We start from the raw sequence: 56861 nt of genomic DNA on the forward strand, positions 1-56861 counted from the left end.
GTCGGCGGAGGCGCTCAGGAGGTCGGTCCGGTCCGGCTGCCGGGGGGCACGAGCTGGGTGAGGGCCTGGGCGGCGACGCGGTAGCCGAGTGCGCCCATGCCCATGACCACGCCGGAGGCGAGCGGGGCAGTGACGGACATGTGACGGAAGCTCTCCCGCGCCCAGACGTTGGACAGGTGCACCTCGACCCAGGGCGGCGCGAAGTCGGCCAGCGCGTCCCGCAGTCCCCAGCCGGCAATCATCAACGCCCCGGGGTTGACCAGTGCGCCGACCGCGCCGCCGTGCTGCTGGAGCAGATCGATCAACTCCCCTTCGCCGTTACGCTGTTCGGCTACCAGCTCCCAGCCGCGGGCGGAGATCTCCTTGGCCACCTCGGCCTCGATCCGGGCCAGCGTGGTGGTGCCGTAGATCTCCGGCTGGCGGGTGCCGAGCGTGCCGAGGTTGGGGCCGTTGAGCAACAGCACATGGCTCATTTCCGGTCTCCCTCGCCGGCGCCCAGGACGACCGCGCCGTCGAGCCCCAGCGGCCGGATACCGATCGAGGCGAGCACGGTCGGCGCCACGTCCACCATCTCGAACGGCTCCTGCGGCACACCGGCGGCCTCCCGCGGGACATGGGCGCCGCGCCGGTAGAACACGGCGTTCTCCCGCGTGTGGGTGCCGGTCAGCGTGTCGGAGCGCAACTGGGCCGTGCCCTCCCAGCCGCCGCGCAGCTGCACCCCCGGCGCGGGCAGCGCCAGCAGATCCGCCGCATGGCCGGCCAGCGGACCGTGGTACAGCTCCGCGGACCGGTACACCGCGGAGACCAGCAGGGGACCGTCCACCTCGGCACCGACCCGCTCCCCGTCGCAGCGCAGCGCGGCCAGTTCGGTGGCGATCTCCTCGGCCAGTTCCTCCGCCTCGGAGTCGGTGAGCCCGCCGCCCGGGAACCGCTTCTTGCGGTGCAGGTAGATACGCGCGGGATCGAGGGCGAAGGCCCGGGTGCGGGCGTCGAGTCCGGCCGCGAGCTTGGGCGCGGCGCTCAGCGGGGCCAGGTGCCCGGCCTCCCGCAGCCAGGAGTTGACGTAGAACTGCCGGTCGGCGGGGCCGAAGCCGTGGTCGCTGACGAGGAAGAGCTCGTCGTCGTCCCGGCACAGGTCGACGAGTCGGCCGACGCAGGAGTCGACCAGCCGGTAGAAGTCCCGTACGGGCCCGTGCAGCGGGTCGGCGGGGTCGGTCACGGCCCGCCACAGGAAGTGGTGCACCCGGTCGGTCTCGGTGATGACCGCCACGCCCAGATCCCACGGCTCGTGGGTGAGCAGGTGCTCCATGGCGTCGGTGCGCGCCCGCAGTGCCCGTACCGCCCGGCCGAGGAACTCTTCGGGCGCCTTGGCCACATCGCCGACCTCGACGTCCAGCTCGTAGCCGAAGCCCCGCAGCACCGGAAGCAGCCGGGCCGGGGTGACCGCGTGTTCCATCCGGGGCGCCACGAATCCGGAGACCACGACACAGTCGGCGACCGGCGCGGGATAGGTGCCGGGGACGTTCAGGCACACTGTACGGCCGCCCGCAGCGGCGGTCAGCGCCCACAGCGGGGGCTGGCGCAGCTGCATCAGATTCGGGAAGTGGATCCGGTAGTCCGCGTCGGGCACGAGGTCGGTGAAGCCGAAGATGCCGTGCCGGCCGGGATTGGTCCCGGTCAGGAAGGTGGCCCAGGAAGTGGAGCTGATCTCCGGCACCGGAGCCCGCAGCTGGGCACAGTAGCCCTCGGCGAGCAACGCGCCGATGCGGGGCAGGATCCCCTCCGCCGCGAGCTCGGTCAGCAGGGTGCGCGGCATTCCGTCGAGCCCGATGATCAGGGCGCGCTCGGCCATGTCTGCTGTCTCCGTTCGTCAGGTGGTGGGCGTGCTGCTGCGGTCCAGGCGGTCCTTGACGTAGGCGGCGAGCAGATCGAGATCGTCGATCAGCTTGATTGAGAGGTCTTCATCGGCGATCTCCACCCCGAATTCGCTTTCGACCCAGATCAGGAACTCGATCGTGTTGATCGAGTCGAGTCCCAGCGCTTGCACGAGCCCGTGGTCGGGGACGTCGGACGGCTCGATGGACAGTTCCAGGGAGTCCACGAGCACCTTGCGCAACCGAGCCTTTATCTCTTCCACGGCGGAGCGTCCTTTCAGGGGAAACGCGAACCGGACGAGCGGAGGTGCAGGGGAAGGCGGGCAGAAGGAGAGCGGCAGGGAAGCCTGCGCGGGCACCGCCCTCGGCGCGGGCTGCCGACCGGTCCGGACAACCGCCGGCCTGCGGGGAACCCCGAACGGCAGCATGGGAATGTGACCGGGGCATCGACGGTTTTCCTGCCGGGGCACCACGATAGGCGGAATTGCACGTCGGTTCAGGTGTGCATTCTGGCCATTCCTGTGATGCGGGTGGGACGGCGGAGAACACCGGCCCCGGTGCGGTGTGCAGCGGTGTCCCGGCCAAGGTCCGGTGGCCGTGGGGGTGGCAGAAAAGCAACCGTGCGGACCGCGGCGAACGCGCCCCCTCCGTCGCGGTGTTGACGCCGTTCAGTGGACCTTGCAGGATTTGGACCGCCGGGCGACCCGGATCGCCCGCCACCGTCTGCCCGTTTCCGTCAGCGCAGCTCGACCGGGTCGGACCCGACCCGGACTCCTTCGTCAACGCGACGCCCGGTAAGGCCCCGCCTCGGCGCCGCGAACGACGGGCTCGCCCCGGCCCGCGGCCTCGCCCGCCACCGGACCGGACGCCGCCCCGGGGAGTCGTCGCCGTATCGCGCGCCGCACACCGACCGAGACGACGAGAGGCACGCCTATGTCATCCGCTCCGGCCCAGCCCACCCTGACGTTCCCCGCGTGGCCGCAAGCCGGTGCCGAGGAGCGCGAGGGTCTGTTGCGCGCCCTGGACCAGGAGGGCTGGTGGCGCAACGGCGGCAGCGAAGTGGACGGTTTCGAGCGCGAGTTCGCCGAGCTGCACGGGGCGCCGTACGCCGTCGCCACCACCAACGGCACCCACGCCCTCGAACTGGCGCTGTCCGTCCTCGGCGTGGGCCCCGGCGACGAGGTCATCGTGCCCGCCTTCACCTTCATAGCGTCCTCGCTCGCCGTCCAGCAGCTCGGCGCGGTCCCGGTGCCCGCCGACGTCCACCCCGACACCTACTGCCTCGACATCGAGGCCACCGCACGGCTCATCACCCCGCGCACCAAGGCCGTCATGCCGGTGCACATGGCGGGCCAGGTCGCGGACCTCGACGCGCTGGCGGAACTCGCCGAAGCGACCGGCGTCACCGTGCTCCAGGACGCGGCGCACGCGCACGCGGCCCGCTGGCGCGGCCGCCGGATGGGCGAGTTCGGCTCGATGGCGGCGTTCAGCTTCCAGAACGGCAAGCTGATGACGGCCGGCGAGGGGGGCGCCCTGCTGCTGCCGGACGAGGAGAGCCACCGGCAGGCGTATCTGCGGCACGGCTGTGGGCGCCCGCCGGGGGACCGGGTCTACGCCCACCTCACCCAGGGCTCCAACTACCGTATGAACGAGTTCTCGGCGGCCGTTCTGCGGGCGCAACTGACGCGGCTGGAGGCGCAGATCGCCGTACGCGAGCAGCGCTCCCGCCAACTGACGGCGGCGCTCGCGCGGATCCCGGGTGTGGTGCCGCAGGGCCGGGACGACCGCTGTGACGTGAAGTCGCACTACATGACCATGGTGCGGCTCCCCGGGGTGACGCCCGAGCGCCGCGCCGCCGTAGTGGACGCGCTGAACGCGCACGGCGTTCCCGCGTTCATCGGCTTCCCTCCGGTCTACCGCACCACCGGCTACTGGCAGGGCCCGTACTCCGGCGACGCCGAGGAGATCGGCAAGCGCTGCCCGGTGGCCGAGGAGATCGGCGGCGACTGCGTGTGGCTGCACCACCGGGTGCTGCTCGCCGACACCGCCACCGTGGACCGGCTCGCCGAGGTGTTCGCCGAGGTCGTGGCCCGCACCTGAGCCGCAGGGGCCCGGTCCGCCGCGCACATGGAGACGCTTCTGTCAGGTCTATCAGGGAACGGGGAGCAGATGACGGCTCAGCGTGAGTTCGGCACGGTGGTCTTCGACTTGGACGGGGTGCTCATCGACAGCTTCGCGGTCATGCGCCAGGCGTTCGCCATCGCCTACCGGGAGGTCGTGGGCGAGGGAGAGCCGCCGTTCGAGGAGTACCGTACCCATCAAGGGCGCTACTTCCCGGACATCATGCGCCTGATGGGCCTGCCCCCGCAGATGGAGCAGCCGTTCGTCGAGGCCAGCCACCGGCTCATCGCCGAGGTCGAGGTGTACTCGGACGTACCCCTGCTGTTGAAACGGCTGCGGGAGTGCGACATCCGTACCGGTATCGCCACCGGGAAGTCGGGGGCGCGGGCGCGCACCGTCCTGGAGGTGGTGGGCCTGCTCCCGCTGCTGGACACGGTCGTCGGCAGCGACGAGGTCCCGCGGCCCAAGCCCGCCCCCGACATCGTCCGCGAGGCGCTGCGCCGGCTCGGCGCCGGACCCGAGGACGCCGTGATGGTGGGGGACGCCGTCATCGACATCCAGAGCGGCCGGGCCGCCGGAACGGCCACCGCGGCGGCGCTGTGGGGGGAGACCGCACCGGATCCACTGCGGGCGGAGCGCCCCGACTTCGTCTTGGAGCGCCCCGCCGACCTGCTGGCGCTCGTCCCCGGCGGGGCGGCCCGATGAGCCCCGAAGCCCCACGCCCGCGCTTCAGCGTCGTCGCCCCGCAGGGCACCAACCTCGAACTGGCCGGGCTCGACGGAGCCGGCGCCTGGCGGACCCTGGCCGACACCGCCGCGCTGGCCCGCGCCTGCGGATACGACACGCTGTGGCTGGAGGACCGCACGGACACCCTGCCGCGCCGGGAACCGCAGCCGGTGACCGAGTGCTGGACCGCGCTCGGCGCCCTCGCGGCGACCGTCCATGACATCGGCCTGGGTCTGCTCAGCGCGGCTCCGCCCCACCGCAACGCCGTCCTGCTCGCCAAGCAGGCGGCAGGCGCCGACATCATCTCCGGTGGCCGCTTCACCCTGGGACTGCCCACGGCCCCACACCTGCCGGAACACGTCGCCGCGGGCACTGCCCGCCCCGGAGCCGAGACCGATCCCGCTCTCACCGAGACGATCGAGGCGCTGCGGGCGCTGTGGTCCGGCGCCCGCACGACCGTCGACGGCGAAACCGTCACGCTCGCGGGCGCCCACGCGGTGCCCGTCCCGGTCCAGCCTCGACTGCCCCTGGTGATCCGGGCGGACGCGGCCCGTCCGGACGCCGCCGACCTGCTGCCGGAGGCCGCGGTCCGCGAGTGCGCCGCCGTGCAGTGGCAGGGAGAGCCCGGTGAAGTGGCGCACGCCGTCACGGAGTTCCGGCTACGACAGGAGAAACTCGGCCTGGATCCGGCCCGGACACGGCACGCGCTCCTCGCCGAGTGCCGGGTCTTCGAGGACCGGGTGAGCCGGGACCGATGGCTGTCCACCCCGCATGTGGTGGCGTTCTGGAGCCACCACCCCGACCTGCTGGCCCGGCGCAGTCTGTACGGGACCGTCGAGCAGCTCCTCGAACGCTCCGGGCGCTATGTCGCCGCCGGGGTGACGGAGTTCGTTCTGTGGTTCCGCGACTACCCGGAGACCGAGAGCCTGCGCCGGGTCGCCGAGGAGATCGCCCCGCGGCTGCCGGCGCTCGCCCACGGCACGGACTTTGAGGAGGCGTAGTCGTGCCGACGCTCCCCGCAACCGCCGGCTATCTGTCGGACGCCTGGCTGTCCCTGGCCGCCGGGCTCGATCCCACACCGGACCCCGCCCGGCGAAGCACCGTCGCCCTCCGCCTGACGGTCACCGACCCGCCCCCCGGCGTCCACGCCACGGTCGACGTGCGCGTCGACCTCGAGGGCGGCCGGCTCGCGGTCACCCCGGCGACCGGCGAGCCACCCGGACTGCTGATCACCCTGCCGTACACCGCCGCGTACACCCTTCTGCTCGGCGCCGCGCGGCCACGCGCGGAGCTGCTGGAAGGCGGTGACGTCACGATCAGCGGCAATTTCAGCCTGCTGTTCTTCATCGACGCGGCGCTGCAACGCGACCGCAGCGGCCATGTCGCCGCCCTGCGCGCCGGCACCGCCGTACCACCGGGGTACGTGCCGTGGGACGAGCCGGAGATCGGGGGCGAGGAGACCGGCACAGCCAAGTCCGACCGCGAGGCCCTCGCCCGGGCCGCCGACACCTTGCCCGGCACCCTGAGGGAGCTGCGCCGCGAGGTGGGCGCCTCCACCCCCGGAGCGCAGTTCTACGCCTCCCTGGACGGCAGGGTTCTGGCCGACGTCGGCCTCGGCCTGGCCCGGCCCGGCGTCGCCCTGACCGCGCGGTCCGCACCCCTGTGGTACTGCTGCGCCAAGCCGCTGCTGTCGGTCGCGCTCGGCCAGCTGTGGGAGGCCGGGGACTTCGACCCCTACCGTCCGGTCGCCCACTACCTGCCCGAGTTCGGCACCAGGGGCAAGTCCCGCATCACCGCGATGGAGTTGCTCTGCCACACCGGACCGGTGCCGACGGGCCTGGACCCGCTGCACGGGGTGGTGACGGGCCCGGACACGGAACGGCTGCGGCGCGCCCTCGACGTGCCGGTCCCGCTCACCCCCTCCGAGGACCGGCCGGGCATCAACTACAGCCAGTGGTGGGCCTGGTTCGTGCTGGCCCGCCTGCTGCCCGCCATCGACGGCCGCGACTACGTCCCCTATGTCGAACAGAAGATCCTGCGCCCCTGTGGCATGGACCGCACCAGGGTGTGTCTGACCCCCGAGGACTACGCGGCGTACGGCGACCGGCTCCCGCTCATCCATGTGTCCAACCTGGGTGACGTACCGCAGCCCACCTACTTCTGGTCGACGCGCGGCGCCACCACCCGCTGTGTCCCCGGAGTGAATACCCGTGGCCCCCTCAGTGATCTCGGCCGCCTGTTCGAGATGCTGCTGAATGAGGGGACCGCCCCCGGCGGGCGCGTCCTGGCGCCGACGACTGTGGCCGCCCTCACCGCCCGTCACCGGACCGGATTGAACGACCGGTACGGAAACGCCGACTGGGGCTTCGGTTTCCGTCTCGAATGCCGTTCGCTCGGCCCCGAGTACACGAGCTTCTCGCGCCATGCCTCGCCCCGTGCCTTCGGTCACGACGGGCTGTGGACCGCCGTCGTCTTCGCCGACCCGGAGGCCCGCCTCACCGTGGCCGTCCATCTGAACGGCAAGGTGGAGCACGAGCGGCACCGCGAACGCATCCTCCGGATAGCCGACGCCGTCTACCAGGACCTCAAACTGACCTGAGACCACCGGAAACCCCGACCAGCCCCGTTTTCCCGCCCCTACGCCAGACCAGGAAGGCGCCCGATGGCACAGCAGCCCGCTCCGCCCACTCTGCCCGTCCCCGACGAGGTCGGCCGGCTCTACGACCGCTACACCGACCTCGGCAGTGCCACGCTGGGCGAGAACCTGCACTTCGGGTACTGGGACACCCCGGACAGCCCCGTTCCGCTGGACGAGGCGACCGACCGGCTGACCGACCTGATGACGGACCGTCTGCACCTGCGCCCCGGCTCCCGGGTGCTGGACCTCGGCTGCGGCACGGGCCGCCCCGCCCTCCGGATCGCCGGCCGCACGGGCGCGGACGTCACCGGCATCTCCATCAGCCCCAAGCAGGTCGAGCGGGCCAGGGCGCTGGCCGCCGACCAGGACCTGGCGGGCCGGGTCCGCTTCGAACGGGCCGACGCGATGGATCTGCCGTTCGCCGACGACTCCTTCGACGCCGTCATCGCCCTGGAGTCCATCATCCACATGCCCGACCGCGCCCACGTCCTGCGGCAGGTGGCCCGAGTGCTCCGGCCGGGCGGCAGGCTCGTGCTCACCGACTTCTTCGAACGAGCGCCGATCCCCGACTCAGGGCGGCCCGCTGTCGAGCGGTATCTGCGCGAGTTCATGATGACGATGGTTCAGGCGGAGGATTACCCGCCCCTGCTGCGCCAGGCGGGGTTGTGGTTCGAGGAGCTGACCGACATCAGTGAGCCCACCCTGCGCCGTACCTTCGTCGAGCTGTCCGCGCGGATCAGCGGCTCCGCGCAGCAACTGGCGGCCGACTACGGCGGCGAGCTGGTCCAGCAGTTCAACCCGGCCGACATGACAGAGGTCAAGGAGTTCGGTCATCTGCTCGTGGTGGCGCTGCGGCCCGTTCGCTGAGATGGCGGAATGTGGCTGTCGGCCCGTGAGGCGTTGGCAGAATGGCGGGCCATGTCACAAATGACCTCCGAACCCGGTCCCGTCCGGGCCGAGCAGCGCGGTGGCGGACCCGCGTGGATCGCTGTGTTCGCCGCGTGCGTGGGACAGTTCGTCGTTGTCCTCGACATCTCGGTGATCAACGTCGCATTGCCATCCATCCGTGCGGGGATCGACATCGGTGCGGAAAGCCTGCAGTGGGTCGTCAACGCCTATGTGATCACCTTTGCCGGCTTCCTGTTATTGGGCGGCCGTGCCTCCGACCTGTTCGGGCGCAAGAGCGTCTTCGTCCTCGGGCTCGGGATCTTCACGGCAGCGAGCCTGCTCGGTGGACTGGCGACCTCGCCATGGATGCTCATCGTCGCCCGGGCGGTGCAGGGCCTTGGTGCGGCCGTGCTGTCGCCCGCCACCCTCACGATTCTCACCACCACCTTCCCGGAGGGCGCCGGACGCGTCCGCGCGATCGGAACCTGGACAGCCGTGGGAACGGGAGGTGGCGCGGCGGGCGGGGTCATCGGGGGCGTGCTCACCGACTACCTCTCCTGGCGCTGGGTCCTGCTGATCAACGTTCCGCTGGGGCTGATCGTGATCGTGGCATCGGCGGTGTGGCTTACGGAGAGCAGGACCAAGGAGTCGGGCCGGCGTCGGCTCGACGTTCCCGGAGCCGTCCTGGCGACGCTCGGCGTGGGCAGCCTGGCCTACGGCACCGCCCAGACGGAAACGCACGGCTGGGGCTCGGCGCGGGCCCTGGGGTTCCTGCTCCTCGGCGTCATCGCGCTGGGGGCGTTCCTCGCGGTGGAGAGCCGTGCGGCCGAGCCGCTCACCCCTCTCGGGGTGTTCCGCGTGCGGTCGGTGTCAGTGGCCAACGCCATCACCATGATCAGCGGCATGGCCTTCTACGCGATGTGGTACTTCCTGTCGCTGTACATGCAGAACGTGCTGAAGTACTCAGCCGTGGAAACCGGGCTCGCTCTGCTGCCGCACACCCTGGCCGTCATCCTCTCCGCCCAGCTCGCGCCCCGGATGACGCGCTGGATCGGCGGACGCTCGCTCCTCACGCTCGCCGGTGTGCTGACGGCGGTGGGTTTCTTCTGGCAGGCGGCCATGAGGGCCGACGGCACCTTCCTGGTCAGCCTGCTGGGTCCCGGCATCGCGTTCTCCTTCGGCGCGGGGCTGATGATGACGCTCCAGTCGGTCTTCGCCACCACGGGCGTGCCCCCGGAGCAGGCGGGGGTGGTGGCAGGTCTCGTCAACACCTCGCGCACCATGGGCGGCGCACTCGGACTGTCCGTCCTGTCGTCCCTCGCCGCTGCCCGCACCGACCGGGCCGGGACCGGCCTGGACGCCCTGAACTCGGGCTACGCGAGCGCCTTCTTCGCGTCCGGGGTGGTCATCGTGCTGAGTATGGCGCTGATCGTGCTGCTGCCGCCGTCGGGGCGAAACGCGGCGACCCCGTGATCCCCCGGCCCGCCGGAGCCCGCCCCGGCGATGGCGGTCAGCGTGCGGCGGTATGGCGGTTCCCGGACCGAAGCGACAGCGGGCCCGGTCCGCCGCCCCGGCTGCGCGGGCACGGCCGTCACCGGGCTCTGTGACAGCAGCCGCCCCCCGGCCGTCATGGCTTCGACGCCTGCGCGCCAAGGGCACTCCCTGCCCGGCAGCACGAGCGGCCGGGGCACACGCAGCAGTACGAACCGTACGGCGTTTTTTTCCTCACGGCCGGTCGAACGGCGCCCCGGCACCCCACGCGGCGGGCACCGGCTGGAGGCGATCGGCGCTTCTGTCGTAGGCGATCGGATCGCCGGGGCGCTGTAAGCGCAGGGCCACGCCGGCGCCTTGGCGGTGGGCGTCCAGTCCGGCACGGCAGTACGCCACCATGTCGTCCGGCAGCGCCGCGAGCGGTGCCCATGTCATCTCGCCCTGTTCGGAGGGCAGGTGGAGCAGCCCGCTCGCGTACACCGGACCGGCCCGGCGGGACAGCAGCACCTCTTCGGCGTGGCCGCCGGTGCGGCGCAGGATGAGGTGGACGTCGACGTGGGCGGAGAAGCGCTGCGTCATCGTCCGTCACCTCCCCGTCCGAGGCCGAGGCCGAGGCCGGGGCGCGGGCGCAGCGGTGTGCGGGGGCCCTGACTGCTCGCCGGCGCCCGTCCCGCCCCCCACCCATCTCCGGGACGCGTTGCTTCCGGGCGGGACGTGGGACGACCGCGCACCGGACACGCGTCAACCCGGTCCGCGCCGTGGGCCGCATGGCTCCCGAACCTCCCGGTGCGTTCGAACTCCGCAGGCCGGTTCGCGGGGGTCGGGGCAGGGGCCATCGGGCCCTCCGGATGGGTGTGTCACGGGTTCCGGTGCTCCAATACACGGACCCGACGGGCGCCCGTAACGGGCGAATCAGGGGCAGATTTTGGACAAACGTTCCCCTCATGGGTGCTGGGTGAGGGATGCTCGGGCGGGAGTGGTTGAGTGACGTTCGAACGCGTCGGTTCACTCTTTCGAGGGATTACGGCGCCCCGCCGCCGGAGGCGGATCCGGGCGGGCCCGGGCTGTCAGTACAGCGGACCGGTGGGGAACATGTGATCCGGGGGGAAGGGGTCGTACGGCACCGGCGGTGGCCGATGGGCGTTCTCCGCGTGCCGGTCGGCGAGCCGGGCCGGCCATTCCATGACCCACATGAGCGCGGCGGTCCCCATCAGGGGCCAGAGGCCGTCGATGTGCAGCCGGAGCTCCATCAGGGTGGTGGCCTGGCAGATCAACCACAACGCGACCGCGTTGGCCGCGACGAGGAGGAGCGACGCCACACCGGGCACGGGCAGGGTGAGGGTGAGCCGCAGCCGCAACTGGAAGAGGCACGACAGCGCGGTCAGGGTGAGCGCCTGCCACCGGCCCGGGCCGTCGAGACGTACGCCGTCCAGGAGCGCGACGGCGAGCGCGAGGCCGCCCGCGTTGAGCGCGACGGCGAAGAGGCCGCGTACGGCGGCACCTCTGGAGCGCTTGCGGAGCAGGGCGAACAGCAGACGGGTCACCGTCGCGACGGCGATGACGAGAACGCCGGACACGACCACGGGCCACAGCCCGGTCAGCTCCGCCGACAGCCCCGCGGCCCGACAGACCCGTACCGCGGCCCACAGCGCCACCGGGGACACCACCGCGAACGTCACCAGCCCGACGAGCATGTGCAGCGCCACGAGCACCATGTGCCGGCGCATGGGAGCGAAGAACTCCCAGTCCGAGGCGGCGAAGTCGGGCTCCTGGGCCATGCGCCGCTGATTGCGCCGTAACGCCCGTCCCAGAAGATGCCCGACCGGCCAGGGAACGATCAGCACCGCCGCGCCGGTGAACGCCGCCACCAGCGCCACGGCGGCCAGTTGCCGGTCAGCCGGTCCGTCCAGTCGGAAGCCGACGACCAGGAGCGCGGCGACCCACACCCCGGCCGCCGTTCCGGCGAACCGCCGCCCGGCGGCAACCACCCGTCGCCCGGGCCGTGTCCGGGCCGGTGCCACCGCTCCGCCCGGACGCGACGACCCGGCCGTGTCCGGTGTGCCCGGCGTGTTCTGTGCCCCGGTGTCGTCCACCATCAGCCCGTCCCCCTTGTGGCCCGACGCGCCTCTCGTGGGGCACGCCCCTCCCCGGGTTTTGTCCCGCGGGGGCTGTACGCAACCCCGCCGAGCACGGACCGCGCGCCGAGTGGAGCACGAAGGTCGAAGGCCTGGACGGTTGGCTCGACGCGGCGAGGTCGGTGTCAGGTCGGCGGCCCCTGTGCGCCGTGCCGGCGACCGCCGCGGGTTCTCCCGAAGCCGATGGGCTCGGACCGTCTCTTCCGAGCCGTCGCCCGCCAGGAGGTCTTTTTGCCGGTTGCCGCTGGATGAGCCGTACGGGGGGAGAGGGGCGGGGCGATCGAGGAACGACACTCCGATGGGCGAGCCCGGCGCGCACGGCGCACGGGCGGTCACGCGGGGAGCGGCAGCGATCACCGCGCTGGGTCACGGCCGCCGGACATGTCGTCGCGCCGCACAGCGCGCGACGAAGCGCCGGTGACCGGCCGATGGGACACATGGTCCATCACGCGGCGCGGGGACCGGGCCGGCGGACCCGGTTGGGGCGGATCTGTGACGCCGCGGGGGAAACCATGGTCGTTGCTCTCTGGTGGGGGACCGCTTCGCGGTGTAGCGTCACTGTCAGATGTCGTGGTTCGCGGTACCCGCTCACGCTCCGGCGTGAGCGCTTTGCTGTGTGCAGTGCGGGACCAGGGCGATCACCTCCGGGTCCGCGCGGTGCGGATCCGATATCGACTGAGAGGCACGAGCATGGCCAGCGGAACCGTGAAGTGGTTCAACTCCGAAAAGGGCTTCGGTTTCATCGCGCAGGACGGCGGCGGTCCGGACGTCTTCGCGCACTACTCCAACATCAACTCCTCCGGCTTCCGTGAGCTCCAGGAAGGCCAGGCCGTGACCTTCGACGTCACGCAGGGCCAGAAGGGCCCGCAGGCGGAGAACATCACCGTCGCCTGACGTACCGGCCGACTGACGGGCCCCCTGAGCATGGCGCTCAGGGGGCCCGGACGTTTCCCCGACCGCCCGCCGGGTCCGCTCCGCGCCCCGTCGCGCTGCCCGCCGTACACCCGGGGCCACGGGGGATGGTCGTGATCATCGCCGTATCCCGTACGCCTGCGCGGAGTTGCTGCCCCGGCCGACCAGCCGCCGAAGCGCCTGTCGCCAGTGTTGGCCGCAGCGGTGCTCGCGTCGGGCTGTTCCGCGGGCGGCGGGTCACGAGCCGGACGGCGCGGCGACGCACCCGGGCGCCGGCACACCGCAGGCCCCGCCAACCGGTGCGGCGCCCCCGCCGGACGCCCCGGCACCGGTGTCACCCGCGCGATCGCGGGAGGCGCTGCTCAGCTCGGCCGAGCTGGGGAACCGTTTCGCGAGAAGCCCGAACCCGGACGACCGCGCCGACAGGATCGCGGGCTGCCCTGCCCTGGACCGGGCGCTCGGCGGATCGGCCACGACCGAGGCCCTCGGCAGCGCCGGCCCGGCCCAGCTCGACGCCGCGCTGGTACCGATCGAATCACTCGCCGAGTGCCGGTCGGCCACGTTCCTCACCCCGACGCGCGATGTCGACGTCACCGTCGGCATCAGGACAGCCGCACCCTGAACGCTCCGGCCACGTGGCGCCGTCCTGCCGGCGGCGGCTCGGGCGCAGGGGCTGCGGCGGTCACGGGTGCGGAGAGACGATGGAAGTCGTCACGTCGCCTGCCGTCGGGAGCGGCGTCATCGCCGCCACCGCGGGTGGAAGGAGCGCCGGCCATGGGTGCAGAGGGGTTCCCGCCCGATCCGGCTCCTGCCGGCGGGGTGGAGGTGGGTCCGTCTGCGCGGGGCGGGCTGCTGGACGTGCTGGGCGTGGCGGCGGTCGTCATGGACGCGGACGGGCGGATCGTGTTCTGGAGCCCGCAGGCCCAGGCGTTGCTGGGCTTCAGCGCCGAGGAGGCGCTGGGCCGGTTCGCGGCCCAGCTGCTGGTGGCGGACGAGCACGTCGATCTTGTGCTGCGGTTGTTCGCCGAGGTGATGAGCGGTGAGGGGAGCTGGGCGGGCGTCTTCCCCGCGAAGCACAGGGACGGCGGTACGCGGCTGCTGGAGTTCCGCAACATGCGGTTGCAGGACGACCGCGGTGATCTGTACGCCCTGGGGCTGGCCACCGATCGGGACACGCTGTGGCGTGTGGAGCGGGACCTGGCGCTGTCCGTGCGGCTGGTCGACCAGTCCCCGATCGGGCTGGCCGTCCTGGACACCCACCTCAGGTACGTGATGGTCAACCCGGCGCTGGAGCGGCTGAACGGACTGGCCGCGGAGGAGCACCTCGGCCGGAGCGCGCGGGAGGCGCTGCCGTTCCTGGACGCCGACAGCGTCGAGGCAGTGATGCGTCGGGTGCTGGCCACCGGCGTCCCACAGCTGGACCAGTACACCGTCGGCCGCACCGAGGCCGACCCCGACACCGAGCACGCCTGGTCGGTGTCGTACTACCGGCTGGAGGACCCCGGCGGGACGGTGCTGGGCGTGGGTATCTCAGTGGTGGACGTGACCGACCGGCACCGTGCCGCCCTGGAAGCCGAGCGGGCCCGGCACCGGCTGGCCCTGGTCGCCGACGCCTCCGTGCGCATCGGTACCACGCTGGACCTGGAGCAGACCGCCCGTGAGCTGGCCGATGTCGCCGTGCCCGAGCTCGCCGACATGGCCGCGGTGGACGTCCTCGACTCGGCGCTGACCGGCCACCGCACCACTGTTCCCGCTCACGGACCCGCCCTGTTCAGGGCCCTGGCCGTCGCCGCCGCCTACCCCACCACCGCCGCCGACGCCGCCGACCCTCCGGGGCAGCCGGCCCGTTACGACGCCGACCGCCTGGTGACGCGGTGCGTCAACACGAGCCGGCCCGTCATGGTCCCCCACGTGGGGGAGACCGACCTGTCCCTCATCGCCCGCGACCCGCGTGCCGCGGCCCTGCTGGCCCGGGCCGGCGTCCACTCCTACCTGGCCGTGCCCCTGATCGCGCGCGGTGAAGTCCTCGGCGCCCTCGACCTCGTACGGGCCCGCAATCCCCTGCCCTTCACGGAGGACGACGCCCTCCTGGCCGGCGAACTGGCCGCCCGTGCGGCGGTGTGCATCGACAACGCCCGCTGGTACCAGCAGCAGCGCGACACGGCCCTGACCCTCCAGCGCAGCCTCCTGCCCGATCCGCCGCCGCACCTGTTCGGCCTGGAGGTCGCCTCCCGCTACCAGCCCGCGGGGGCCGCCAGCGAGGTCGGCGGGGACTGGTACGACATCATCCCCCTGCCCGGCGACATGACCGCGCTCGTCGTCGGCGACGTCATGGGCAGCGGCATCAACGCCGCCACGACCATGGGGCGGCTGAGCACCGCCACCCAGACGCTCGCCGGACTGGGCCTCGGTCCCGAGCAGGTGCTCCGCAACCTGGACAGGATCACCGCCGGACTGGATCCGTACATCGCCACCTGCACCTATGTGCTGTACGACCCCCACAGCGCGCAGTGCCGCATCTCCACCGCCGGACACCTGCCCCCCGTCCGTATGCGGCCCGGACACACCCCCGAGCTCCTCGACCTGCCCACCGGCGCTCCGCTGGGCGTCGGCGGCGTGCCCTTCCGCACCACCGCGGTGGACCTGGACCCCGGCGACCAGCTGGTCCTCTACACCGACGGGCTGGTCGAGACCCGCGACCAGGACATCGACACCCGTCTGCAAGCCCTGCTGACCCTTCTCACCGGTCCGCACCGCAACCTGGAGGACACCTGCGACCACCTCCTGACCGCACTGCGGCACCCCGACGACCACGACGACGTCGCCCTGCTCATCGCCCGCATCCGCCGCTGATCCCCGCTCCGGGCGAGGCCCGGTGCGACGAGCGAGACGAGCGCAGCCGCCGCCTCGCGGGTGCGGAGGCCGGTGACGGGCCCCGAGACGGTGCCGGACGGCCCCAGGGGGCCTGCCGGGGCGCACGGCTCCCGGGTCACGCCACTGCCGCCTCCGCAGGGACGGGATCGAATATGCGGTGTGCTGTGGGCGGAGGTGACCTCGGGGGTCGGGCGGTTCACAGGGGCCTCCGGCTGAGAGGGCAGCGGTGCTCTTCCTCCGTCGGCCGCACGGCTCCGCAGCGCTGGCATGTCTGGAGGTTGTCGAAGCCGGTCGCGCAGGCGAAGCAGAAGTCCACCGGGCGTTCCCGGTCAGCCGCCGTCGCCCGCGACGCCGCGTACAGGGCACCGACCAGCGCCCCCGCCGGCAGCGCTGCACATGGATCATCGGTCAGTTGCCGGTGCGCCACCGGTGGTCGGGCAGGTAGCGGACGTCGAAGTTCTCCTCGGCGGCGCGGAACCTGTCGGGGCCGGGGAAGCGCGGCTGGTGGGGCAGGCCGATCTCCTCGGTCGGGGCGCCGAGGTTCTCGAAGAACCGCTCGAAGGTGACGCCGGGGCCGGCGGCCACGCCGACGACCCGACTGTGGTGGCGCTCGATGCGGTAGGCGTGCGGGCAGTTCTTGGGTACGAAGCCGAAGTCGCCGCTGGTGAGCAGCTTTTCCCGCTGCTCGCCCCGGAGGTCCTCGACGAAGAGGCGGACCGCGCCGTCGGTGACGTAGAAGACCTCGTAGGTGTCGGCGTGGACGTGGGCGGGGATCAGGTCGCCCTTGGGGCCTTCGACCGTGAAGAAGTTGAAGCTGTTCTCGGTCTGTTCGCCGCCGGCGTAGACGGTGACCAGGTCGGCGATCAGGTGGGCGCGGTCGCCCATGCCCTTCTCGATGAAGTACGGCGTGCCCGGCTCGGGGGGTATGTGCGAGCGCGAGCGGTAGCGGGTGGCGAACTCCATGGTCATGGAAACCTCCGGGAGTTGGGGCCGACAAGATACGTCAGGCTACCTGACGGTTGAGGGGGGTGGCAGCCGCTTTCGACGCTTGACCGTCAGGAAACCTGACGTTACTTTTCGGTGATCGCTTCCGGAGCCCCGACTGTCGGCCGCGGGACGCCGACGTCCTCCGCCCTCACCGCCGGTGGCACCCGGAAGCCGATGGACCCGCAACCCGCCACCCGATGCCCGGGCCCGCTCGCCCACCCCGGCCACCGTCCTGGAGAACTCCGTGCTCCTCCCGCCCGAACTCGTCGCCCTCCTCACCCCGCCGCCCCCCGCCCGGCTTCCCCTGCCGCCGCCCGCGCACCTCGCTGGGGGCGTCCGGCTGCTGCGCGGCGCCGTCTACTCCGCCCCCGCCGGCATCCGTCCCCTCGAACTCGACCTGTGGCTGCCCGAAGAGCCGCGGGATGAGCCGCACGGTGGATGGCCCGTCATCGTCCACCTCCACGGCGGTGGATGGCGCGCCGGCACCCGCGGGGACATGGGACCGCGCATGCGGGACTGGCGGCCGGGACCGTTCGCCCGGCTCGCCCGGGCCGGGTTCGCCGTCGCCGGCGTCGACTACCGGCTGAGCGGCGAGGCGATCTACCCCGCCCAACTCGACGACGTCACCGCCGCCCTCGCCTGGCTGCACACCCGGGCCGCCGAGCTCGGCCTGGACACCCGCCGGATCGTGGCCTGGGGCGAATCGGCGGGCGCCCATCTGGCCGCCCTGCTCGCGCTGACCGCCCCCACTCCGGTCAGCGGCTGCGTCGCCTGGTACGGACCGATGGACCTGACCACCCTGCCCGCCCAGGCCACCCCGCCCGGCGCCTACGACCCCGCCGACCCCGGAACCCGCGAAGCCCTGCTCATCGGGGCGGCGATCGCCGACGCGCCCGACCGCGCCCGCGCGGCCAGCCCGGTCACCCACGTCACCGCCGACGCGCCGCCGTTCCTCATCCTCCACGGCACCGATGACGCCGCGATCCCCCTGGCCCAGGGCGCCCGGCTCGCGGCAGCCCTGCGCGACGCCGGTGTGGAGGTGGACTTCCGCCCGGTCCCCGGCGCCGACCACGCCTGGGCCGGCCTCTCCGACCGGGAGGTCGAGCGGTGCTTCGACACGTCCTTGAGATTCGCCCGCGCCCGGACGGCGGCGTGATGCACCCGCCGGGGGCCGTCCCCGGCGCCGGACCGGGCCCCGGGCACGGGGCCCGGCCGGCCACCACCCCGCTCCCGCGGAAGGCGTCAGGCAACTGCGCGAGATGACGCGCGCCGCCGCCGCCGACGGCACGGCGAGCGTCCTGGCGGGCCTTCCCGGCGCCGTCATCGAGAGGGGGGCACCGCCGAGGGGCCCGAGGAGCAGCCCGGCAATGGCTGGATCGTCGCCCGTCGCGGCAACGCCGCCGTGGCCCGCGTCGTCCAGAACGGGGGCACCGGCGGTGCCTCCGCCGGCCTCGTCGTCCGCGACCTCCTGGCCGCGGTGCCACCCGGCCCCTCGGGCACGCCGGCCTCGCGCCCCGGCCTCGCGCCACGGATGAGTGGAGGGCGGACGGGTACCCGGGTGGCCGGATCCGTAGGGAGGCCACTGCCGATGATCAATGAGAGCCATGTCCGCGAACTGCTCGACGCGGGCGACGACGACGCCGCGCTGGTCCTGCTGGAGGGGAGGGCACAGGTCGTTGCTCCGTCCGAGCGCGCTTCCGACGCGTACCGAGGTGCCGCGGTACTCCTCTCGCGCGGTGACCTGGTCGGGCGGCTGGGCACCTCCACCCCCTCGGACCATGAGGTACGGACGCTCGCGACGACGCTACGGACCATGGCGGCGGAGATCGGGGCCTGAACCGCGGGTTTCGCCCGGTCACGGTTTCACCGTGCCGCGAGGGGAACCCGTCGTGCGGCGCCCGCCGAGCCGGCGAGGGCCGAGGCACCATCCAGGAGGAGCCATGGGAGAGCCTGGACAGCGGGAAGAGCGCGAGAAGTCGCCGCTGGAGCGTGTGACCGGCGAGAACGACGTCACCCCGGACGAAGAGCGCGAACGCTCTCGCGGAGCACGGCCCGCGCGCGACACCGAGCGCACCGGCGCGGGAGAACCGGGGAAGGCGCACGCCGAAGACACGGAGCGGCCCGACGCACCCTGACGCGCCGCCCACAGCGTCGTACAGCGCGACCACAACGGCCTCGCGACCACAACGGCCCGCGGGTGGAGTGGGGACCACTCCACCCGCGGGCCGATGCCATCGGACCACCATGCGGGGAGGCGGCGGCTCAGCCGTCCTTGCCCATGGCCTTTCGCACCGCGTCCTTCGTCCGGTCCATCAGTGCGGCGACCGGGCCCAGCGCGACATTGGCCGCGGCGGACTCCACGCCCGGATGCGGGCGCGTGGGCGCCATCGCCTCGGCCGCCTTGACACCCTTGGCCATCGCGGCCAGCTGGGTGACGTCCGTGCTGCGCCGGATGTGGATGAACTCGTACCGCTCCTCGGCCCGCGCGTGGGACTGGACGTCCTGGCGCAGCGCCAGGAGCCGGGGAAGGAACTTCGGGTCGTCGGGGTCCATGTCATCGAGCATGGACAGCGTTTCCTTGGCGTCCTTCTCCTCGGCGAGGCGGTCCTTCACCACCTGATCGCCGCCGGCGATGGTACGGCGCGCGAAGGGGTGGACCACCTCCTCCTCGGCCGTCTCGTGGACGGCGAGGAGACGCACGAGGTTCCGGAAGGCCTCCCGGCGGGCGTCCCCGGTGCTCCGCTCGACCTCGTCGAAGAGGTTGCGGATGTCGCCGTGCTGGCGCATGAGGAGCGCGACCACGTCGTTGTCGGGGGCGTTGTCGTCCCCGGCGTGCGGCGTCTTCGTGTCGGACACGTCCGCCCTCCTCACTTCTCGCGCATCGCGGGGTCGGGGTGCTCACCCTCGGTCTCGACGCGGTACTCGCGGCCGAACATCTCGTCGTGCTGGGCCATGACCCGCTCGCTGGGCGGCTCCTCGCCGCCGTGGATCTGCTCCTGCAGCTTCTCGAACCGCTCGTGCGCCTCGCGCACATAACCGGCGCCGAGGGTGGTGAGGTCCATCTGGGTGTCGAGCAGCTCGCGCACGTACGCCTTGTTCGGCTCGAAGGTCAGCACGTTGGGCAGCTCCGGCGCGAGCACCGACTCGGGCTCCCGGCCGTCGTGGCGCCGCATCAGATCGCAGGCCAGGTGCAGGTGTTCGAGCTCCATGTTGAGGTGAAGCTCCCAGATCGCCTTGATCCTGGGGTCGCTCTCCTGCTCCATGAACGAGTAGTACAGGTAGCACTCGTTGTACTCGTGGTTGACGAGCTGCTCCCACCAGGTCTCGCCGGGGTCGACGAGCGACTCGTAGTGGGTGACGTGCTCCTCCTCGATGAGCCCGATCTCCTGGTACAGCTGACGGGCGATCGGCTCCATGTAGGTGGGGCCGGTGTTCATGTAGAAGTTCATCGTCTGCTGCTCGGCCGACATGACGGTCAGCGCGTGCAGCTTCGACAGCGGGTTCGTGGTGGTGCGGTCGTAGGGGTCGCGGACGTTGTCGAACGGGTGACGGTGGTGGTACTTCGTCGGCCGCCCCGGGATGACCTCGGTGAGGTTGTCGACGATCGACTCGGCCTTGCGGTGCTCGATCATCTCGTACAGGTTCGCGTACCGGTACAGGTGGTCGAAGTCCTCCAGGACGCCGAACTGGTACGCCTGCTTCAGGTACGGGTCCGGCTCCATCCGGGCCACCCACGCCGTCAGGTCCACCGCGACCTGCTCGTACGCGATGGTCGTCTCCAGGACCGACGACACTCCGGGCAGCAGCCAGTTCACGACCTTCTGCTGCTGAGCCTCGATGTAGCGGGTCTGTGCCAGCTGCCGCTTGACCTCGGGGTCGATCGTGTTCCGTGCCAGGTTGTGGCTGAACAGGATGGCTTCGACCTCGATGCCGTTCATGGTGATGATCCGGCACCGGGTGTACGGGTCGCAGTGGTCGGGGTCGATCGGGGCCACGTTCAGCTCGCGCCAGTTCCTGATCTGGCGGTCCAGCGGGATGCCTCGCTGCTCCAGCGGATTGAACGTCATGCGTTTGCCTCCATGAAAGCTGAGGGTGAGTGTGACGGTTACCCCCTGAGGCGAAGACGCAACAGCAAGTTCAGCGGGCGTCGAACATTTTGCGCAAGGCGCGGTCCTCGACCGGCGTGTACGCGCTCCTCCCGCCCCGCCTGCCACCTCACCGGCGTAATGCGGCAGCCGTTCCCGGTCCCGGTCCGGTCCCGGTCCGGTTCGCCTTGCGGCACCGTCTACGTGATGGTGCCGGGCGTGGGTTGGACCCGCATCCCGGGGCGACGGCGGTGCACCGTCATCAGACCCGGTCCGGTTCACCAGGCCGCGCGTGGAGCCGTGGGGGGCCCACGCCCGGCTGCCCGCGCGCAGGGGCGTCGACCCGTCGGCGGCGACCGGGGCGCCCTCACCCTCGACGACGAGGAGCAGGACGCCCAGCTCCGGCTCCACGTACGCACCGACCCGCCCCCCCCCGGCGGGGCGCGGACGACATCGGCGTCGAGCTGCCGCCCGGGCTCGGCCGGCCGCCACGGCGCCGCCCCCGCCCGTTCCGGGCCGAACGCCTGGCCGAGCTTCGCTTCCGCATCCGGGTCGGGGTCGGGATGCGTGAGCGCCCGTACATCGCACAAGATCCTCGGCAGCGGGTCCGGGGGGTCGGCGGGAGACCCGGAACCGGGGGAGCCGCTGCTTGAATCAGCCATCCGATGCCACCGTTCGACGCGCCACTTCGTTCCGGGGCCGGACGCCGCGCTGCCGCGACCCCAAATGCGAACGCCACATGCGCATTTGTTAGCGTCGGGACGTGCGGCTGACGAAGTTCACCGACCTGGCGCTGCGCGCCGTGATGCGCCTCGCGGTCCCCGGGACGAGCGAATCCCTGACCACCCGGGAGGTGGCTCAGGCCATGGACGTGTCCTACGCCCATATGGCCAAGGCCGTCGCCCGGCTCCAGGCCCTCGGCGTGGTCGAGGCCCGGCGGGGGCGCGGCGGTGGGCTCGCCCTGACCGAAGCCGGCCGGAGCGCCTCCGTGGGCCGGCTGGTGCGCGAACTGGAGGGCGACGGCGAGGTCGCCGCCTGTGAGGGCGACGCCCCCTGCCCGCTGCGCGGGGCCTGCAGACTCCGCCACGCCCTGCGCGACGCGCAGCAGGCCTTCTACGCCACGCTGGATCCCCTCACCGTGCGCGATCTGGTGGCCTCACCGACGGGTCCGGTGCTCATCGGACTCGTCGGCCGCGCGCCGTAACCACCCCCGCGCACCCGTCGTCCACGGGGACCCCCCCACCCTTTAATGCGAAGATCTTCTACCAATTCAGGAGCGGCTGTGCTCTCCGAGCAGTCCATTCCCGTCATCCGCGCCACCCTCCCCGTCGTCGGCGCCGCCCTCGATGACATCACCGAACTCTTCTACCGGGGCCTCTTCGAGGCCCATCCCGAGCTGCTGCGCGACCTCTTCAACCGGGGGAACCAGGCCACGGGGGAGCAGCCGAGGGCGCTCGCGGGCTCCATCGCCGCGTTCGCCGGCATGCTGCTGGAGCACCCCGGGACGCGGCCCGACGCGATGCTCGCCCGGATCGCCCACAAGCACGCCTCCCTGGGCGTCACCTCCGACCAGTACAAGACCGTGCACCGCCACCTGTTCGCGGCCATCGCCGGCGTACTCGGCGACGCGGTCACCCCCGAGGTGGCCACCGCCTGGGACGAGGTCTACTGGCTGATGGCCAACGCCCTGATCGCCGTCGAGGCCCGCCTCTACCAGGAGGCAGGCGTCCCCGAGGGGGAGGTCTGGCAGCGCATGGAGATCACCGGACGGCATGAGGAGACCCCCGACGCGGTCTCCCTCACCCTGCGCCGCGCGGACGGCCGTCCCGTCGCCCCGGCCCGTGCCGGCCAGTACGTCGGCGTCCAGGTGCTCCTGCCCGACGGAGCCCGGCAGATCCGCCAGTACAGCCTCTCCGCCGCCGTCCCGGCCCACCGGCCGGACCGCGCACAGTGGCGCATCACCGTCAAGCGCGTGCCGGGCGGGCCGGGCCCCGAGGGCGAGGTCTCCTCCTGGCTCCACGCCCACGCCCGCACCGGGGACGTGCTCACCGTCTCCGTCCCCTTCGGCGACCTGGTCCTGCCCGACGGCGACGGCCCCCTCCTGCTGGCGTCCGCGGGGATCGGCGGCACCCCGATGCTGGCCATGCTCGACCACCTCGCCACCACCGCGCCGGCCCGCCCCGTGACCGTCGTCCACGCCGACCGCGCTCCCGCCGACCACGCCCACCGGGACGAGCAGCGCCGCCTGGTCGAGGCGCTCCCGCACGCCGAACTCCACCTCTGGTACGAGGATCCCGGCACCGACCGGCGCGCCACCCGGGGCCGCGTCGACCTCACCGGCCTGGAACTCCCCGAGGGGCTGCACGCCTACCTCTGCGGCCCGCTGCCGTTCATGCGCGCCCTGCGCGGCGATCTGCTCCGGCGCGGCGTGCCCGCACGGGCCGTGCACTACGAGGTCTTCGGCCCCGATCTCTGGCTCGGCGGGCAGGGCTGAGCTCAACCGGCGCCCATGGCCGCGCCCACGCGGAGACGGGTACCGGCCCGGGGCGTCGACCGGATCCCGACGAGGTCGCACGGCCGGCGGGCGAGCCACGGTCCACGAGCCCCCAACCGGGTGGGCGTGGGACGGACACGGCCCGCCGGCGGACGTGGTCCGGACCGGCTCGGGGCACCGTCTTCCGCGTTCACCGTTCGACGGCAGCGCCAAGCCCGTGTGCGTGACTGAGGCAGCGCACCGGCACCACGCCCAGGTCGTGTCCTCGAAGTCCCGTCCGTCCGTCGACGCCTGGCACGCACTCCCCCGGAGCTTCGCCCGAGGGTGCCCCGGACGCCCGGCCTGCGGGCGGGCGACGCTGCTTTGCGGACACTCCCCGGGCGTCCCTCCTCCCTTCCGGGCACCTGACGGGCCGTCCGCTGTTTCGATACGCGTCCGCCGACTGCGGCGGGGCTGCCGCTCCCGACCGGGAGCGATACCGAAGGGCGACCGCAATGCCCATAGGGTGATCCCATGTCTGCCACGCTGAATTCCACAAAAGCCGCCGCCGCGCTGCGCACATCGGCGCGTGTCTCCGTTGAGTTGCTGCTCGTCCTTGTGATGACCGCGGTGGCCCTGTGGGTTCTGGGCCGGATGTGGTCGGTGGTCTGGCCGCTCATAGTGGGTCTGCTCCTCACCACACTGACGTGGCCCCTGACGCGTTTCCTCCGTCGGCACGGGTGGCGCCCCGCCCTGGCCGCGTCGGCGGTGACCGTGCTGTTCCTCCTGGTCGCTTCGGGCATCGTGGCGCTGATCGCGGTGCCGGTGGCGTCCCAGTCCGGCGAACTCGCCGACGGCGTGGTCGAAGGCATCCAGAGGCTGCGCGAGTGGGCCGCCGGACCGCCGCTGAACATCGGCGCCGACCAGATCACAGGCGCGCTCGACACAGCGATCGCCCGCATCCAGGACAGCGCCGGCAGCATGGTCACCACTGTCGTCACGGGAGTGGGCACCGTGTTCAACGGTGTGGTCACCGCCGTCCTGGCCGTCTTCCTGATGTTCTTCTTCCTCAAGGACGGCCCGCGGTTCCTGCCGTGGCTCACCCGTCAGCTCCCCGGCCGGCTCGCCACCGACGTCCCGATCGTGGCCGCGCGCGGCTGGGACACCCTGGGCGCGTTCGTGCGGTCCCAGGCGTTCGTCGGCCTGCTCGACGCCGTCCTCATCGGCCTCGGCCTGTGGATCCTCGGGGTACCCCTGGTGCTCCCGCTGGCGGTGCTGACCTTCGTCTCCGCGTTCGTGCCGATCGTGGGCGCCCTGTTCGCCGGTCTGGTCGCGGTGCTCATCGCGCTGGTGTCGAACGGCCTGACGGACGCGCTGATCGTGCTGGCGATCATCGTCGTGGTGCAGCAGCTCGAGGGCAACGTGTTCCAGCCCATGATCCAGAGTCGTGGGCTCGGCCTGCACGCGGCGGTGGTCCTGCTGGCGGTGACGCTGGGCGGCAGCCTGGCCGGCATCGTGGGCAGCCTGCTGGCGGTCCCGATGGCCGCGCTGCTCGCGGTGGTCTGGAACTACCTGCGCGAGCAGCTCAGCGACGCGCCGCAGGAGCCGGAGACCGACGAACCGCGCACCGGCGCCGCCGTCCCGTCGTAACGGCGCGTCCCCGTCGCCCACCCGATCGACGTCATCCGCGGCGTCGCACCGGCGCTGCCGCCGGGAGCCGGGCGGCCGTCGGCGCACCACGGGCGGAGGACGATGCCCCGACGGGGCAACGCGTCGCCACCGATCCGCGTCCTCCTGGGCGTGAGCGCACTCTTCGACCCCACCGGCACCGACGACCCCGAAGGCACCGTGCGGCCCGGCCCACGGAGGCGCCATGCCCTGTGGGTGGCGGGCGTCACCCTCCTCGGCCTCGGCCCGGGATGGGCGAGCGCCTTCTTCCGGATCGGCCCGGAGGAGTACGGGCTGCCGTCCGCCGCTCCCGGCCCCGTCCTGCCCTACCTGGCCCTCTGGGCCGCGACCGGTCTGGTGGCGGCGGCAGCGCTGCGGGCCACCGCCGCCAGGGTGCCGGTCCACGCCGCGGGGCGGATCGCGGCCGGCCTCACCGCCCTGGGCACCAGGCTCTCGCTGGGCTGGCGGCCGGAGGCGCCGCTGCTGGGCGCGATGATCGTGGCGGCGCTGACCGTCGCGGCCGTGTGGTGCGCCCTCGCGCTGCGCTCCGGCCCCCGTGCCCACGCCGGCGGGCGGGTCGCCTCCGGCGGCTGAGCAAGCGACAAAGGTCGTGCGGACGGGCGAGCCGGCGCACTCCACAGGCCGCCGAACGGTTGCGGCCGGGCCGGGAACAGGGCGCGGCTCCGCGTACGGGACGGAAGGCCGCCGGGTACGACGGACTCCTCCCGCACCGGCTGGGCCGCCTCACGGAGGCCGTCGAGCCGCTGCGGACCGCCGCCGCACGCCGGCACGACGACGTGCGCGCCCGCTGCGGCCGGGACGACTGGACGTACCGGCCCCGGATGGCGGACCCGAGGGAGGAACCGGCGGCGGTGGAGTCGGCGCCGGCGGCTGAGCGCGTAGCCGGAGGAACCCCCGGGCACGGCGTGCCGAACCGCAGCCGGGCGGTGTCGGCCGGTGTGGGCCGGCGCCGTCCTCAACCGGGGAAGCGCCCCGTACCGCGCAGCGCCCAGCGCCGTTCCGCGTAGGCGAGGTCGTCGCGCCACAGCCGGCCGGCCGCGCGGCGCATCAGCGGGCGCAGCGCCGGCGCGGCAGCACGCGCCAGCGCGAAGCCGCGCCGGCCGGAGACCGCCACGACGGCCTCGACGACGGCCGTACGCGGACTCGCGGCGCCCGGCGGGGTCAGGGGAGTGGCGTGCGTCTCCACCACGGACGTCGCTCCCTCGCCCTCGGCGATGCGCATGACGACCGTGCGGGGCCCGGGCGCGGTGAACTCCGCACGAACCGGCACCACCAGCCGGCCCGCCACCCGGAACGAGACGTCGACGGTGAACGCGTCCTGCCCGTCGCCGCGCGGGGTGTCCACCACGCGCAGACCGGTGAACGCGTACGGATGGAACCAGGAGCCGTGCCACGGGTCGAGCCGGTTGGCGATCACGTCCTCCGGCTCGCACCGCCCGACCGCGCTGAACACCGCGTCCACCGAGGAACCGCGGTCCGGCCGCACCGGGAGCACCGGACGGTCCAGCGGCGTCTCACCCCCCACCGCGTCCAGACGCACCCACACCAGCACCCCGTCGTCATGCACCGGATACGGCTCCCAGCCGGCGAACGGGCCGCCCGCGAGCGCCAGTCCGTGCCAGCGGCACACCAGCGTTCCGCACACCACCCGGCCCTCCCGCAGCGGAGCCCCGAGGTGCGGACAGGCACCCGGACCGGCCCGCACCTCACCGCTCTCCGTCCGCCACAGCACGACCTCCACGCCTCCCACGGTCCTGCCGTACGGGCGGCCCCCGGCGCCCACGTCGCGAGAGGCACCGACGACGAACCAGTTGCCCGAGGGCCGTGCCGCCGCCCGGCTGAGGGCGTTCGCGATCAGCGACGGCTTCGCCTCCCGCCAGGTGGGTGCCTGTTCACCCCACCGGGGGAAACGGCGCACCCGCAGCGGCGCGCGCCAGGCAGGACTCCGAGCCGGCTCTCTCATCGGACGCGTCCCTCCTGACGGGCGGGCGTGCGAGGTGACGCGGCCGCGCCCCCCGTCCCGGCACGCACGCGGGCGCCGAGGAGCTGCCCGAGCCCGGCGGCGGCCGTCACCGCCCGCCGCCGGAGCGGCACCACGCAACGGTGGTGCAGCACGGCGTAGTCCCTGTCCCGGATCACGTCGAGGATGCCGCCGTACAGCGTGAACGCGGTACGGACGCACGGCCGCACCCGCGGGTCGAGCATCGCGATGCCCGCTTCCGCCTCCCGGTACACCTCACGGGTCAGGGCCTCGGCGGCGGCGAAGGCGGCGCGGATCCGCGGGTCGCCCCGCCCGGTGCGGCGGCTCCACTCCAGCAGCCGGCGGTCCACACCGTGGGCGGCGAGCAGGTCCGCCGGCAGGTACACCCGGCCCCGGTCCAGGTCCTCGCCGACGTCCCGCAGGAAATTGGTGAGCTGGAACGCCACGCCGAGGGCCGCCGCGTGCGGCTCCGCCTGCTCGCGTGGCACGACCGTGCCGAGCACGGGCAGCATCTGCAACCCGATGACCGCGGCCGAGCCGTGCATGTACCCCCGCAGATCGGCGTACGTCGGGTAGTCCGTGACGCTCAGATCGCTGCGCATGGAGGCCATGAAGTCGGCGAACAGGCCGGGGTCGATGCCGTACCGCTCGGCGGTGTCCGCCACCGCCCGCACCACGGGCTCGTCGAGCCGGGCCCGGGCCCCGCCCCCGCGCAGCCCGTGCGCGAGGTCGTTCTCCAGCTGCCGCAGGAGCCGGTCGCGCTCCTCGGGGGTCCGCCGCCGGTCGAGGTCGTCGACGATGTCGTCGGCCCAGCGGGCGAAGCCGTACAGCGCGTGCACGGCGCACCGGCGCTCGGGCGGCAGCAGGCGGGTGGCGAGGAAGTACGTCCTGCCGTGGCGGCCGTTGAGCCGCCGGCACCGGGTGTAGGCGGCGCGGAGGTCCGGGTCGGTGACACCGGCGGCGTCCAGCTCACGACGGGTCATCGGGGCTGCCTTTCGGGGACGGGAGACGGCAGGCGGGACACGCCGTACGGCACGTGACGGGCGCGACGCGCCGGGCGGTCGCCGCCGGTGATCCGGGCGGCGGCCAGCTTGCCGCTGAGCAGGACGGTGGGGACGCCGACCCCGGGTGTGGTCCCGCACCCGGCGAGCACGACGTTGTCGACGCCGCGCACCAGGTTCCGTGGCCGGAAGGGACCGGTCTGTGTGAACGTGTGGGCGACGGAGAACGGTGTGCCCGCCCCGTGGCCCTGCGCCGTCCAGTCCCCGGGCGTGACCAGGAGCTCGTGTTCGACCGAGTCGGCGAACCCCTCCAGTCCCCGGCGTTCGAGCTCGGCCACCAGGCTGTCGCGGTAGCGGGGGCCGAGGGCGTGCCACGCGCCGGCCGGCGGGCCCGTGGTGGTGTTCGGGCACGGAGCGAGGACGTAGTGCAGGTGCCTGCCCTCCGGGGCGAGCCCCGGGTCGTGCGCGGTCGGCCGGGTGATCAGCAGGGACGGGTCGCTCATCAGCCGGCCGGTGCGGGTCAGCTCGTCGAAGGTGCGCTCCCAGGCGGCGCCGAAGGACAGCGTGTGGTGGGCGAGCTCCGGCCACGTGCGGTCCGTGCCGGCGTGCAGGATCACCGCGGAGGGGGAGTGGCGCAGGGGGATCGGGCGCCGGGGCGCGCGCCCCAGCAGACGGTGGGCGACGGGAAGGTCGGGGGTGAGGACCACCGCGTCACAGGCGACCCGTTCACCGGTGGAGAGGCGCACGGCCGTCACCCGCCCGGCGGAGCGCTCCAGCTCCGTCACCGCGGCCGACCAGTGGAACCGGGCGCCCGCCGCACCGGCCGCGTCCGCCATCGCCCGGGGCAGCGCGTGCATGCCGCCGCGCGGGAAGTACACGCCCGCGACGGTGTCCATGTAGGCGATGACCGCGTACGCCGCGAGGGCCCGCGCCGGGGCGACTCCCGCGTACAGCGCCTGGAAGCAGAACACCCGGCGCAGGCGCGGGTCGGTGAGGAACCGCCCGATCCGCGCGTCCAGCCGCCCGAAGCCGCCGAGGGACGCCAGCCGGGCCAGGTCCGGATGGAGGAGCTGGAAGGGGGAGTCGAAATTGCTGTCGATGAAGCGGCGCATCTGGGCCCGGTGGAGCTCCCGGAGCCAGACGCGGAGCCTGCGGTACCCCTCGGCCTCGGCCGCGCCCGCGAACCGCCGCACCTCCGCCTCCATGGCGTCGCCGTCCGTGTGGACGTCCAGGGACGAGCCGTCCGCGAAACGGGCCCGGTAGGCCGGGTGCAGCGGGATCAGCGGCACGCGCGCGTGCAGGCTGTCACCGACGGCGGCGAACGCCTCGTCCGCCAGCTCCGGCATGGTCAGCACCGTCGGGCCGGTGTCGATCCGGTACCCGCCGAGCTCCAGCCGCCCGGCACGGCCCCCGGGGCCGCCGTCCCGCTCGACGACGGTCACCCGGCGTCCGGCACCCAGCAGATGCAGGGCGGCGGCGAGGCCGGAGAGCCCCGCACCGACCACCACGACATGGGCCGCAGGCCCCGGCACCGTCCTCACGGGCGCACCCCGCCCGGCACGGTGCCCACCACTGCCGTCGTCGGCGTCCTCGGCATGCGCGACCCCTTCGGTCTCGGTTCCGCGCACGCCACGTCCTTCGGCCCCCGGCAGCGGTGCGGTCGCGCTTATCCCTGCCCGGTGCCCGGCCCCGCCGGAGCAACCGTCACCGGGACGGCCCAGCGCACGACGGCTCGGGCCGGCCCGCGGCAGGAGAGGGCGGCCCCGTGCCGACGGGTCGGCGGATGCCCGTCCCTCATGGCGGTGACACGCCTCCCAACTGCGAAAACGCCTGCGGGCCCGGCGTTGGCCGGGCCCGCAGGAGTCGGTGGGAGCACGCTGTCAGCGGCGTCCCCGCAGCTTGCCGAAGAGACGCTGAGCCTGGGCCCGCTTGCGCGGGTCGGCGGCAGCGCGTCGCGCCGACGCCGCCGCCCGCTGTCCCTGCGGGCTGCGGCCGAATTGCTTGAGACGGGTCAGCAGTCCGGACATGGAACCTCCTGCGTTGTTACGTCGCCTAACGAGGTGTCTAGCGGAAGAACGCCAGGTAGTAGTCCGCGAGCTTCATGCGGTGGTGTCCCTCCGTGTCGGCTTCGTCGGGCACGAATTCCGGGGCGTTCTTGATCTGCTCCTTGGTGCGGCTGACGAAGACGGTCTCCGTCGCCCTGTCCACGGAGGTGACGATGCCGGCGGGGATCACGACCTGCTTGCCGAGGATCCACGGCCCGGTGTCCACGACCAGGTGACAGCAGCCTACCTCGGCGGAATGCCTGTCGACCTTTCCGATGCCACCGTCCGTCGCCTCGACCCTGTAACCGGTCAGGTCCAGGCCGGGCGCGTAGTTCGCGGTCTCGGGAAAGGACCAGATCTCCGGGAGCATGACTACTTCCTTCCTACGGGGACCACCGGGACGTGCGGCCGGCGCTCCCCTTCCTTGTTGCCCGGTGCGCCCCGTTCACACCGGGCATCGTCCGAACCGCCCAACGGTTCACTCCGCCCACCGACCGGTCCCGGCGAGCGGCGGTGCCGAGTCCAACCCCGCGTCCCACGCCCCGCGCCCGCCGGTGCGCCGGGCGCGACGCGATCCGGGCGGTCGCGGGCACAGGTGTTCTGGCAAGCTGCCTACAACCACGTACGAGACAGGATTGTGACTATGACGCAGCAGGTCCAAGGGGTCATCGCCCCGGGTCGGAACGAACCCGTACGGATCGAGACCATCACGATCCCCGACCCCGGTCCCGGCGAGGCCGTTGTGAAGATCCAGGCGTGCGGCGTCTGCCACACCGACCTGCACTACAAGCAGGGCGGGATCAACGACGACTTCCCGTTCCTCCTCGGCCACGAGGCGGCGGGGGTCGTGGAGTCGGTGGGCGACGGCGTCACCGACGTGGCCCCCGGTGACTTCGTGATCCTCAACTGGCGCGCGGTGTGCGGCCGCTGCCGGGCGTGTCTGCGGGGACGGCCCTGGTACTGCTTCGACACCCACAACGCGCGCCAGCGGATGACCCTGGCCGATGGCACCGAGCTGTCCCCGGCGCTCGGGATCGGCGCGTTCGCCGAGAAGACCCTCGTCGCCGCCGGCCAGTGCACGAAGGTCGACCCGGACGTGGCCCCGTCCATCGCGGGCCTGCTGGGCTGCGGCGTGATGGCCGGCATCGGCGCCGCCCTCAACACCGGGCAGGTCGGGCGGGGCGACTCGGTCGCGGTCATCGGGTGCGGCGGCGTCGGTGACGCGGCGATCGTCGGCTCACGGCTGGCGGGCGCGGCGAGGATCATCGCCGTCGACATCGACGACCGCAAGCTGGAGACGGCGCGGACGATGGGCGCCACCCACACCGTCAACTCCCGTACGGCGGACCCGGTCGAGGCGATCCGCGACCTCACCGGCGGCTTCGGCGCGGACGTCGTCATCGAGGCCGTCGGCCGCCCGGAGACGTACCGGCAGGCGTTCTACGCCCGCGATCTCGCCGGCACGGTCGTCCTCGTCGGCGTGCCGACCCCCGACATGAAGCTGGAACTCCCGCTCCTCGACGTGTTCGGCCGCGGCGGCGCGCTCAAGTCCTCCTGGTACGGGGACTGCCTGCCGTCTCGGGACTTCCCCATGCTCATCGACCTGCACCAGCAGGGCCGGATCGACCTCGGCGCGTTCGTCACGGAGACGATCGGGCTCGGCGACGTCGAGAAGGCGTTCGCGCGGATGCACGAAGGCGATGTGCTGCGCTCGGTGGTGGTCTTCTGATGACGGCCCGCATCGGACACCTGGTCACCTCCGGCACCTTCTCGCTCGACGGCGGCACCTGGGACGTCGACAACAACGTCTGGATCGTGGGTGACGGTTCGGAGGCGATCGTCATCGACGCCGCCCACGACGCCGACGCCATCCTGACCGCGCTCGACGGCCGCACCCTGCGGGCCGTGGTCTGCACCCACGCCCACAACGACCACATCGGCGCCGCCCCCGCGCTCGCCGCGGCCACCGGCGCCCGCGTCCTCCTCCACGCCGACGACCTGCCGCTGTGGAAGCGGACCCACCCCGACCACCACCCGGACGGCGAACTGCGCGACGGCCAGACCCTGACCGTCGCGGGCACCGACCTCACCGTGCTGCACACGCCGGGCCACGCGCCGGGCGCGGTCTGCCTGTACGCCCCGGACCTCGGCACCGTGTTCACCGGCGACACCCTCTTCGCGGGCGGCCCCGGCGCCACCGGCCGGTCGTTCTCCGACTTCCCCACGATCATCGACTCGATCCGCGACCGGCTGCTCACCCTGCCGCCGGACACCGTCGTGCGCACCGGTCACGGCGACACGACCACGATCGGGGCCGAGGCCCCGCATCTGGAGGAGTGGATCGGACGCGGTCACTGACCGCGAGGTGACGGGACGTCCGCCGGTTCGGTCAAGGGTTGGGCCAATCGCCCGCGACCCCGGCGGCGGTCCCGAATCCACCCGCGCGCGGCGCGGTCCCTGCCGCCGGCCGTACGCCGTACTCCGGCCCCGTATCGGCCCGTGTGCGAGCCGCACCGCGCGGGGGTAACGGCTCAGCCCACGCGGAGCGCCGCCAGCTGGTGCTCGAAGGGCACGACGGTCTCCTCCTCGTGCTTCCCCGCGCGCGGCCCGGTGCCGTGCAACAACCCGCTGTACGAGGCGGAGGAGACCGGCGTGACGGCGATCAGCGCGTCCGCCCGGGTCACCGTGTCGACGGCGTCGCGCAGCTCGGGGCCGGGAACCTGGTGACGAGGTTGTGGACGATGCCAGTGGCCAGGTCGCGCGGTTCGACGGTCCAGGCCTCGACGGTCCAGGCTTCGACGGGGCACCCGCCGTCGGCCGGTTGCCGCCGGGGCGCCTCGGCGAGGCGGTCGGCGGGCAGCCGGGGCGAGAACGGCTTGCCCGGTCCTGCCGAGACCACGGCCAGTCTCAGCGGCGTCGTGTGGGCGGCTCCTCAAGGTTCGTGTCGGTCGTATCGGTCGTGCGCGTCGTGGCCGCCAGGCCGTCGGTGACCGCCTGTTCCGCGTCGCGCCGTGCGACGAGCGAGGCGTGGGTGGGCGCGTCCGGCACATCGGCGGGGCGGCCCTTCGCGAACTCCTCGCGCAGGACGGGGACGACCTCTTCGCCGAGCACGTCGAGCTGTTCCAGGACGGTCTTCAGCGGCAGCCCCGCGTGGTCCATCAGGAACAGCTGGCGTTGGTAGTGGCCCACGGCGTCGCGGAAGGTCAGCGTCCGGTCGATGACCTGCTGCGGGCTGCCCACGGTCAGCGGGGTGTCGCGGGTGAAGTCCTCCAGGGACGGGCCGTGTCCGTACACGGGCGCGTTGTCGAAGTACGGGCGGAACTCGCGGACGGCGTCCTGGGAGTTCTTCCGCATGAACACCTGGCCGCCGAGGCCGACGATGGCCTGCTCGGCGGTGCCGTGACCGTAGTGCGCGTACCGGGTGCGGTAGAGCTCGACCATCTTCCGGGTGTGCTCCATCGGCCAGAAGATGTTGTTGTGGAAGAAGCCGTCGCCGTAGTACGCGGCCTGCTCGGCGATCTCCGGGCTGCGGATGGAGCCGTGCCAGACGAACGGCGGTGTTCCGTCCAGGGGGCGCGGGGTGGAGGTGAAGCCCTGCAGGGGGGTGCGGAAGCGGCCCTGCCAGTCGATGACGTCCTCGCGCCAGAGCCTGCGCAGGAGGGCGTAGTTCTCGATGGCGAGGGGGATGCCCTGACGGATGTCCTGGCCGAACCAGGGGTAGACCGGTGCGGTGTTGCCCCGGCCCATCATCAGGTCGACCCGGCCGTCGGCCAGGTGCTGGAGCATCGCGTAGTCCTCCGCGATCTTCACCGGGTCGTTGGTGGTGATCAGCGTGGTGGACGTCGACAGGATCAGCCTCTCGGTCCGGGCGGCGATCCAGCCCAGCATGGTCGTGGGGGAGGAGGGCACGAACGGCGGGTTGTGGTGCTCACCGGTGGCGAAGACGTCCAGCCCGACCTCTTCCGCCTTCAGCGCGATGGTGATCATCGCCTTGATCCGCTCGTGCTCGGTCGGTGCCCGGCCCGTGGTCGGGTCCGCGGTGACGTCGCCGACGGTGAAGATCCCGAACTGCATGGCGTACTCGCCCTCTCCCGGTACTTGAGCGTTAAACTATACCGCTCAACGGGAGGCCGCCGACATCTATTCCCCGCCGTCCCCTCACGTGACCCCAAACCTGCGGCGAAACATCTCCGCAGGTCAGGCGCCCAGAGCAGGCGCGGCCGTCATCAACCGGAAGCGCGGGTCCCCCCACGTTCACACAGCGGATTCACGCCGGGGACCGCGCGGGATCCACGCTGGGACCGCGCGGCCGAAGTCGTCCGTCGCCGGACCCCTCGAACCGGGACTGGAGCCGCGCGCCAGGGCGGGCCGCGACCGGGGCGGGGTCGGCCATGCGCCGGGCGCGCGTTCCGGGAGGACCTGTGCCTGGCCGCGGCCCGGGCGATCGAGGACCGGCTCGGCGTCCTCACCCCGCTCGACCCCAAGGCGGGCGGCCGGGCCGACTGAGCCACCGCAGGGGCGCACCCGGCGGTGGCTCGCCGGAGGGGTGACCGGACGGGCCGTCCGGCCCGCCCGGTCGATTCCTGGTTACTCCGCCATCTCGTAGGCGCCGGAGAGGGCCTCGACGCGCTGCCAGACGCGTGCCGAACGGGCGTCGTCGACGACCGGGCGCCGGACCGCCTCCAGGGCCCAGCGCTGCTGTGCCTCCGTGGCCGAGTCCTTGCCGTGGAGCTCCACGGCGTGCGCGGAGAAGTCGCGTACGAGCACGGCGAACAGCTCGTCGAGCACGTCCTCGTCGAGGCCGGTCAGCCGCGCCTGCTCCAGGATCAGCTGACCGTGCACCACCAGCGCGAAGAGCTGGCCGACGGCGAGGAGGAGGTCGAGGTCACGGCTCTGCTCCTCGTCGGGGGCGGCGGTGGTGACGAAGTCGCACAGGGCGTCCGCCTGCTCGCGGAAGCGGCCGATGTTGGGCAGGTGGGCGTACGAGTCGAAGGCGGGCCGCCAGTCGTGGAAGCGAACGGAACCCAGACCGCGGGCAGGCCCCTGCCGGAAGAGGAACGCGTCGTCGGCGGCGTCGGGACGGCTCGGTACGGGCGCGTACTCGGCCGGGTTCAGCAGGTGGTTGCGCATGAACTTGAGGATCAGCGCGAGGTTGACGTGGACCGTGCCCTCCAGCTTCGGCAGGCCCCGGATCTCGATGGCCGCCTGGGCGAAGTAGTTGTCCTTCTCGAAGCCCTTGGCGGCGATGACGTCCCACATCAGGTCGATGACCTTCTCGCCCTCGGTGGTCACCTTCATCTTCGTCATCGGGTTGAAGAGCAGGTAACGGCGGTCGTCGGGACCGGCGGAGCGGAAGTAGTCGACGGCGCGGTCGCTGAACAGCTTCATCCCGACGAGGCGGACGTACGCGTCGGTCAGCTCGCGCCGCACGTGCGGGAACGCGGTGACGGGCCGGCCGTAGAGGATCCGGTTGTGCGCGTGGGTGACGGCCTCGTACATCGCGTGTTCGCAGATGCCGATCGACGCGGTGCAGAGGTTGAACTTGCCGACGTTGACGGTGTTGAGCGCGGCGTCGAAGGCGGCACGGCCGGTGTGCAGGATGTCATCGGGGCCGACGGGGTAGTCGTCGAGACGGAACTCGCTGACGTACTTCGACGAGTCGACGACGTTCTTGACGAGGTGGTACGCCGGGTGGCGGCTGTCGGCGGCGAAGAAGACGTAACCGTCGGGGCCCTCGATGTCGGTGCGGCGGCCGAAGACGGAGACGAGTCCGGCGGCGTTGCCGTTGCCGATGTAGTACTTCGAGCCGCTCGCCCGGAAGCCGCCGTCACCGTCAGGCTCCAGGAGCATGTCGGTGGAGTAGATGTCGGCGCCGTGCGCCTTCTCGGACAGGCCGAAGGCGAACACCTCGCCCTGGGAGAGCAGTTCGGCGGCGCGGGCGCGGGCGGCGGCGTTGTCGCTCTGCCAGACCGGTCCGAGTCCGAGGATGGTCACCTGCCACGCGTACCAGTAGTCGAGCCCGTAGAAGCCGAAGATCTCGTTGAGGGCGGCGATACGGGCCGTGTCCCAGCGCTTGTCCCGCTGCCCGCCGGCCACGGCGGCCGGGGTGAGGAAGGTCGCGAACAACCCTTCCTTCGCGGAGAACGCCAGGAAGTCCGCCAGCCAGGCGCGGGAGCGGTAGTCCTCGATCAGCCTGCGCTTGCCGCGGTCCTCGAACCAGTCGACGGTGGCGCGCAGCAGCCTGCGCGTCTCGGGGTCGAAGTGCGCCGGGTCGTAGGTGCGCGGGTTGAACAGCAGCGGGTCAGCCATGGATGAGTCGCCTTTCCGGCTTGCGTCGAGAGGAGTGGGATGAGGGTCGGGACGGGTGGGGCGCAGGACGGTGGGGATGCGGGGGTGCGTCGCGGCGCCGGGGCGGCTGGTGCGTCGCTCCGGCCGCGTGTCAGCGACCGGGGCGGAGCCGACGGAGGGTGGCGAGTACGTCGTCGAGCCAGGCGATCATCATCCGCTCGTAGGCGATCCCGCCGCGCAGCACCGCGTGTTGCAGCTCCCGCCCGGCGTCGAGCTCTCCGGATCCGCCGTCACCGGCACCGAAGTCCCGACGCTCTCCCGCCAGATAGTGCGCGAGCCGGTCCCTGTGCATCCGCTGGTGCCGCTCGACCTCGTCGATCAGCGCGGCAGGGTCGTCGAAGGCGGCACCCCGGATCTTCACGGCGAGTTCGTGCCGGACGCTCTCCGGCTGGATCGGCTCCTGCAACCACACGGCCAGCGCGTCGAGGCCGCGAGCGGAGACGGAGTACTCCTTCTTGTCCGGCCGGGTCTTCTGCTCCACCTCACGCACATCGATCCAGCCGTCCGCCTCCATGCGCTTGAGGACGCGGTAGATCTGCTGGTGGGTGGCGGTCCAGAAGTAGCCGATGGACCGCTCGAACCGCCGGGCCAGCTCATAGCCGGAGCCCGGCTTCTCCAGCAGGGAGACGAGGATCGCGTGCTCGAGCGCCATACCGCGATCCTGCTATGCAACTCGTTGCATAGACAAGCGGCACCGCCCGGGTGAGACGCGGCTCACGCGAGCACGCGCCGACGCCGGGTCACGGGCGTGAGGAAGGCCACACCGCTGCCCGCTGCCCGCTGCCCACCGCACCCGCTCGATGGCGAGGCGGCGAGGCGGCGAGGCGGCGGAGTGGCGCGGCGGCGAGGCGGCGAGCAGTTCACCGACGAAGGAGCCCCCCACGAGCACCACCGGCTTGTGCGCGTGTTCCGGGGCCAGTGTCGTCGCCGACACACCGGGGAGCGTGTGTGGGCGAGCAGCCCGTTCCGGATCAGGAGGTCACCGGCGCGCAGTTCCGCCCGGGCGGCGAGGTGGCGGAGTGGCGCGGCGGTGGCCGGTCGCGCGAACCGGGCGGTGTGCCGACGGCTCATGGCCGCAGGACCGGGGCAGCACCGGAGCGCCCGATGCGCGCGGGGTTCGGCCCGAGCGGCCGAACCCCGCGCCCGCGCCCCGCGCGCCGTGGCCGGGCAGATCGGCGGCGGCCGTCAGGGCTGGATTCGAGCGGATCGTACCGAGGGGTGGACCGAGGCGGTCGATTCAGCTCCCCAGCGACCACTTCTGGTTGGCGCCGCCGGAGCAGGTCCAGATCTGGGTCGGCGTCCCGTCCGCGGGGTTGTTGCCCAGGACGTCCAGGCATTTGTTCGCCGGCAGGTTGACCAGATCGCTGGTCGTCGCGTTGTACGACCACCGCTGCGCGCCCGTGCCGTTGCAGTCCCACAACTGGACACGGGTGCCGTCCGCCGTGCCGGCGGCCGCTGCGTCGAGGCATTTGCCCAGGGCCCGTACGGTGCCGTCGGCGCCCACCGTCCATCGCTGTGCCGCTGATCCGTTGCAGCCGTGGAGCTGTACGCGCGTGCCGTTGGCGGTGTTCGCCCCGGCCACGTCCAGGCACTTGCCGGCCAGGCCGCGCAGGGTGCCCGTCGTGCCGGGGGTGCCGGACGTGGTGACGCGGACGTGGTCGACGACCAGCTGCTGCGGGAAGACGGTCGAGCCGTCGGGGTCGCCGGGCCAGTAGCCGCCCACCGCCAGATTGAGGATGAGGAAGAACGGCTTGTTGAACACCCAGGACCGGCCGCCCAGATCGGCGGGCGTGCGCCGCTGGTAGACGGTGCCGTCGACGGACCAGGTGATCGCGTCGGGTGACCAGTCGACGGCGAAGGTGTGGAAGGCGTCGGCGAAGGCCTGTCCGCCCGGCAGGGAGTACGCGGCGCCGATGCCGCCGCTGCCGGAGTAGCCCGGGCCGTGGAGCGTGCCGTGCACGGTGCCCGGCTCGAAGCCGACGTTCTCCATCACGTCGATCTCACCGCTGTTCGGCCAGCCGACCTGGCCGATGTCGTTGCCCAGCATCCAGAACGCCGGCCACATACCCTGGCCGCGTGGGACCTTCATACGGGCTTCGACATGGCCGTAGGTGGTCGTGAAGCGGCCCGCGGTGTTGAGACGGGCGGAGGTGTACTCGCACCGTCCGTACCAGCACTGGTGGTTGCCCGGGTTCTCCCGCCGGGCGGTGATGACCAACTGGCCCTGTCCGTTCAGCGCAGCGTTGGCGGTGCCGGCGGTGTAGTGCTGCCGCTCGTGATTGGCAACGTTGTCGCCGGTTTCGAGCTGCCACTTGCCGCTGTTGACCGCCGACCCGGCGGGGCCGTCGAAGGTGTCCTCGAACGTCACGGCCTGGGCGCCCACCGCGGGTGCGGCGGCTGCGGCTCGTGGGGTGGATGGGGTCGGCGCGGAGGGTGCGGCGGTGGAGCCGGGTGCCCAGCTCAGCGCCGCGGTGAGGATCGCGACGGCCACGGCGGTGCCGCGGACGGTGTGCCGGCGTATCCGTAAGGACATATGACTCGCCTCGGTTCGCGGGGGAGGGGCGACTGCCCGCCGGGCAGGGGTGATGACGGCCGTGCGGGAGCCGCCGGAGGTGTCGATCGGTGCGGCGCGGGTTGGTCCGGACCAGCCCGCCCGCGGAAAGTGAAGCGTCGTTGGCGTGACCCTGTCAATAAGCCTGAGAGCGCTCTCTTCTGCCCCCCGCCAGCGAACGGCGCCCGGTGGGCGGTTCGGTGGCCGTTGGGGAACGGCCCCGACGCGGGGCGTTCGCCCCCCGTACGGCGGGCAGTCATGGAACGTCCGCCGGGCGCTACCCCTGGCACGCTCTCCTTGGGGCGCCCCTCGCCATCCCTGACATCCGCGGAGGTCACGCACCCATGGCAGAACTCAACCGCCGCCGCTTCCTGCAGCTCGCCGGTGGCGCCACCGCCCTCACCATGCTGTCGGACAGCATCGCCCGAGCGGCCACCATCCCCGCCCAGGGCTCCACCGGCACCCTCCAGGACGTCGAGCACATCGTCGTGCTGATGCAGGAGAATCGTTCCTTCGACCACTACTTCGGCGCGATGAAGGGGGTACGCGGCTTCGGGGACCCCCGCCCCGTCACCCTGCCCAGCGGCAGGTCCGTCTGGCACCAGGCGGACGCCGGCAACAAGGTGACCCTGCCGTTCAGGCCGCCGAGCGACGACCTCGGCATGGAGTTCCTCCAGGGGCTCAACCACGACTGGGCGGGCGGCCAGAAGGCCTTCAACAAGGGCAAGTACGACCAGTGGATCCCGGCGAAGACGGCCACCACCATGGCGTACCTGACCCGCGACGACATCCCCTTCCACTACGCGCTCGCCGACGCCTTCACCGTCTGCGACGCCTACCACTGTTCGTTCATCGGCTCCACCGACCCGAACCGCTACTACATGTGGACCGGGTACACCGGCAACGACGGCACGGGCGGCGGCCCCGTCCTCAACAACGCCGAAGCGGGGTACGGCTGGACCACGTACCCCGAGCGCCTGGAGGCGGCCGGGATCTCGTGGCGGGTCTACCAGGACATCGGCGACGGTCTGGACGCCGCCGGCCACTGGGGCTGGATCGACGACGCCTACCGCGGCAACTACGGCGACAACTCCCTGCTCTACTTCAACTCCTACCGCAATGCCCAGCCGGGCACCCCGCTCCACGACAAGGCCCGCACCGGCACGAACGCCAAGAACGGCGACGGCCTCTTCGACCACCTCCGCGCCGACGTCCAGGCCGGGCGGCTGCCCCAGGTCTCCTGGATAGCCGCCCCCGAGGCGTTCTCCGAGCACTCCAACTGGCCGTCGAACTACGGCGCCTGGTACATCGCGCAGGTGCTGGACGCGCTGACCTCCAACCCCGACGTGTGGGCCCGCACGGCGCTCTTCATCACGTACGACGAGAACGACGGCTTCTTCGACCACGTCGTGCCGCCGTACGTGCCCTCCACAGCCGCCCAGGGGCTGTCGACCACGCCGACGGCCCTCGACTACTTCACCGGCAGAACGGGTTACGTCGCCGGGCCGTACGGACTCGGCCCGCGCGTCCCGATGATCGTCGTCTCACCGTGGAGCACCGGCGGCTACACCTGCTCCGAGACCTTCGACCACACCTCGATCATCCGCTTCATGGAGCGCCGCTTCGGGGTGCGGGAGCCCAACATCTCGCCCTGGCGGCGTGCCGTCTGCGGTGACCTCACCTCCGCCTTCGACTTCGCGCGCACGCAGACCGCGCCGGCCGAGCTGCCGCCGACCGCCGGCTACTACCCCCCGGACCGCGAGCGCCACCCCGATTACCGGCCCACCGCCCCGACCGTCGGCACGATGCCCCGGCAGGAACCGGGCAGCAAGCCCACCCGCCCGCTCAGGTACGCGCCGTACGTCGACGGCGCGGCCGACACCGGAGCCGGCAAGTACCGCCTCACCTTCAGCGGCGGACCGGCGGCCGGCGCGCAGTTCCACGTCACCTCCGGTAACCGCACGGACGCCCCCTGGACGTACACGACCGAGGCGGGCAAGTCGATCGCGGACACGTGGAACACGCAGTACTCGAAGGGCGTCACGGACCTGACCGTCCACGGCCCGAACGGCTTCCTGCGCCGCTTCCGCAACCCCGGCAAGACCCCGGGCCCCGAAGTCACCGCCCGCCACAACGGAGCCACCGGCAACCTCGACCTCACGTTCACCAACGCCGGCACGGCCGACGCCCGCCTCACCGTCACCAACGCCTACGGCGGCGCGGCCCAGACCCTCACCGTCCGCAAGGGCGCGACGGTCACCCACTCCGTCGACCTGCGCGCCTGCCGCAACTGGTACGACGTGACGGTCACCTCCACCACCCCGGCCGACTTCCTCCGCCGCTTCGCCGGCCACGTCGAAACCGGCGCCCCCGGCCTGTCCGACCCGGGCATCCTCACCACCTGATCCCGCCTCCGGAGAAGAGGACCGGGCCCGGCGGATCACCGCCGGGCCCGGAATCAGCTCGTCCGGCCACGGGCCGGACGCCCTCCGTCAGGTGCGGTAGGCGTAGTACTTCGCGTTCGGGTAGGACGCGAGGAGGCTCGCCAGCGACTTCCGGTAGGTGTTGTTGGAGTGGTACGTCAGGTACGGCGTACCCCACCGGTCGCGGTAGGAGACGAGCATGGTGTGGTCCTTCGACCCGTCCCGGTTGAAGTCCACCTGAAGCACGTCACCGACGCCCAGCTCCCAGACGTTGGAGAGGTTGGTCGTCCGCTTGCTGGACAGCGCGAACCAGGACCACTCGTTGACGCCCACCCACGAGAGGGTGTTGCCCAGCTTGGGGTCGCTCCACCACTTCCGGTAGTCGTCCCAGGAGCCGGGCGCGTGCTTCCAGCCGCCCGCCTTCAGCGCCTGGCTGACGAAGTTGGTGCAGTCGCCACCGGCGCCGGCGCTGTCGTACGACGGGTAGGCGGGGTTGTAGTTCCGCCAGTACTTCTCCGTGTACGCCGCCATCGCCGCGTAGTTGTAGCCGTTGGGGCTGGTGGCCGGCTTCGCCGCCGGCTTCCGCGCGGGCCGCCTGGTGGAGGCGGCGGCGGCCACGGGCAGCCCGCTGTCGGTGGTCGCCTGCACCTGCGGCGAGGTCAGCGGCGCGTTGACCGCCGGCAGGCCGGTGTCGGTGGAACGTATACCGGTCAGCTCCCACCTGCCGCCCGGTGCCTGGGCGAAGGTGAGCTCGTGGTGCGCCTGGAAGCCGGTGGCCCCGGGCTCGTCGCCGCGGATCTTCTTGTAGGTGAGCGTGGTGGTCTCGGTGACCCGGACCGTGGCCTTGCCGTCGCGCACCTTGGTGCTGTTCACCGCCACCTTGGTGTCGGCGCCGGTGTACGCCTCACCCAGGGCGCGGAGCCGTTGCTTGCGGTCGCTCAGTGAGGACCAGGCGCCCCCCTCGGCGCGGAACAGACCGGAGGACAGGTGCACCTTGCGGTCGGCGGGCGGCGCGGACCGCCGCGTTCGCCGGTTCTCCAGCAGGGCCGCCGTACGCTCCGTCAGCACGGCGTCCGCGACCCGCCCGAAGGATTCGGTGGTGGCGCGGTCGACGGTACCGGGAGCGGACGGAGCGGCGGGCGCGTACCACGAGGCGCCCGCGGTGGTGGGCAGTACGACGGCCGCGGCGGCGACCGCCAGCACGGCACCGACCGTGGCCCTGAACGTCGATTTCTTCACGAAGTCAATCCCCTTGTCACCCGGTCGACGCACGGACCGGGGACGGAATCCTCGCACGAACTCCCGACATGTGAAGACCCCGTAAGTGTCGCAGATTTGCCACAAAGCCAGTCGGCGGGCAACCGGGGGTACCGGTGAGTACGGCGTCCGGGGCGCCCGGGCGCCACCGGTATGCCGACCACGCCTACCATACGAACGCGAAGGCGACCGTGACGGCTGACGCGGACGCGAACCGATCCCGGCCCGGATGGGCCGGGATGGCGGGAGGGGGAGGCCCATGCGGGTCAGGGATTTCGACCACGTCGTGCTGAACGTTCAGGACGTCGAGCGGTCGTTGGAGTTCTACTGCGGACCCCTCGGCCTGGAGCCCGTCCGGGTCGAGGAGTGGCGGGCCGGCAAGGTCCCCTTCCCGTCGGTGCGGGTCAGCCCGACCATGATCATCGACCTTTTCGGCCGGCCCCGCGGCGAATCCAACGTGGACCACATCTGCCTGGTCGTGGATCCGCTGGACTGGCAGGAGGTCATCGACTCGGGCACGTTCACCGTGGTGGAGGGCCCGGTCAGCCGCTTCGGCGCGCGGGGAAGCGCCCAGTCGGTCTACGTGAAGGACCCGGACGGCAACACGGTGGAACTGCGCTGGTACCCGCAGGACGCCGAGCCCCGGGACGAGGCCCGCCCGGCCGACGTCAGGAGCTCGTGAGGACGACCAGGCCGACATCGAGACCCTTCGACAGCTCCGGGGCCGGCGACCGGACGCGGGACGCGGTGTGCCCGCCCGCGGCCGGACGCCCGTCCCCGCGGAGCCCCCCCGCCCCGACGCGGCGCCGCGCCACGTACGGCGGTTGAGCCGGACCCCCCTCGCCCGTCGGCGAGGGAGGTCCGGCCACCCGGGTCGTACCCGGACCCACCCGGTGGTTCCCCGGTTCCGCGGGCCGAGCCTCAGCGGTGGTTCAGCCAGTTCGCGGCCGGGAGCAGCCTGTCGTTGTAGTCGAACAGGGCCTGGTTCTCCCAGCCGTTGCCGGAGGAGGGGTCCGTGGGGTCCCAGCCGTTGCCCGGGACGGCCGTCCAGGTCGGCTCCCAGTAGACGACACCCAGGCCGCGGCCGTTCGGCACCGCCTCGACGACGTTCATCACATCGCGCAGCCAGGCCGCCTGGCCGGCCGCGCTCGCCGGGTAGCCGGAGACCAGCTCCCCCGGGAGGTCGATGATGTTCTCGTGGCTGTCCTCGCTGTCCAGCCGGAAGGGGTAGGCGGTCTCCGCGACCATGACCTGCTTGCCGTAACGGGCCGAGACGTCGTCGAGGTTGGCCTGGAGGTCGGAGAGCGCCCCGTGCCAGTACCCGTAGAACGACACGGCGATGACGTCGAAGTTCACGCCGCGCGCGGTGGCGTTGTCGAACCACCAGCGGTACAGGTCGTTGTCACCGCCGTGGGCCAGGTGCAGCGCGATCCGGGTCGACGAGGACACGGCCTTCGCGGCGTCGATCCCGGACTTCAGGAGACCGGCGGTCCGGTCCCAGTTGTCCGTGGACCCCTCGGGCCAGAGCAGACCGGTGTTGATCTCGTTGCCGATCTGCACCATGTCGGCGGGCGTGCCCTGCGCCTTGAGGGCGTTCAGCACGTCGTACGTGTGGTCGTACACGTCGGTCGTGAGCCGGCTGTACGAGTGCGACGCCCACGCGGCCGGCTTGGTCTGGGCGCCCGGGTCGGCCCAGATGTCGGAGTAGTGGAAGTCGACCAGCAGCTTCATGCCCTGGCCCTTGATGCGCTGCGCCATCTGCAGCACGCGCGCCTTGTTGTTGTAGCCGTCCGCCGGGTCCACCCAGACCTTGAGCCGGCCGTAGTTGGCGCCCGCCGACTTCAGCAGGGCGACCGGGTCACCGGCCACCCCCCCGGCCGTGCGGTAGACGCCGCCGCGGTCCTCGCTCTTCTTGAGCGTGGAGACGTCGACGCCCTTGACGCCGAGCCCGGACGCACCGGAGGTGAAGGTGAGATCGTCGACGTTGATCCAGTTGCCGGCCCCGGCGTCGGAGTTGACGCTGACGGTGCACTGCCCGCCCGTCACCCTCACCGAGGTGACCAGCCGTATCCACGCCCCGTTGGGGGTCGGCGGCAGGTCGGTCCGCTGCTCCGCCGAGCCGCAGTTGCGCAGGGCGAGGTACGCGGCGTTCTGGCCGCCGCTCGACCGGACCCAGGCGCTGAGCGTGTAGCTGCCGTTGGCCAGCCCCGACAGGTACTGGTACGTCTCCACCTTGTACGCGGACGACGACCAGTGGGTGAGGCGGGTGCTGCCGCTGTGTCCGCCCGCCTCGGTGAACGAGGCGGAGGTCTGGCCGGTGGCGGAGTAGGTGGACCAGCCCGAAGCGCCCGCTTCGAAGCCGGGGTTGGTCAGGGTGGACGCGGCACTGGCCGGCGGCCCCGGCAGGGCGGTGATCAGCAGAGCACCGAGGACGGGCAGGGCGGCGGTTCTGAGCAGCGTACGGAAAGCACCTCTGGGTCGTGCGTGCATCGTCAAAAGTCCCTTCGACGGTGGAGGGCGGTGCGGGACGGTGGAGCGGTGGTGAGGGTGACGCGTGTGGTGCGCCCGGGGGCGGCCGGCGGCTCGACGGCCGCTCCCGGGAGTTCCGGTGGGGGTCAGGCGTCGAGCCGTACGACACGCACCGCGCCGGCCGGGACGGTGAGGTGTCCGGCGGCGCGTTCCCCGGAGAGCAGTTCGGTGCCGGGCCCGGCCAGGGGCACCTTGGCGTCGTGCCCGGTGTGGTTGATGACGAAGACGTGGTCGCCGGCCTCGCCGGAGCGGCGGACCACCTCGACGTCGCGGGGCAGTCCGGTGCGGGGCACGATGCCGCCGTCCTCACAGGCGGCGCCGAGGATCGCGTCCAGCGCCGCCGCGTCCAGGCGGGACGAGACGTACCAGGCGGTGCCCCGGCCCAGGCGGTGCCGGGTGACGGCGGGGCCGCCGGCGGCCGGGCCGTCGGCGTACGTCCACACGGTCTCGGCCCCGCGCGGTACGACGAACTCGGTCCACACGTCGGCGCCGAGCGTCCGCCCGTCCGGTCCGGTGAGTGTCACGGTCTCGCCGGCGCCGAGCGGGGACCACTCCTCGACCGTCAGTCCCAGCACGTCGCGCAGCGCGCCCGGGTGGGCGCCGGGGTGCACGGCGTCGTGTTCGTCGACGATCCCGGAGAAGTAGGAGACGACGAGGGTGCCGCCGTTCTCGACGTACCGCCGCAGGTTGGCCCCGGCGGCCTCGGTGGTGAGGTAGAGCGCGGGCACGACGACCAGCGGGTAGGCCGACAGGTCGGCCTCCGGGTGGGCGAAGTCGACGGTCAGGTGCCGGTCGTAGAGCGCCTCGTAGAAGCTGTCCGCGCGCTCGCGGGCGTCGTGGTCCTCGCTGGGCCGCCACTCCAGGGACTGCGCCCACCAGGACTGCCAGTCCCACACCATCGCCACGTCCGGGACGGTACGCGTGCCCCGCAGCCCGGCCAGCGAGCCGATGTCGGCGCCGAGCCGGACCACCTCGCGCCAGACCCGGGAGTCGGTACCGGCGTGCGGGACCATCGCCGAGTGGAACTTCTCGGCGCCGCGCCGGGACTGGCGCCACTGGAAGAACATGGCGCCCTCGGAGCCCCGGGCCACATGGGCGAGGGAGTTGCGGGCCATCTCGCCGGGGCGCTTGGCGGGGTTGCGGGGCTGCCAGTTGACGCCGCTGGTGGAGTGTTCGAGGAGCAGCCAGGGCGCGCCGCCCGCGACGGAGCGGGTGAGGTCGGCGGCCATGGCGAGGTTGACGTGGGTGCGCCGGCCGTCGGTGATCAGATAGTGGTCGTTGGTGACGAGGTCGACCTCGCGGCCCCAGGCCCAGTAGTCGACGGAGTCGCACTGGCTGAGCGCGGTCATGAAGTTGGTGGTGACCGGAGTGCCGGGCGAGAGCCGGTGCAGGGTGTCCCGCTCGCTGATGAAGTTCTCGCGCATCGTGGCGTCGGCGAAGCGGCGGTAGTCGAGCTGCTGCGCCGGGTTGCCGACGGTGGGCGTCAGCCGCGGCGGGTCGATCTGCTCGTACGCGGTGTAGCGCTGGCCCCAGAACGCGGTGCCCCACGCCTCGTTGACCGCGTCGACGGATCCGTAGCGCGCCTCCAGCCAGCGGCGGAAGTGGGCGGCACAGGTGTCGCAGTAGCAGGCGCCGACCGGCACGCCGTACTCGTTGTGGACGTGCCACATCGCGAGCGCGGGGTGTGCGGCGTACCGCCCCGCGAGCTCGGTGGTGATCCGGGCGGCGGCTTCCCGGTAGGCGGGGGAGCTGTGACAGATCGCCCCGCGTGAGCCGAACGCGTACCGCGTGCCCTCGCGGCTGACCGGCAGCGCCTCGGGGTGGGCCCGGTAGAACCACGCGGGCGGGACCACCGTGGGCGTACCGAGGTCGACGCGGATGCCGTGCTCGTGCAGGAGGTCGAGGACCCGGTCGAGCCATCCGAAGTCATAGGCCCCGGGCTCGGGTTCGAGCAGCGCCCAGGAGAAGATCCCGACGCTCACCAGGGTGACGCCGGCTTCCCGCATCAGCCGGACGTCCTCCTGCCAGACACTTTCCGGCCACTGCTCGGGGTTGTAGTCCCCACCGAAGGCGAGCTGGTGCAGGCCCTGGGGAGTGGTCTCCGGCATGAATCTCTCCTGAAGCGTGGGATTTCGACCATGTGGGAACGTGCACACACATCGATCGATGCGGTAGCGCAACATAACCGCACACGAACAACCATTGACAAGTGTCTGGAACGTTTCTCTACTGTGAACGCTCACAGATGCATGGCCGGTCGCCGCCCTCGGAGCGGAGACCCCTTCGGTCAGGGAGAAAGCCCCATGTCCCACACGTTCCACCGCCGCCTCGCGGCCACCGCCACCGCCGTCGCGCTCGGTGCGTCCGCTCTCACCGCGTGCGGATCGCCGGACAAGGACGACGCGGCGGACTCCGGTCCCGTCTCGCTCCGCTACTGGGCGTGGGCACCGGGGATGGACAAGGTGGCGGCCCTCTGGAACAAGGAGAACCCGGACATCAAGGTCACGGTGCAGAAGCAGGCATCCGGCGACGACCTGGTCACGAAGATCATCACCGTTTCCAAGGCGCATCAGGCCCCCGACCTCGTCCAGGCCGAGTACCAGGCCCTGCCGACCCTGGTCAGCAACGACGCCCTCGCCGACATATCCAAGGAGGTCGGCGGCGCCGAGGACAGGTTCGCCCCGGGCATCTGGCAGCAGACCACGCTGGGCACCGACGCCGTCTACGCCGTCCCCCAGGACTCCGGACCGATGATGTTCTACTACCGGGCCGACCTCTTCCGGCAGTACGGGCTGACCGTCCCCACCACCTGGGACGAGTTCGCGCAGACGGCCCGCACGCTGAAGAAGAAGGCCCCGGACAAGGCCCTGACCACCTTCTCCTCCAATGACGCGGGTCTCTTCGCCGGGCTCGCCCAGCAGGCCGGCGCCAAGTGGTGGACCATCGACGGCGAGAAGTGGAAGGTCGGCATCGACGACGCGGCCACCAGGAAGGTCGCCGACTTCTGGGGCGGTCTGGTCGAGGAAGGCGCCGTCGACAACCAGCCCATGTACACCCCCGCGTGGAACAAGGCCATCAACACCGGCAAGCAGATCGCGTGGGTGAGCGCGGTGTGGGCTCCCGGCACCCTGACCACCGCCGCCCCCGACACCAAGGGCAAGTGGGCCATGGCCCCGCTCCCGCAGTGGTCCAAGGGCCAGAACGCCACCGGCAGCTGGGGCGGCTCCAGCACCGCCGTCACCACCGACTCCCGCCACAAGGCGGCTGCCGCCAAGTTCGCCACCTGGCTCAACACCGACCCGCGGGCCCTCGCCGCGCTGGTGAAGGAGAGCGGCGTCTACCCGGCCGCCACCGCCGCCCAGACCAGCGGCGCGCTCAGCAAGGCCCCCGGCTTCTTCGCCAACCAGCCGGACTTCTACACCCGCGCCGCCGAGATCGCGAAGACCACCGCCCCCGCCTCCTGGGGCCCCAACGTCAACGTCGCGTACACCACCTTCAAGGACGCGTTCGGCACGGCGGCCAAGGAGAAGTCGGACTTCGGCGCGGCGCTTCGCACGATGCGGGACGCCACCGTCGCGGACCTGAAGAAGCAGGGCTTCGAGGTCGCTCCGTGACCACGACCCGCCGCACGGCGCGCGGCCGGAAGGCGTACGGGGTGAAGGCCGCCCCGTACGGCTTCCTCCTGCCGGCCGCCGTCCTCTTCACGGTGTTCTTCGCCCTGCCGATCGGCTACGCGGTCTGGCTCAGCCTCCACAAGGTCGAGGTCAAGGGCCTCGGCCTGGGCAAGGGAGCCCGTGAGGAGGTCTGGGCGGGGCTGGAGAACTACACCGCCGCCCTCACCGACACCGAACTCGGCCACAGCGCCCTGCGCATCCTCGGCTACGGCGCGATCGTCGTGCCCGTCATGCTCGGCCTGGCCCTGCTGTTCGCACTGCTCCTGGACGCCGAGCGGGTCCGGGCACGCTCCTTCTCCCGGCTCGCGATCTTCCTCCCGTACGCCATCCCCGGCGTCGTCGCCGCCATGATGTGGGGCTTCCTGTACCTGCCGGACGTCAGCCCCTTCCACCACGCGCTCGACCGGCTGGGCCTGCCGCGGCCGGACCTACTCGACGGCGGCCCGCTCTTCCTGTCGCTGGCGAACATCGCGGTCTGGGGCGGCACCGGCTTCAACATGATCGTGATCTACACCTCGCTGCGGTCCATACCGGCCGAGGTGTACGAGGCGGCGAAGCTGGACGGCGCCACACCGCTGCAGATCGCCCTGCGGATCAAGATCCCCATGGTGGCCCCCTCCCTGGTGCTCACCTTCTTCTTCTCGATCATCGCCACACTCCAGGTCTTCAGCGAGCCCACCACCCTCAGGCCACTGACGAACGGCATCTCCACCACCTGGAGCCCGCTGATGAAGGTCTACAACGACGCCTTCCTCGGCGGGAACATGTACGCCGCCTCGGCCACCGCCGTGGTCCTCGCCCTCGCCACCTTCGCCCTGTCCTTCGCCCTGCTCAGGACCTCCGGCGCGCGCACCAAGCAAGGGGGAACCCCATGAGCACGCCTGCCGCCCCCTCGTCGGCCCGCAGGACCGCCCCGGCCGCCGGCACCACCCCCGGCACCTCCCAGGGACCGCCGCGCCCGCGCCGGACCGCCCTCCTGCCCACCGCCGCCCTGCTCCTCGGCGCGCTCTACTGCCTGCTGCCGGTGGCCTGGGTCGTGGTGGCCTCCACCAAGTCCGGCCCGGAGCTGTTCTCGACCTTCACGTTCCTGCCCGGCAGCGGGTTCGGCGACAACCTCGCCGACCTCGGCGCCTACCGCGACGGCATCTACTGGCGGTGGATGGCCAACTCCGCCCTCTACGCGGGCGTCGGCGCCGCCCTGTCGACCGCGGTCTCGGCGGTCTCCGGCTACGCGCTGGCCGTCTACCGCTTCCGCGGCCGGGAAGCCGTCTTCAACGTCCTGCTCGCCGGCGTGCTCATGCCCCCGGTCATCCTCGCCATCCCCCAGTACCTCCTGATGGCGAAGGCCGACATGACGGACACCCACCTGTCCGTGCTGCTGCCGCTGATCCTCTCCCCGTACGGCATCTACCTCGGCCGCGTCTACGCCGAGGCCGCCATCCCCATGGAACTCGTCGAGGCCGGCCGGATGGACGGCGCCGGGGAGTGGCGGATCTTCCTCCGCATCGCCGCCCCGATGATGTCCCCGGGACTGGTGACGATCTTCCTCTTCCAGTTCGTGGCGATCTGGAACAACTTCCTGCTGCCCTACATCATGCTCAGCGACGACACCAAGTTCCCGATGACCGTGGGGCTGTTCACGCTGCTCGCCCAGGGCAGCAACACGCCCGCCCTCTACACCCTGGTGATCACCGGCGCCCTGCTGGCGATCGTGCCGCTCATCGCCCTGTTCCTCGTCATCCAACGGTTCTGGAGCCTCGACCTGCTCTCCGGCGCCGTAAAGTCCTGACGCGGGAAGGGGAACGAGACATGAACCGCGGTACGGACGGCAAACGGCGATCGGTGACGATCCACGACGTGGCGCGTGAGGCGGGGGTCTCGCGCGGCACCGTCTCGCGCGTGCTCAACGGCGGGCACTACGTCAGCCCGGCGGCGCAGACGGCCGTCAACGCCGCGATCCGCAGGACGGGTTACGTCGTCAACCGGCACGCCCGCTCGCTGATCACCGGCAAGTCGGACTCGGTGGCGTTCCTGCTGACCGAACCACAGGAGCGGTTCTTCGAGGACCCCAACTTCAATGTGCTGCTGCGGGCCTGCACCCAGGCGCTCGCCGACCGGGACATCCCGCTGCTGCTCATGATCGCGGGCACCGAGGCCGAACGGCGGCGCAACCTGCGCTACATCCGGGCCGGACACGTCGACGGCGTACTGCTCGTCTCCAGCCACTCCGGCGACCCCGTGGGCAGCGAGCTGGACGCCGCGGGCGTCCCCGTCGTCGCCTGCGGCAAGCCGCTGGGACAGAGCGCCAGGGTCAGCTACGTCGCGGCGGACGACCGGGACGGCGCGCGGTCGATGGTGCGGTACCTGTACGAGTCCGGGCGCCGCCGCATCGCCACGGTGACCGGCCCACCGGACACCCCGGGCGGTGTCGAGCGCCTCGCGGGCTACCGCGACGTGCTCGCCGAGTACGGCCTGCCCGCCGACGAGTCGCTGATCGTGGCGGGCGACTACAGCCGGGCCAGCGGTGGGACGGCGGCCGAACTGCTCCTGGAGCGCGCACCGGACATGGACGCGGTGTTCGTCGCCTCGGACCTGATGGCCCAGGGGGTGCTCGACACCCTCAGCCGGGCCGGGCGCCGGGTACCCGACGACGTGGCCGTCGGCGGGTTCGACGACTCACCGGCCGCCCTGTCCGCGCGCCCCGCCCTCACCACGATCCGTCAGCCCTGGGAGCGGATCAGCGGCGAGATGGTACGGATGCTGCTCGCCCGGATCGGCGGGGAGGACCCGGCCGCCGTCATCCTCCCCACGGAGCTCGTGCGCCGGGACTCCGCCTGACCGGCCCACCGGGGTGGCCGCCCGGCCGGGCGGCGGGGGACTCAGCCGTGCAGACGGGCGTAGGCTCCCTCCCGCCGCAGCAACTCCGCGTGCTTCCCCACCTCCTGGACACGCCCCTGCTCCAGGACGACGATCCGGTCCGCGTTCCTGACGGTGGACAGCCGGTGCGCGACGATGAACACCGTCCGGCCCGCGACCAGCCGCGCGAGGGCCTGCTGGATGAGCGCCTCGGAGCGGGTGTCGAGCGCCGAGGTCGCCTCGTCCAGCACCAGGACGCGCGGATCGCGGATCAGGGCGCGGGCGATGGCCAGGCGCTGCCGCTGGCCGCCCGAGAGCCGGGCGCCGCGTTCGCCCACCACGGTGTCCAGGCCCTCGGGGAGCCGGTCGACGAACTCGGCCGCGTTGGCGTCCCGCAGGGCCTGGCGGATGGCCGCCTCGTCCACGTCCGGCAGGCCGTAGGCGACGTTGTCCCGGACGCTCTCCTCGAAGAGGATCGACTCCTGGGGCACGACGGAGACGAAACGGCGGTAGCTGCGCAGATCCAGTTCGTTCAGGTCCCGGCCGTCGAGCAGGACGCGCCCGCCGGTCGCGCGGTGGAAGCCGAGGACGAGGTTCAGTACCGTCGACTTGCCGGCGCCCGAGCCGCCGACCAGGGCGACCGTCTCCCCGGCGGGGACGGTGAGGTCGACGCCGTCGAGCGCGGGCCGCTCCCCGCCCTCGTACGCGAAGGTCACCCGCTCGAACCGGAACTCGCCGCGGACATGGCCGACGCGCTCCTTGCCGTCGTTCTCCTCCAGGTCCGGGGCTTGCAGGATCTCGCCGATGGAGCGCACGGACTCCAGGGCCCTGCCGGTGACGGGGGCGAGGGTGAGCAGCGTGGTCACGGACCCGGTGAGACCGGCGAAGTACGCGCTGAGCATGACCACCGCTCCCGGGCTGACGCCCAGCCACCCGTGGTACGCGACGAACGCGGCCCCCGCGAGGCAGGCCATGCCGAGGGTGTTGAGGACCATCCAGGACAGTGAGCCGAAGCGGCCGTTGAGCAGGTCGAGGCGGGACCCCTCGCGCAGCACCGTGTCGAGGTCGCGGTCGACCCGGTGCAGGGCGGTGTGCTCCAGCCCGTGGGCCCGGGTGAGGGGGATGAGCGTGGTCATCTCGTTCACGCTGGTCGACAGCCGCTCGACCGACCGGCGGAAGGACGCGTTGCGGTCCCGCAGCCGGGAGCGCAACGCCACCACCAGGAGGGCCGACGCCGGGACCAGCACGAGGAAGACGGGAAGGAAGGCGGGGGTGACCACGGCGATGACGGCCAGTCCGCCGGTGAGGGTGGCCGCCGCGGTCAGCCCGTTGTCGGCGGTCTGCTGGACGCCCGTCTCCAGCGTCTCGACGTCGCGGATGACCTTGGTGTGCAGGACCGAGGAGCTGGTGCGGGCGTGGAAGCCGATGGACAGCTGCTGCATGCGCTGGACGAGCGCCATGCGCACGTCGCGGCCCGTGCGGCGGATGGATCCGTGCATCCAGTGCACGTAGAGCAGGTGGAGGGGCAGGTTCAGCGCCAGCACCACGAGCATGAGGGCGCAGTTCCACCACAGTTCGGACAGCGGCCGGTGTTCCACGACGATGTCGATGACGTTCGCCGTGATGGGCGGCAGCAGCCACACGGGGGCGTGCTTGCCGAAGAAGACCACCACCGCTCCGGCCAGGCGCGCGCGGTCGGGACGGAAGAGGTAGCACAGCGTGCGGACGGGGTGCTCACCGCGGTAGCGGTGGTCGAGCGGGCTGTCCGGCGTGGCCATCGGGGATTCCTTGTGCGGTGCGGTCGTCGGGGGCAGGTGTGCCCGGGGCACGGTGTGGTGGCGGGCCGGCGGCCGGGGCGCAGCGGTGGCGGCCGGGCCCCCGGCCCGCCGACCCGGGGTCGTACGCCGCGGCCCCGGCAAGGCACCAGGGGTCACTTGGTCGCGCCTTGGGCGAACCCGTTGTAGATGTAGCGCTGGAGGAACAGGAAGACGACCAGGGTCGGGACGATGACGAGGATCGCTCCCGCCGAGATGTTCTCCCAGTGCGCCCCGAAAGGCCCCTTGAAGCGGAACAGGGCGGTCGAGATCGTGCCGAGGTCCTGGGAGGGCATGTACAGGAAGGGGATGTAGAAGTCGTTGTAGACGGTGATCCCCTTGATGATGACGACGGTGGCGACGGCCGGCTTCAGCAGCGGGAAGATGATCCTCCAGTAGATGGTGAAGGCGTTGGCACCGTCCAGGCGGGCGGCCTCGTCGAGGGACGTCGGGATCCCGCGGATGAACTGCAGGAAGATGTAGACGGAGACGATGTCCGTGCCCATGTACAGCAGGATCGGCGCCCATCGGGTGTCGAACAGGCCGAAGCTGTTCACCACCTGGAACGTGGCGACCTGCGTGGTGACGCCGGGCACGAGCGTGGCGATGAGGAACAGCGCCATGACCGGCTTCTTCGCCCGGAACCGGAACCGGTCGACCGCGTACGCGGTCATCGAGCCGATGAGGACGGTCCCGGTGATCGAGAACAGCAGGATGAAGGCGGTGTTCCCGAACGCCGTGAGCATCTTCCCGTCGGTGAACGCGGTCGCGTAGTTGCCGAGGTTCAGCCAGTCGCCGGGCAGCGAGAGCGCGCCGCCGTCGGCGACCTCCTCCGACGTCTTGAGCGAGGTCAGGAAGACGACGGCGAGCGGGACGAGGACGACCAGCGAGGCGACGATCAGCGAGAGGTACGTGAGGGCCGGGCCGAGCATCCGCCGGCGCCGGGAGGGCAGGGCCGTGGTCATACGAGGTCCACCTTCTCATCGGGCACGAGGCGGCGCTGGATCCAGGTGATCAGGAGAATGATCAGCAGCAGCACCACGGCCGCCGCCGAGGCCAGGCCGGTCTTGTTGAACTGGAAGGCGAGCTTGACCGTCTGGATGACGAAGGTCGACGTGCCGGTCGCGCCGCCGGTCATGATCCACGGGATCTCGAAGACCGAGAGGGAACCGGAGACCGCGAGAATGACGCTCAGGCTCAGCACGGGCTTGATGCTCGGCGCGATGATGTGCCGGAACTGCTGCCACCTCGTCGCGCCGTCCAGCTGGGCCGCTTCGTAGAGCTCGCCGGGGATGGACTGGATCGCGCCGAGGAACAGCACGAAGTTCAGTCCGGTGAACCGCCACACCGACACCCCGGCCAGTGACGTGTTGGCCGACGCCGGGTCACCGAGCCAGGCGTGCCCGGTGTCGGCACCGAACCAGGACAGGACCGAGTCGAGGGTGCCGCCGTCCTGGAAGAAGTACAGGAAGACGAACCCGATGGCGACGCCGTTGATGAGGTAGGGGAAGAACAGGATCCCCTTGAAGAAGTTGCGGAACCTGAGGTCGAAGCTCAGCACGCTCGCGAAGTACAGGGCGGCCACGATCTGCACGACGGACGCGGCGAGGTAGTAGAAGCTGACGAAGAAGACCCGGAACAGCTCGGGCCGCGTGAGGATCTGCACGTAGTTGTCGACGCCGGTGAACTCGCGGTCCGGGCTGACGCCGTCCCAGTCGGTGAAGCTGTAGAAGACCATGTTCGCCACGGGGACGTAGGTGAACGTGATCAGCAGGGCCAGGGGCGCGGCCAGGAAGAGCCAGGGGGTGGCGCGGCGGAGCAGTCCGCCGCGCCGGGCGTTCGCCGGCCGGCCGGGCGCGGAGCGCTCCGTCCCCGGGCGCGCGCCGGCGGGGGCCCGCGGCGGGTGCGCGGGCGCCATGTCGGTTGTCTTGGTCATGTCGGCCTTTCGTCGTCCGCTGATGCGCGGCGGCGGAACACGGCCCCGGCCGCTGTCGGCACGGCCGGGACCCGCGTGCGCCGTCCGTCAGGAGCCGGTGCTCCTCGCCGCCTCGTCCCACTTCCTGTCGAGGCCGGCGAAGAAGTCCTGGAGGCTGCCCTTCTGGGCACCACGGGCCACGTCGACCAGCTGCCGGCGGTAGTCGGGGGCGTTGAGGCCGATCTCGGCGGCCTTGTCGATCGCGTTGACCTCCCCGGTCCTCGCCTCGGAGCGCTCCAGGAACGCGACATCGTTGTCAACGAAGGCCTTGAGTGTGTCCGGCATCGGGGCCGTCCTGACGGCGGAGACGGCGCCCTCCTTCAGCGCGTATCCGGACTTCTCCGTGAACCAGTCGATCCAGGCCCGGGCGGCGGCCTTGTGCTCGGAGTGGACGTTGACGGCCTGCTGGTAGTCCGAGAGGAGCGTGGCGCAGAACTTCCCGTCCTGTTGCACCGGGAACGGCATGAAGCCGATGTCGTCCGGGTCGGCGCCGGCCTTCTTCGCGGCGTCCCGCATCTGCGTGATCGCCCAGGATCCCAGCTGCATGGAGGCGATCCGACCCTTGGCGAGCATGCCCTTGGAGGCTTCCCAGTTCGTGGTGGAGGGGTCCTTCTCGGAGAGCCCGCCCCGCACGATGTCGTGGAGCAGCGTGTCGATCACGTGCAGTTCGGAGCCCTGCTTCCACGGGGACACGGCGCCGGCCAGCTTGTCACCGGCCTTGACGTCACAGGTGACGGAGCCGATGTTGTTGCTCCAGGACGTCAGCGGCCAGCCGTCCTTGAAGTTGGTGTAGTACGGGATGGCGCCGGTCTTGGACTTGATCGCCCGCAGGTCGTCCAGGAACTCCGCGGGGGAGGCGGGCCACTCGGTGATGCCGGCCTTCTTCCAGACGGCCTTGTTGTAGACGAAGCCGTTGACCGTGCCGAACTGCGCCACACCGTAGACCTTGCCGTCCACGTCCGTCTTGTCGCTGAAGCGGTACTTGCCGCTCAGCTCCTCCGTCGTGCCCAGCGGGGCGAAGAACTTCGGGTAGTCGTTCTTGGCGATGGCGCCGGGGATCATCAGGACGTCACCGTAGTTCTCGGTGTTCATCCGGATCCTGACCTCCCCCTCGTAGTCGGTGAGGGCCTCGAAGGTCACCTTCACCTTGGGGTGGGTCTTCCTGAACTCCGCCGCGTACGCCTCCATCGCCCCGCTCTGGACGAGGTCGGTGCGGGCCGTCAGGACCTTGATCTCGCCGGAGGCCTCACCCGGATCGTCCGGCGCCTTCGCCGTCTCGGTCGAGGCCGCGCCTCCGCCGCTGCACCCCGCGACGGTCAGTATCGCGGCGGTGAGAAGCACGCCCGCGAGCGCCTTCTTCTTCCCCATGTGCCCAACTCCTTCAGGGTTACGGCTCAGGTCTACGGGTGGGATGTCGGCACTATGTCAGGCTGGATGTGAACCGGTAAAGCTCCGATTTCACGCACGATGCCCAATCGTTACCCAGAAGCGAATGTGAGGCGGTCCGCTCTCAT

At 72.0% G+C, this 56861-nt stretch carries 50 protein-coding genes; 24 read left to right on the forward strand and 26 right to left on the reverse strand.

Going from position 1 to position 56861, the window contains the following annotated elements:
• Nucleotides 1–14: 14 nt before the first annotated feature.
• From ABZZ38_RS13685 to ABZZ38_RS13695, 3 genes are read right to left on the reverse strand one after another with little or no spacing between them, the layout of a single operon-like run.
• A complete protein-coding gene (locus ABZZ38_RS13685) occupies nt 15–473 on the reverse strand; it encodes a type II 3-dehydroquinate dehydratase (protein ID WP_356739053.1) in 459 nt (152 codons plus the stop codon).
• Entirely contained in the window at nt 470–1852 is a 1383-nt protein-coding gene (locus tag ABZZ38_RS13690; RefSeq protein ID WP_356739055.1) for an alkaline phosphatase family protein, read from the reverse strand. The genes ABZZ38_RS13685 and ABZZ38_RS13690 overlap by 4 nt, the downstream gene beginning before the upstream one ends.
• Before the next feature lie 18 nt (nt 1853–1870).
• Complete coding sequence (locus ABZZ38_RS13695) at nt 1871–2137, reverse strand: phosphopantetheine-binding protein (RefSeq protein ID WP_356739057.1); 267 nt, start codon at nt 2135–2137, stop codon at nt 1871–1873.
• Between the two features lie 670 nt (nt 2138–2807).
• On the opposite strand from ABZZ38_RS13695, the gene ABZZ38_RS13700 reads away from it, so the two are divergent.
• From ABZZ38_RS13700 to ABZZ38_RS13725, 6 genes are all read left to right on the forward strand, one after another.
• The gene (locus ABZZ38_RS13700) at nt 2808–3974 is read left to right on the forward strand and encodes a DegT/DnrJ/EryC1/StrS family aminotransferase (RefSeq protein ID WP_356739060.1); all 1167 of its coding nucleotides are present in this window, start codon (nt 2808–2810) and stop codon (nt 3972–3974) included.
• A gap of 69 nt (nt 3975–4043) precedes the next feature.
• Nucleotides 4044–4700, forward strand: coding sequence for an HAD-IA family hydrolase (locus tag ABZZ38_RS13705; protein ID WP_356739062.1), 657 nt, complete (start codon nt 4044–4046; stop codon nt 4698–4700).
• Complete coding sequence (locus ABZZ38_RS13710) at nt 4697–5722, forward strand: LLM class flavin-dependent oxidoreductase (protein ID WP_356739063.1); 1026 nt, start codon at nt 4697–4699, stop codon at nt 5720–5722. The genes ABZZ38_RS13705 and ABZZ38_RS13710 overlap by 4 nt, the downstream gene beginning before the upstream one ends.
• A gap of 2 nt (nt 5723–5724) precedes the next feature.
• On the forward strand, nt 5725–7320 hold the full coding sequence (locus ABZZ38_RS13715; RefSeq protein ID WP_356739064.1) for a serine hydrolase domain-containing protein: 1596 nt from the start codon (nt 5725–5727) through the stop codon (nt 7318–7320).
• 63 nt (nt 7321–7383) lie between these two features.
• A complete protein-coding gene (locus tag ABZZ38_RS13720; RefSeq protein WP_356739065.1) occupies nt 7384–8226 on the forward strand; it encodes a methyltransferase domain-containing protein in 843 nt (280 codons plus the stop codon).
• Between the two features lie 60 nt (nt 8227–8286).
• Nucleotides 8287–9720, forward strand: a complete 1434-nt coding sequence (locus tag ABZZ38_RS13725) for an MFS transporter (RefSeq protein ID WP_356739067.1) — start codon at nt 8287–8289, stop codon at nt 9718–9720.
• A 252-nt stretch (nt 9721–9972) separates the two neighbouring features.
• Here ABZZ38_RS13725 and ABZZ38_RS13730 read toward each other — a convergent pair whose 3' ends face one another.
• Together ABZZ38_RS13730 and ABZZ38_RS13735 are read right to left on the reverse strand one after the other, a co-directional pair.
• Nucleotides 9973–10317: a hypothetical protein gene (locus tag ABZZ38_RS13730; protein WP_356739069.1), complete on the reverse strand. Its 345-nt coding sequence runs from the start codon at nt 10315–10317 to the stop codon at nt 9973–9975.
• A gap of 488 nt (nt 10318–10805) precedes the next feature.
• Complete coding sequence (locus ABZZ38_RS13735; protein ID WP_356739071.1) at nt 10806–11834, reverse strand: hypothetical protein; 1029 nt, start codon at nt 11832–11834, stop codon at nt 10806–10808.
• Nucleotides 11835–12563: 729 nt separating this feature from the next.
• Here ABZZ38_RS13735 and ABZZ38_RS13740 point away from each other — a divergent pair.
• The 3 genes from ABZZ38_RS13740 to ABZZ38_RS13750 all read left to right on the forward strand — a co-directional run bounded on the left by ABZZ38_RS13740 (nt 12564) and on the right by ABZZ38_RS13750 (nt 15638).
• Nucleotides 12564–12767 (forward strand): cold-shock protein, encoded by a 204-nt coding sequence (locus tag ABZZ38_RS13740; RefSeq protein WP_356739073.1) that lies wholly within the window; start codon nt 12564–12566, stop codon nt 12765–12767.
• Between the two features lie 349 nt (nt 12768–13116).
• On the forward strand, nt 13117–13407 hold the full coding sequence (locus ABZZ38_RS13745) for a hypothetical protein (RefSeq protein WP_356739075.1): 291 nt from the start codon (nt 13117–13119) through the stop codon (nt 13405–13407).
• Between the two features lie 152 nt (nt 13408–13559).
• On the forward strand, nt 13560–15638 hold the full coding sequence (locus ABZZ38_RS13750; RefSeq protein ID WP_356739077.1) for a SpoIIE family protein phosphatase: 2079 nt from the start codon (nt 13560–13562) through the stop codon (nt 15636–15638).
• A gap of 429 nt (nt 15639–16067) precedes the next feature.
• Here ABZZ38_RS13750 and ABZZ38_RS13755 read toward each other — a convergent pair whose 3' ends face one another.
• The gene (locus ABZZ38_RS13755) at nt 16068–16628 is read right to left on the reverse strand and encodes a quercetin 2,3-dioxygenase (RefSeq protein WP_356739079.1); all 561 of its coding nucleotides are present in this window, start codon (nt 16626–16628) and stop codon (nt 16068–16070) included.
• Between the two features lie 262 nt (nt 16629–16890).
• On the opposite strand from ABZZ38_RS13755, the gene ABZZ38_RS13760 reads away from it, so the two are divergent.
• From ABZZ38_RS13760 to ABZZ38_RS13770, 3 genes are all read left to right on the forward strand, one after another.
• Nucleotides 16891–17802: an alpha/beta hydrolase gene (locus tag ABZZ38_RS13760; RefSeq protein ID WP_356739081.1), complete on the forward strand. Its 912-nt coding sequence runs from the start codon at nt 16891–16893 to the stop codon at nt 17800–17802.
• Between the two features lie 432 nt (nt 17803–18234).
• Nucleotides 18235–18483 carry a hypothetical protein gene (locus tag ABZZ38_RS13765; RefSeq protein WP_356739083.1) on the forward strand — a complete coding sequence of 83 codons (249 nt, stop codon included), beginning with the start codon at nt 18235–18237 and terminating at the stop codon, nt 18481–18483.
• Between the two features lie 103 nt (nt 18484–18586).
• The gene (locus ABZZ38_RS13770) at nt 18587–18781 is read left to right on the forward strand and encodes a hypothetical protein (RefSeq protein WP_356739085.1); all 195 of its coding nucleotides are present in this window, start codon (nt 18587–18589) and stop codon (nt 18779–18781) included.
• A gap of 127 nt (nt 18782–18908) precedes the next feature.
• Here the strand turns inward: ABZZ38_RS13770 and ABZZ38_RS13775 are convergent, their stop codons facing one another.
• Nucleotides 18909–19502, reverse strand: a complete 594-nt coding sequence (locus tag ABZZ38_RS13775; RefSeq protein WP_356739087.1) for a hemerythrin domain-containing protein — start codon at nt 19500–19502, stop codon at nt 18909–18911.
• A gap of 11 nt (nt 19503–19513) precedes the next feature.
• Nucleotides 19514–20713: a hypothetical protein gene (locus ABZZ38_RS13780; RefSeq protein WP_356739089.1), complete on the reverse strand. Its 1200-nt coding sequence runs from the start codon at nt 20711–20713 to the stop codon at nt 19514–19516.
• A gap of 781 nt (nt 20714–21494) precedes the next feature.
• On the opposite strand from ABZZ38_RS13780, the gene ABZZ38_RS13785 reads away from it, so the two are divergent.
• The 4 genes from ABZZ38_RS13785 (at nt 21495) to ABZZ38_RS13800 (ending at nt 25466) form a co-directional block, all read left to right on the forward strand.
• Entirely contained in the window at nt 21495–21935 is a 441-nt protein-coding gene (locus ABZZ38_RS13785) for an Rrf2 family transcriptional regulator (RefSeq protein WP_356739091.1), read from the forward strand.
• Between the two features lie 78 nt (nt 21936–22013).
• Nucleotides 22014–23225, forward strand: a complete 1212-nt coding sequence (locus tag ABZZ38_RS13790) for a globin domain-containing protein (RefSeq protein ID WP_356739093.1) — start codon at nt 22014–22016, stop codon at nt 23223–23225.
• Between the two features lie 513 nt (nt 23226–23738).
• Nucleotides 23739–24854, forward strand: a complete 1116-nt coding sequence (locus tag ABZZ38_RS13795) for an AI-2E family transporter (RefSeq protein ID WP_356739095.1) — start codon at nt 23739–23741, stop codon at nt 24852–24854.
• Nucleotides 24855–25004: 150 nt separating this feature from the next.
• On the forward strand, nt 25005–25466 hold the full coding sequence (locus ABZZ38_RS13800; protein WP_356739097.1) for a hypothetical protein: 462 nt from the start codon (nt 25005–25007) through the stop codon (nt 25464–25466).
• A 382-nt stretch (nt 25467–25848) separates the two neighbouring features.
• Here ABZZ38_RS13800 and ABZZ38_RS13805 read toward each other — a convergent pair whose 3' ends face one another.
• From ABZZ38_RS13805 to ABZZ38_RS13825, 5 genes are all read right to left on the reverse strand, one after another.
• Nucleotides 25849–26856, reverse strand: coding sequence for a DUF5914 domain-containing protein (locus ABZZ38_RS13805; RefSeq protein WP_356739099.1), 1008 nt, complete (start codon nt 26854–26856; stop codon nt 25849–25851).
• Nucleotides 26853–27857: a phytoene/squalene synthase family protein gene (locus ABZZ38_RS13810; protein ID WP_356739101.1), complete on the reverse strand. Its 1005-nt coding sequence runs from the start codon at nt 27855–27857 to the stop codon at nt 26853–26855. Before ABZZ38_RS13810 ends, ABZZ38_RS13805 begins: the two co-directional genes overlap by 4 nt.
• The gene (gene crtI, locus ABZZ38_RS13815; protein WP_356739198.1) at nt 27854–29416 is read right to left on the reverse strand and encodes a phytoene desaturase family protein; all 1563 of its coding nucleotides are present in this window, start codon (nt 29414–29416) and stop codon (nt 27854–27856) included. Before crtI ends, ABZZ38_RS13810 begins: the two co-directional genes overlap by 4 nt.
• A 339-nt stretch (nt 29417–29755) precedes the next feature.
• The gene (locus tag ABZZ38_RS13820; RefSeq protein WP_356739103.1) at nt 29756–29902 is read right to left on the reverse strand and encodes a hypothetical protein; all 147 of its coding nucleotides are present in this window, start codon (nt 29900–29902) and stop codon (nt 29756–29758) included.
• 37 nt (nt 29903–29939) lie between these two features.
• Complete coding sequence (locus ABZZ38_RS13825) at nt 29940–30290, reverse strand: PRC-barrel domain containing protein (RefSeq protein ID WP_356739105.1); 351 nt, start codon at nt 30288–30290, stop codon at nt 29940–29942.
• A gap of 273 nt (nt 30291–30563) precedes the next feature.
• Here ABZZ38_RS13825 and ABZZ38_RS13830 point away from each other — a divergent pair, with 273 nt between their 5' ends.
• The gene (locus tag ABZZ38_RS13830) at nt 30564–31649 is read left to right on the forward strand and encodes an S-(hydroxymethyl)mycothiol dehydrogenase (protein ID WP_356739108.1); all 1086 of its coding nucleotides are present in this window, start codon (nt 30564–30566) and stop codon (nt 31647–31649) included.
• Nucleotides 31649–32278, forward strand: a complete 630-nt coding sequence (locus ABZZ38_RS13835; protein ID WP_356739109.1) for an MBL fold metallo-hydrolase — start codon at nt 31649–31651, stop codon at nt 32276–32278. Before ABZZ38_RS13830 ends, ABZZ38_RS13835 begins: the two co-directional genes overlap by 1 nt.
• A 173-nt stretch (nt 32279–32451) precedes the next feature.
• On the opposite strand, the gene ABZZ38_RS13840 is transcribed toward ABZZ38_RS13835, so the two are convergent.
• The 6 genes from ABZZ38_RS13840 to ABZZ38_RS13865 all read right to left on the reverse strand — a co-directional run bounded on the left by ABZZ38_RS13840 (nt 32452) and on the right by ABZZ38_RS13865 (nt 38801).
• Nucleotides 32452–32604 (reverse strand): hypothetical protein, encoded by a 153-nt coding sequence (locus ABZZ38_RS13840; RefSeq protein ID WP_356739111.1) that lies wholly within the window; start codon nt 32602–32604, stop codon nt 32452–32454.
• Nucleotides 32601–32819 (reverse strand): hypothetical protein, encoded by a 219-nt coding sequence (locus ABZZ38_RS13845; RefSeq protein ID WP_356739113.1) that lies wholly within the window; start codon nt 32817–32819, stop codon nt 32601–32603. The genes ABZZ38_RS13840 and ABZZ38_RS13845 overlap by 4 nt, the downstream gene beginning before the upstream one ends.
• 8 nt (nt 32820–32827) lie before the next feature.
• Nucleotides 32828–33994 (reverse strand): LLM class flavin-dependent oxidoreductase, encoded by a 1167-nt coding sequence (locus ABZZ38_RS13850; RefSeq protein WP_356739115.1) that lies wholly within the window; start codon nt 33992–33994, stop codon nt 32828–32830.
• Between the two features lie 513 nt (nt 33995–34507).
• Nucleotides 34508–36229 carry an acyl-CoA dehydrogenase family protein gene (locus ABZZ38_RS13855; protein ID WP_356739117.1) on the reverse strand — a complete coding sequence of 574 codons (1722 nt, stop codon included), beginning with the start codon at nt 36227–36229 and terminating at the stop codon, nt 34508–34510.
• 130 nt (nt 36230–36359) lie between these two features.
• Nucleotides 36360–36920, reverse strand: a complete 561-nt coding sequence (locus ABZZ38_RS13860; protein ID WP_356739119.1) for a PadR family transcriptional regulator — start codon at nt 36918–36920, stop codon at nt 36360–36362.
• A 585-nt stretch (nt 36921–37505) separates the two neighbouring features.
• Complete coding sequence (locus tag ABZZ38_RS13865) at nt 37506–38801, reverse strand: family 16 glycosylhydrolase (protein ID WP_356739121.1); 1296 nt, start codon at nt 38799–38801, stop codon at nt 37506–37508.
• Between the two features lie 362 nt (nt 38802–39163).
• On the opposite strand from ABZZ38_RS13865, the gene ABZZ38_RS13870 reads away from it, so the two are divergent.
• Nucleotides 39164–41224 (forward strand): phosphocholine-specific phospholipase C, encoded by a 2061-nt coding sequence (locus tag ABZZ38_RS13870; protein ID WP_356739123.1) that lies wholly within the window; start codon nt 39164–39166, stop codon nt 41222–41224.
• An 87-nt stretch (nt 41225–41311) separates the two neighbouring features.
• Here the strand turns inward: ABZZ38_RS13870 and ABZZ38_RS13875 are convergent, their stop codons facing one another.
• Nucleotides 41312–42481, reverse strand: a complete 1170-nt coding sequence (locus ABZZ38_RS13875) for an amidase domain-containing protein (protein WP_356739125.1) — start codon at nt 42479–42481, stop codon at nt 41312–41314.
• A gap of 277 nt (nt 42482–42758) precedes the next feature.
• Here ABZZ38_RS13875 and ABZZ38_RS13880 point away from each other — a divergent pair, with 277 nt between their 5' ends.
• Nucleotides 42759–43181, forward strand: a complete 423-nt coding sequence (locus tag ABZZ38_RS13880) for a VOC family protein (RefSeq protein ID WP_356739127.1) — start codon at nt 42759–42761, stop codon at nt 43179–43181.
• Nucleotides 43182–43420: 239 nt separating this feature from the next.
• Here ABZZ38_RS13880 and ABZZ38_RS13885 read toward each other — a convergent pair whose 3' ends face one another.
• Entirely contained in the window at nt 43421–44989 is a 1569-nt protein-coding gene (locus tag ABZZ38_RS13885; protein WP_356739129.1) for an arabinogalactan endo-1,4-beta-galactosidase, read from the reverse strand.
• Between the two features lie 125 nt (nt 44990–45114).
• Nucleotides 45115–47136 (reverse strand): beta-galactosidase, encoded by a 2022-nt coding sequence (locus tag ABZZ38_RS13890; protein ID WP_356739131.1) that lies wholly within the window; start codon nt 47134–47136, stop codon nt 45115–45117.
• Between the two features lie 195 nt (nt 47137–47331).
• Between ABZZ38_RS13890 and ABZZ38_RS13895 the strand changes: the two genes are divergently transcribed.
• From ABZZ38_RS13895 to ABZZ38_RS13910, 4 genes are read left to right on the forward strand one after another with little or no spacing between them, the layout of a single operon-like run.
• Complete coding sequence (locus ABZZ38_RS13895; RefSeq protein ID WP_356739133.1) at nt 47332–48642, forward strand: extracellular solute-binding protein; 1311 nt, start codon at nt 47332–47334, stop codon at nt 48640–48642.
• Nucleotides 48639–49577, forward strand: a complete 939-nt coding sequence (locus ABZZ38_RS13900) for a sugar ABC transporter permease (protein WP_356739135.1) — start codon at nt 48639–48641, stop codon at nt 49575–49577. Before ABZZ38_RS13895 ends, ABZZ38_RS13900 begins: the two co-directional genes overlap by 4 nt.
• Nucleotides 49574–50491 (forward strand): carbohydrate ABC transporter permease, encoded by a 918-nt coding sequence (locus ABZZ38_RS13905; protein WP_356739137.1) that lies wholly within the window; start codon nt 49574–49576, stop codon nt 50489–50491. The genes ABZZ38_RS13900 and ABZZ38_RS13905 overlap by 4 nt, the downstream gene beginning before the upstream one ends.
• 20 nt (nt 50492–50511) lie before the next feature.
• Entirely contained in the window at nt 50512–51540 is a 1029-nt protein-coding gene (locus tag ABZZ38_RS13910; protein WP_356739139.1) for a LacI family DNA-binding transcriptional regulator, read from the forward strand.
• Nucleotides 51541–51581: 41 nt separating this feature from the next.
• On the opposite strand, the gene ABZZ38_RS13915 is transcribed toward ABZZ38_RS13910, so the two are convergent.
• The 4 genes from ABZZ38_RS13915 to ABZZ38_RS13930 all read right to left on the reverse strand — a co-directional run bounded on the left by ABZZ38_RS13915 (nt 51582) and on the right by ABZZ38_RS13930 (nt 56715).
• Nucleotides 51582–53336, reverse strand: coding sequence for an ABC transporter ATP-binding protein (locus tag ABZZ38_RS13915; protein ID WP_356739141.1), 1755 nt, complete (start codon nt 53334–53336; stop codon nt 51582–51584).
• 152 nt (nt 53337–53488) lie between these two features.
• The gene (locus ABZZ38_RS13920) at nt 53489–54337 is read right to left on the reverse strand and encodes a carbohydrate ABC transporter permease (protein WP_356739144.1); all 849 of its coding nucleotides are present in this window, start codon (nt 54335–54337) and stop codon (nt 53489–53491) included.
• Nucleotides 54334–55308, reverse strand: a complete 975-nt coding sequence (locus ABZZ38_RS13925) for a sugar ABC transporter permease (protein WP_356739146.1) — start codon at nt 55306–55308, stop codon at nt 54334–54336. Before ABZZ38_RS13925 ends, ABZZ38_RS13920 begins: the two co-directional genes overlap by 4 nt.
• Before the next feature lie 87 nt (nt 55309–55395).
• Nucleotides 55396–56715 (reverse strand): ABC transporter substrate-binding protein, encoded by a 1320-nt coding sequence (locus tag ABZZ38_RS13930; RefSeq protein WP_356739148.1) that lies wholly within the window; start codon nt 56713–56715, stop codon nt 55396–55398.
• Between the last annotated feature and the right edge of the window lie 146 nt (nt 56716–56861).

This window comes from Streptomyces sp. NPDC006368, from assembly GCF_040612535.1.
Taxonomy (GTDB): Bacteria; Actinomycetota; Actinomycetes; order Streptomycetales; family Streptomycetaceae; genus Streptomyces.

Coding starts and splice junctions, on each gene's coding strand:
- ABZZ38_RS13730 (WP_356739069.1), bottom strand. CDS start 10,317: ATGACGCAGCGCTTCTCCGCCCACGTCGACGTCCACCTCATCCTGCGC.
- ABZZ38_RS13770 (WP_356739085.1), top strand. CDS start 18,587: ATGGGAGAGCCTGGACAGCGGGAAGAGCGCGAGAAGTCGCCGCTGGAG.
- ABZZ38_RS13710 (WP_356739063.1), top strand. CDS start 4,697: ATGAGCCCCGAAGCCCCACGCCCGCGCTTCAGCGTCGTCGCCCCGCAG.
- ABZZ38_RS13865 (WP_356739121.1), bottom strand. CDS start 38,801: ATGTCCTTACGGATACGCCGGCACACCGTCCGCGGCACCGCCGTGGCC.
- ABZZ38_RS13910 (WP_356739139.1), top strand. CDS start 50,512: ATGAACCGCGGTACGGACGGCAAACGGCGATCGGTGACGATCCACGAC.
- ABZZ38_RS13795 (WP_356739095.1), top strand. CDS start 23,739: ATGTCTGCCACGCTGAATTCCACAAAAGCCGCCGCCGCGCTGCGCACA.
- ABZZ38_RS13895 (WP_356739133.1), top strand. CDS start 47,332: ATGTCCCACACGTTCCACCGCCGCCTCGCGGCCACCGCCACCGCCGTC.
- ABZZ38_RS13835 (WP_356739109.1), top strand. CDS start 31,649: ATGACGGCCCGCATCGGACACCTGGTCACCTCCGGCACCTTCTCGCTC.
- ABZZ38_RS13850 (WP_356739115.1), bottom strand. CDS start 33,994: ATGCAGTTCGGGATCTTCACCGTCGGCGACGTCACCGCGGACCCGACC.
- ABZZ38_RS13855 (WP_356739117.1), bottom strand. CDS start 36,229: ATGGCTGACCCGCTGCTGTTCAACCCGCGCACCTACGACCCGGCGCAC.
- ABZZ38_RS13705 (WP_356739062.1), top strand. CDS start 4,044: ATGACGGCTCAGCGTGAGTTCGGCACGGTGGTCTTCGACTTGGACGGG.
- ABZZ38_RS13830 (WP_356739108.1), top strand. CDS start 30,564: ATGACGCAGCAGGTCCAAGGGGTCATCGCCCCGGGTCGGAACGAACCC.
- ABZZ38_RS13740 (WP_356739073.1), top strand. CDS start 12,564: ATGGCCAGCGGAACCGTGAAGTGGTTCAACTCCGAAAAGGGCTTCGGT.
- ABZZ38_RS13890 (WP_356739131.1), bottom strand. CDS start 47,136: ATGCCGGAGACCACTCCCCAGGGCCTGCACCAGCTCGCCTTCGGTGGG.
- ABZZ38_RS13870 (WP_356739123.1), top strand. CDS start 39,164: ATGGCAGAACTCAACCGCCGCCGCTTCCTGCAGCTCGCCGGTGGCGCC.
- ABZZ38_RS13930 (WP_356739148.1), bottom strand. CDS start 56,715: ATGGGGAAGAAGAAGGCGCTCGCGGGCGTGCTTCTCACCGCCGCGATA.
- ABZZ38_RS13905 (WP_356739137.1), top strand. CDS start 49,574: ATGAGCACGCCTGCCGCCCCCTCGTCGGCCCGCAGGACCGCCCCGGCC.
- ABZZ38_RS13805 (WP_356739099.1), bottom strand. CDS start 26,856: ATGAGAGAGCCGGCTCGGAGTCCTGCCTGGCGCGCGCCGCTGCGGGTG.
- ABZZ38_RS13810 (WP_356739101.1), bottom strand. CDS start 27,857: ATGACCCGTCGTGAGCTGGACGCCGCCGGTGTCACCGACCCGGACCTC.
- ABZZ38_RS13920 (WP_356739144.1), bottom strand. CDS start 54,337: ATGACCACGGCCCTGCCCTCCCGGCGCCGGCGGATGCTCGGCCCGGCC.
- ABZZ38_RS13880 (WP_356739127.1), top strand. CDS start 42,759: ATGCGGGTCAGGGATTTCGACCACGTCGTGCTGAACGTTCAGGACGTC.
- ABZZ38_RS13735 (WP_356739071.1), bottom strand. CDS start 11,834: ATGGTGGACGACACCGGGGCACAGAACACGCCGGGCACACCGGACACG.
- ABZZ38_RS13720 (WP_356739065.1), top strand. CDS start 7,384: ATGGCACAGCAGCCCGCTCCGCCCACTCTGCCCGTCCCCGACGAGGTC.
- ABZZ38_RS13925 (WP_356739146.1), bottom strand. CDS start 55,308: ATGACCAAGACAACCGACATGGCGCCCGCGCACCCGCCGCGGGCCCCC.
- ABZZ38_RS13685 (WP_356739053.1), bottom strand. CDS start 473: ATGAGCCATGTGCTGTTGCTCAACGGCCCCAACCTCGGCACGCTCGGC.
- ABZZ38_RS13755 (WP_356739079.1), bottom strand. CDS start 16,628: ATGACCATGGAGTTCGCCACCCGCTACCGCTCGCGCTCGCACATACCC.
- ABZZ38_RS13700 (WP_356739060.1), top strand. CDS start 2,808: ATGTCATCCGCTCCGGCCCAGCCCACCCTGACGTTCCCCGCGTGGCCG.
- ABZZ38_RS13915 (WP_356739141.1), bottom strand. CDS start 53,336: ATGGCCACGCCGGACAGCCCGCTCGACCACCGCTACCGCGGTGAGCAC.
- ABZZ38_RS13825 (WP_356739105.1), bottom strand. CDS start 30,290: ATGCTCCCGGAGATCTGGTCCTTTCCCGAGACCGCGAACTACGCGCCC.
- ABZZ38_RS13765 (WP_356739083.1), top strand. CDS start 18,235: ATGATCAATGAGAGCCATGTCCGCGAACTGCTCGACGCGGGCGACGAC.
- ABZZ38_RS13820 (WP_356739103.1), bottom strand. CDS start 29,902: ATGTCCGGACTGCTGACCCGTCTCAAGCAATTCGGCCGCAGCCCGCAG.
- ABZZ38_RS13885 (WP_356739129.1), bottom strand. CDS start 44,989: ATGCACGCACGACCCAGAGGTGCTTTCCGTACGCTGCTCAGAACCGCC.
- ABZZ38_RS13750 (WP_356739077.1), top strand. CDS start 13,560: ATGGGTGCAGAGGGGTTCCCGCCCGATCCGGCTCCTGCCGGCGGGGTG.
- ABZZ38_RS13725 (WP_356739067.1), top strand. CDS start 8,287: ATGACCTCCGAACCCGGTCCCGTCCGGGCCGAGCAGCGCGGTGGCGGA.
- ABZZ38_RS13780 (WP_356739089.1), bottom strand. CDS start 20,713: ATGACGTTCAATCCGCTGGAGCAGCGAGGCATCCCGCTGGACCGCCAG.
- ABZZ38_RS13860 (WP_356739119.1), bottom strand. CDS start 36,920: ATGGCGCTCGAGCACGCGATCCTCGTCTCCCTGCTGGAGAAGCCGGGC.
- ABZZ38_RS13690 (WP_356739055.1), bottom strand. CDS start 1,852: ATGGCCGAGCGCGCCCTGATCATCGGGCTCGACGGAATGCCGCGCACC.